The following is a 57,671-nucleotide window of genomic DNA, read 5'->3' on the forward strand; positions in this document are numbered from 1 at the left end:
CTGGCCATTACCAAGTAAACGTCAAGACCGGGGCGTAGCCGAAAGCAGCACGCTACGCCCCTGTATACACACTGATTTAGAAGAATTGCCCCCATGAGTCTGGCAAAAAGAAAACAGGTACGCTCAAAAACTGAAATTTTTGCTGATGCCGGTATCAACGAACAGTTTTATATTGCCGTTGAACTGCTGGCAAAACTGGTGATGAGCATGCCCGATTCCATTTCCATCACCGAGCTGGCGCGTTGCACGGGCAAACGGCCTGCTCTGGTCCGATCCATCATTCGTATTCTTCATGACTATCAACTGGTCGCCTGCGATGCCGGCAAAGATGGCTGGTACTGTTGCCACTGGCAAGACACAATGACCCTGGCAGATGTCTATTACTGCTTTTGCATGGTAGAGGAGGGCGCATGTGCAGACCGTCCAGGTCTGGCTGAAGCAGAGAAGCCGGACACCAGGCAACACGCCGCCAGACGCAAGCTGGATATCACTGGCAACAACCTGGATTTACTCATGATGCAGGTAAAAATTACCATCAATAGCGCAGTCGCACAACAACTTGCGCAATTTGATCTGGGACGTCTGCGCGGCCTGGCATCGTCACCGAGTTTTCGCCGCAACCACGGCTGGCCGCGTGACTATATTCCTGAACCTTGCTGATCTATTCAGTCTTGATATCAGCCGCTTTTTTTATTCTTAAAGGGTAGATTGATATCTACCCTTTAAGGTATCCGGGTTTTAAGACTCCCTTGGCTTTTTCTTTTGCTGCTTGATTCTCTCTCGCTGCGGTAATTCTCGTTGAGAGCGGATGTACAGGTAACCGGCTATGGTGCCGATAACGATCACGGCGAGAGCAATGATGAAGGGCAGATTACCCTGCGACAGGCCGCTCCAGGTCGGATCATAGAATAGCAGCAGGGTGAAGATGATCAACGGCGGCACCAGTACGAAAATCAACATCCACAAGAAATACTGGCGGATGAAATTTTGTATATTGCAATATTTAAAATACAGGAAAGCCAACACGGCAATCGCAATCAGCCAGCAATTCATCAAGATGATCAGGGGCCAGCGGTATTCGCAGACTTCACGGGCGATGAGTGAAGGCAGGTGGTTTTCCGTACCCGGCATTTTGAAATTTTCCAGCAGGCAGATCAAGACTTGTTTTGATTCCACGCAGCTTTGTGGCGTGGTTGGAGCTGGTTTGGCCAGATTGGCGACTGGCAGTGGCCAGAAACCCATACCGCCAAAATTGTAATTCATATAGGCAATGTCGGCCTCTAACTGTTGCCAGTTACGATTGTCGAATTGTACGACTGGTACGATACCCTGCAAAAATTCTACCCGTTCGGCTCCGCTGATACCGCTTTCAACGTCGATATCATGGCGCAACAGTTTTTTGGCATCGGTACTGGGTTCATCCAGCAAAATCAGGAAATAGGTTTTCAGGTCACGATTGTATTCCTGCTTGCTACCGTGGATTTCTCTCTCCAGTTTACGTAATTTGATCAAGTTCGCCATACTGAATGCACTATCCTGATCAGCCAGAGCCTGCCTGGACAAGAGAACATTCACTGCAACCTTTTCGCCGGACATGCTATGCCTGAGATAGCCATAAAATTCATTGAATAGCTGTGCAGAGTCAGCATCTTTTGGATAATCCTGGAAATAGATGGTAACGCCATCTCCCCGTTTTGGTGTTCTGCTGAAGCCAAGAGTCAGGTAAGGCATGGCCTTGGAAAATTTATCCGTTAAAGGGGTATGCAGGAGGTTGATAATATTATTTGCCAACCTGCGGAAGATAGCCTGCTTGCTTTCCCGTGGATATTTATTCCATTCATCCCAGTCGCTTTTTTGTACTACCCAGTCCACCTTGGAATTGTAATTGCGGGCAGTTTGAATAAATTCATTCGGTGCGGCTGAACCATCATCAATGGTAAATTGCCCACCTTTGGCAATGTCATTGCTCTGTTTGAGTTCACCCAGGTTATCCATGCTGAGCGCATGATAGGCAATGCGGCTCAGCATGCTGAAATTCATGATCTGTTCTTTGCCCTGATTGGCCCAGAAAGGATAAAAACCGTAGACCACACCTGTTACATGATCGAGTGCACAACCGCATTTGCCGCCACTCCACTTAATAGGCAAACCTGAGTTCGGATAATTTTTCCTGGCGGTAGCGTCTACGATGCTTGCCAGGTAGCTGTCAAAGATTTTGGCAACATCATCGATGGTACTTTTGTACTCTTCCATTGTGCAAGCATTCTGACGCGCGCGGAGCTTGGTCAGTCTGTCAAATATAGCCGTCAGGTCGAGTTGCGTATTGCCTTTAATGAGGCTGGCTTCAAGATTGGTCAAATCGGATTTCAGCAAGGCCAGTTCATCATCACTGATACGCATGCCGGCAACATATTGATTATCTTGTGGCAGGTTCTTTTTACATGCGCCTATGGAATAAAGGATTTTCGCACGCGCTGCGCTATTGAACAGATAGACATCCGGATACTGAACGTCCTGAATTTCCTTGAGCATTTTTATGATGCCAGTCGGCACGCTGGCATTGTTGATGTCACCTTTTAAGTCATTTTTTAAATTGACCAGAGACTGTGCATTCAATTGCACACCATCAAGCACCTCAGCCTGTTTGCTCAGTTTTGTGAATGTCGCCGCAACTTCTTCTGGTGGGAAGTCTTTCAGGACATCGTTCACATTCAATTCCAATTCTGACTTGTCCAGAAAGTAATTGTCATTCAGTTTGGCCAGTGCCTTGAGAGTAGTATCATCGACATTCTGCATTTTCAAGGCAGCGAGTTTGGACGCATTGACCTGGTAACCTGTGACATCGACTATCTGTTTTTCTATCAATGGCCACAGATGCTGGTACAACTGGGCACGGTTACCCAGCGCCTGATTGACGGCAGCTTTCATTGCTTCTACCGAATCAAACTCTTTATCTTTTAATGACGTCAAGGCAAGAATAACCTGGTCTTTTCCACCTAGTACGGCAAGATCATCTGCTGTCAGGGAGTAGATGTAAACGGTGTTCGGTTCACGAATATCATTGCTACTGCCCGTTGTTTTGGTTTTTGTTTTTTTCCTGGACAGGTAGCGCTTTACCAACGCCAGCAATTCGGCATCACTGCCTTGTCGCCTGACCTGAAAATCCTGCCCACGCTGCGGTTCCGGTTCAAGATTGTCCCAGCTTTCAAAATCCGGACTGATCAGGATGCCTGTTTCTGTCGGATATTTCTTGGCAAATTCTGCGAGTCGTGTCACTGCTGCCGGCAAACGAGCCCCCAGGTTCTCATCCAGCGGAAGTTTGAAGTTGAAGCACATGCGTTGCAGCCAGGATGCGGTAATCGGCCCCAGTATGCCGTCGTTGAGTGGTTGCTTGGGCAAGGCGTAATCATGTTTCCAGTCTGCCAGGGGGTAATAGACCAAACCCATTTGTTGCTGCATTTGCAGTACAACGTCATGACTCAGATTGCGGAAATTGGAGATGCGCCAGATGCGCTCATAATCCCCAAAAACTGGTGAGGTGATGGACGTGAGTACCGGTGCCTTGGCGGACTTTGATGCTGATGTGGCTAACGGCACTTGCGGCGGTGCGCTCATTGCGGCCGGTGCAGGTACGATGACAGATACAGTATTTGCAGCGACTGGTACAGATGCAGGGGCGGGCGCTGTCGGTGCTGCTGGCACGATGACCGCTGGCATGTAGTTTGCCTTTACAGACTTTTTGGCTGATACCAGTTTCGTCTTGTCTGTATAGATCGGCAAGCTGCCGGAAGCAGTTGGGGCGGGCACAGGTGCGGAAGAAGGAGCAGGAGCAGCAGGCGTAACAACAGGCGTAATAACAGGAACCGCTGTCGGTGGGACTGGTACAGGTGCCGTATTGCCCGCACTGGCGCTGGCGGTAGTTGCTGTACTGCTTGCACTTGTTGGTGCCGTCGGTGTTGTCGGGTCGGCGGCCCATGCCAGGCTATCGAAAACGATGCTGCACGCTAGCAGCAGGCAGCCTAATTGCCATAAACCGGGGCGATATGAATGTCGCTTCATGATGGTAATCATAGTGTTTTTCCATCCTTCATTAATTCTTTTCCAATACCAGCTATCAGGTCGTCTTGCACGATGGCTTGGCGCTGCATTCTGACCGCACGTATGGCGGCATAACGAGCGACGTTAAGCAGGGCACCGCCAGACAATTCATATTTTTCGGCCAGTCGTTTGAAATCAACATCCGGGCCCAGGCTGTCAGCCTGTGAAAACAATCCCCGCCAGAGGCGCTCGCGTTGCGTGGGGTCTGGCATGGCGAAATAGACTTCACTTTGAAAACGACGTGCAAAAGCCTGATCTATATTCGCCTTCAAATTGGTCGCCAGCAGTACCACGCCCGGAAAATCTTCTACCCTTTGCAAGAGATAGGAAATCTCCTGGTTGGCGTGCCGGTCATTGGAGCTGCTGGTTTGCGTGCGTTTGCCAAAAAGAGCATCTGCCTCATCAAAAAACAAGATCCATTTCTTGTTTTGCGCCTGGTCAAATACACTGGCCAGGTTTTTTTCGGTTTCACCGATATACTTCGAAACGATCATCGACAGGTCGATGCGATACACGTCTGCACCTACAGCAGCACCTATCAGGCAGGCTGTCAGGGTTTTACCGGTACCCGGTGGTCCATAAAACAGACTGCGGTAGCCTGGCTTGACAGTTTTCTCCAGCCCCCAGCGTTGCAGGATCAACTGCGGATGTCTTAACCAGGTCACGATGTTTTCTACTTCTTCCATGACTTCGGGATTCAACACCAGGTCACTCCATGACAGCTTGGTGTGCATCAGCTTGGCCGGGAAATTGGCGCTGAAATCAGGCTTGTGAATCTCACCGCTGCTCAGTCTTTGCAGATACTCATTCCCCAGCATGAAGGAAGAACCAAAAAACGGCTCGCCATTGGCACCATGTTCCAAACGCAAGATGCCCTGTTGCAGGAAAAAATGGTCTTCCTGGAACAGCCGTGCGACGTTAAAGCGTTCTTCCAGGTCATTGCCGGCCAGAATGAAGGCAGCGGTTTCGCAGGTCGGTAAAAAGCCGCCATGAATTTTGCCGCGCCAGCCACCAATTTCACTGTAGGCGCGTCCTGTTTGCGCATTTTGCAGCATGAAAATATCCAGCGCCTGCGGACGGCAATGAGGCAAGAATGCCAAAAGAAAAATGACCCTTTCTTCAAATCCCATTTGATATTGCAATACCAGTTCTGCATACGGGCCATCATCCGTACGCAAATCCGGGACAGGACATGATTCCTGCAAGGGGCGTGTGTCATCACCGTCGCTAAAATAGCTACGGAAGCGCATATCGCAAACCTGGGTAAACCAGGCTATTTCTCGCTCCAGGCATGCTGCGTTGTTGTTCATATCTCTATCTGTCATTTCCACAAATTGGTCTATCCGCGCCAGGTTGTATGTATCGGTTCTTCCATCCAGGGGAGCCTGGTCAGGGCAAAACTCCAGGGCAGGCGATCCAGTAACATGTCAAACGTACCTGGAAGCACTTTCATGTGCCAGGCCTCGTCTTGCCGGTACAAATGCGCCTGCCTTTGCAAAAAAGTTTCCCGCAGGGCGGCGATGGAGGAGCCACCCAGTGCTCCCCAGTTGGCGATCACGCCTTCCAGCATTTGCTCTATCACTTCCTTTTCGCGGTCAAGGATGCTGATGCCGCTGCATATCGGTATGCCGCCCTTAATTCCACACAATAATTTATTCAGCACCAGTTGGTATTCAGGTGTCTCCAGTTCACCGGTAACAATGAACTGGAGCAGATGCACGGATCTTTGCGCACTTTGATCATCAACAAAATTACCGTCTCTGGTCAGTTCCAGAATATCGAACAGTCTTTGTATATACGGCGCCAGCAGGATCAGTCCACCATTGTGTATATGGATATTGTCTACATTGATATCCGCACGATCGGGTATGTCACCGGATTGCGGTCTGTCCTTGCGCGGCTGAATGGCTTCGGCTGGCTTGGCAGCGCCGGATTTATTTTCTGAGACAGGAGTATTCTGTTCAACCGCATGTGCTGATCTTACCGGCGCGTCTGTCACGTCTCTGTGCGTTTGCAATGCCACGTCGTCGGTTTTGCTTAACAAGTCAGCAATATCTGTTGCCTGATAGTGGGAAGCCAGGCCACGCACCATGGCCTGGGTAAATGCCGGGCCGGGCTGCGTGATGTGACTGACAAAGACATTTTCGTACACGATGCGCCAGACAAAGCCGGCCAGTGGCGGAATCGCTATCCCCAGGGCTGTTTCCAGTTGCACGAACAGCGATGATAATCTCTGTGAGAAAGCTGGCAATAATTTTTCCAGAAAATTTTTAAGGTCAAGAGGTGGCAAAATATCTAGCAGGCGGCGCAGGCCTTGTGGCCTGCTCAGTGCGCTGATCATCACTTCACCGGCCATTGCCTTGAGTGTTTCTGTGTTGTTTACCAGTATTTTTTGCGTCAACAAAACAAAGATCGTTTTTTGTTCTGCATCCGGTTCTGTATGGCGTTGCAGGATAAATGCCAGTCTTTCCACGTCCGATCGTACCTGATCTTTCTGAGTCTGCTGTACATCCTGTATTTGCTGTATTTCCGCCGCTTTACTTGATTTAGCAGATGTAGCAGGCGTAGCGGTTTTTTTCACCGCATAGCTGTGTGTTTTATCTGTTACGCCGGTAGAGGGTAGGGCATCCTGGCTGACCGCTGCCGCATTGGCTCTAGCATACTCTGCAACTTGTTTTGATTTGGATAATAAATCTTGCAGGCTGGTTTTGTACGCTTCTTCTGGTATGGCTGACCAAAGCAGGGCCTGACCCGCAGGCAGGAATGACAGATCTGGTATTCCCATGTCTGAGGCGGCTCGCTGTATTCCAGAAGGAAAAAATTTCTCTTCCCATTGTTTCCAGAAACTGGCTTGTAGCTTGAGAGGAAATTGATTCAGATTTGCATATAAAAGGTGCTGCCACTCTTCTGGTGTAAATTTTGCATTATGCAGATTTGTCTGTTCAAGTTCTTGCAGAAATTCCTGCATCAGTTGCGGGAATTCATTGCTGAGCGTGGAGATAATCAATTCACGACTGGTGCTGGTCTCGTTGTCGTCCATCGTCGCTGGCGTTGCTTTTGCTTTTGTCGTAACCGGATGGTCTTCTGCCTCAGATGCTGGCAGGGCGGCCTGTGGCAAATCTGCCGGTGGCAATATGCGTTGCCGCAATACGCGCAAATAGCTGCGGCCGTACACCATGGTGTTGAGTGCAGTGAATAGTGGCTCTGGTCTGCTGGTACTGAAGTGTGCAAGCCAGGATTGAGCAAGCGATAGCATGGCTGCATCGGTACTTGAATCCTGCATGAAGACAAAAAGTAGTTTTCTCAGGAAGTTTTCTGCATGAAACGTATCTGCCGTGGATGTCAGCAAGAAAGAGAAACTGCCTGCCAGTAATTTTTCTTTCAATGCAGATGCGCTGGCGGATGGATTGGCACTTGCCTGGCAAGCATTCCAGTTTGCCCAGACGATATCGAGCATACTACCAGCCTGGTGTTGCAGTACATGGATCAAATCCCTGAGCTTGTCGTGGCTTGTTTGTGCCAGCAGGCGTCTTTGTTCTTCCGGACGTACCATATAGCGACGCAGCCCCTGTTCGAGCAGGTTTCTTTCTGCTGTCATCAAGTGCGTCCATACAGGTGCCAGGCTATCCATATTTGCTTGCAGCATGGCCTGCGCAATGCGATGCGGCAGATTGGGCATGAGCTGCTGCACGGACCTGTCTGGCGGCACCTCTGCGGGTGATGAAGACCGTCTTGGTGTCACACCGGGTATAACTGCTTCATACAGGACGTGAGCGTCACCACTCTGTTCGTCGCTGGCTCTGGGTAATTCGTTTGCCTGGCTTTCAGCCACTTTTTGTGGCTCTGCATCCGTCTCGTCGGCTGATGTATTTTCTGATTGCTCTGAGCTTGTGGCTGCGATTGTATTTGCGATCGTGTCATCACCCTGAACAGCCATGTCACGAGCTTGTGCATCGGCCTGTGTCAGGCAAAAATCAATTTTCTGTTGCAATTCCAGCGCTTGCGCATCATTGTTCAGCCATACGGCAATAGCCTGAAGCTGTTCTTCACCATAAGGGAAGTACTCTAATATCGCCTGCCTGAAAGCGAGTTGCTGTTGTTCACCAGTTTGCCTGTGCATTAATATTTGCAATAACAAATACGGTATCAGGGCTGCATTTTTTGCACCGGCAAGCTGGTTGATTTGTGTTTCCAATGCCGCCAGCCATACCTGCGTAGCCCGCAGTTGAGGTGTGGATGCCATTAGCTGTGACAACCAGAAATGCAGGGCAGGTGTGTTCCATGCCTGCGCCTTGGTAATGATGTCCTGCATGTCTGGAACAGTTGGCGTACCTGGAATGTCTTTGCTACCCTGACTATGATTAACTTGCGGCAGGCCGGATAAAGTTTCCTGCATACGGGTCGTCTGTATCGTCAGTATCGTCGCTATTGGCTGACCGGATTGATTGATGGCAGGAACTTCATCTTTAACTTCGTCAGTAACTTCGTGCGAACAATACGCACTGATGAGTTGTGCTTTCAATTGAATATCAGCATCCCGGCTTACCGCCAGTATCTGCTCCAGGTCGATGATTTTTTGCGCCAGCAGGTCTTGCAAGACCATTCTTAAGTAAGTATGTAAATCTGCCGATTGCAATGCATAGCGTTCTATGGATTGCAGGAAGTGCTGTCTGGTTTGATCGCCGTATTCCAGACCCAGGTAATCCAGCAGCAACTGATGCAGTTGTGCGCTGTTACATGCATTTAATATGCTGCTATCTTGTTTTAGTTGAACAAGCAGGCTGGCAAATTCCGGTTGTTGATCTGATATATCCTTTGCGGCATCGGAGCCATGATGCTCTCTGGTGAGCCACAGCAAGAGCTGCTTGCCCAGATCTGAAGAGAGCAAAGGGTTGATGGTTGGGGATAAATGGGCAGATGTGTATTCAGGCGTTAATTCGGTATTTACACTGGAATCTGATTCAGAATCTAATTTCGAATTAAGTTCGGAACGAATCTCGGCATTAAGTTCTGAATTAAGTTCGGAACTAAGCTCCGGGTTAAATTTGGCTTCAAAGCCAGTTTCACGTTCCATATCGGGTGCTGCTGTATTTTGTGTCTGCGCATGGACCTGATTATGAACGTGATTATGAGTCTGAATATCAGGCTGCAACCGGCTTTCCGCCTGATCTGTATGCACCATACCCTGCGGCACGATCTCCTCTTGCGAGGCGAGGCTCAAGGATTCTTGCAGTAAATGATCAAGGTCAATTTCTTTGTCTTGCTGTAACTGTGTCAATACCAGTTTCATGAACAGGGCAGGGTATTCTGCCTGTTCAAAATAAGAAATGACAGACTCCCGGAAAAGCAGATGATGATGATCCTGTCCCTGACCTTGTTGCGGATTGCTGGCAAACCACCATCTCAGCCATTGCTGCAATTGATCGTTGCTGAGTTCCAGTGTCCATAAAGATAATTGACCCTGAACCCAAAGGCGGAAATTGGAGAAATACTGATTTTTTCCTGATTCCCTGATGTCGGTGGGTGCTGGTATATCGCCGTGTTCCTGCATAAAGGATGGTGCATCGGCGTCAGCATCGGCATCGACATCAGCTTGCTGTGTTGCAGCGTTTTTCGTCGTAGCGATCTGGTCCGGTATAGGCCAGTTTTGCAAAGCCTGGTGTAACTGCTTTGCCTGTTGCTCCATATCCGGTAGTTTTTTCCAGATGTGCACGATGTCAGCAGCATGTTCCTGATCGCTCAGCATTGCCTGGATGACGTTTACTGGAGCTGCCTGCTCAGTATTGGCTTGCAACAGGTGCTGCATTGCTTTGCGCTGGAGCTGCTCGGCATATTGCTCTACCATTTCGGCGGTGGACAGAGCTGCGTTGGGAGTGTTCCTGGTTACTGGAATACTTTCTGCGCCAATCGATGCACTACTTCTTACATTAACCTCTGTATTAATCCCTGCATTAATTGTTGCAGTGTCCTTTGCCTCAGTTGCTGTATTACTTGCTATGCCAATTGTTGAAGCCGTTGACACTTCTATTGGTAACAGATTGTTTTTGTGTGCGCGCAGCACCTGTACAACTTGTGCAAGGCGTCGGACTTGTTGTCCTAATTCCGTCGCCAGTTGGATTGCTTGTGGTTGCAGTATCTGCACCCATTCCATCAATACGACGATATCAAGCGATTGCAGAATTTCTTGCCGCTGTTGATGACGAATCAGCAGCCATACCTGTCGCAGGCTGTCTATCTTTTGTGTACTTGCAGATGTCCAGGTTTGCATGATCGCAGCCATGTCAACTGCCGACAAGGCCTCAAAAAATTGTTTGCTCAATGCAGATAATTCAATCGTTGCTGGATTTTGCTTGCTGTCTGTAGCTATGTCTGTGCTTGTGTTTGTGTCTGTGTCTGTGTCTGTATCAGCGGCACCGAGCTTAACTATGTCTATCGCGGCATTTATGTCCACATTTGTGTCGGTACTAAGATGGGTATATGCATTGGCATTTGCATTGACAGGTGCGTCGACATTTACTTGAATATTTGTATTGCTGTCTGGATCATTGTCATTGTATGCATGAGCGCCGGTAGCAGTAACTGTGTCAGCATTCATATCGATATGGGCCGCTTCTGTAGCTCTTGACACTTGATCTGTCACCGTAGTTTCTGGAGACGTGACTATGCTGTCTTGTTCAAGAGCACGCAACTGCGGAAGTTGCCTGAGCAAATCTGCCATGCGTACTGAGTCAGGTGCGGCTTGCAATAGCAGCGGGACGGCAGATGCCAATAAAGCCTGTCGGGTAGTGGATGGCAGTTTGCCGGGCAGTTTGTCGATTAATTCTTCCAGGTCGCAAGTCGCGCTTGCTTGTAAAACAAGACAAAGATCATGCAGTTTCTGTGGCGGCAGTGTTGACAGCCAGGCAGGCCATGCACTTGCCTGCGCTTGCCGTATGATGTCGCCATGCTGATGCAACAGCCTTTCCCAATGAGGATTCAGTTGACGCAGATCGGCATTTTCCAACGCTTTATACAACTGGGTCAGGCTAATGGCTGCGTTATCTGTTGTTGCATCACCGGTAGAAGCGGGCAGATTTGATGCCTGCACTTCTGGTTTTTCTGAGGCTGTTCCAGTGTCGCTGGATATCTCTATTGATGTTGCTGGCGTTATTTTGTTTTTTGTGGCCGTTTTGCGTGCTGATTTTTTATTGCCGGCGAGTACGATGTCCTTGTCCACCGATGGCGCATCGATGTCAGCGTCCTCCTGTTCAAGCAAGCCTGTCTGGCCAGTCGTTGCAGGTGTTTGTTTTGTATTGCTGATTTGTGGCAGGTATGTGTGCAATTCTTCCATGCCGGCAGCGACATCGCGCAACGGCGGTAACTGTATTAATAGCGCATCTGGCTGCAGACTGGACGGTTTGGCGGATAGCAAAATGGGCAGGCTTTGTTCAAACCACAGTTTTGCCTGGCCAGGGTTGATAAACCGGGATTGATTGAGTATTCTTTCCAGCACCCAGCTCGCCCGTGGCTGCAAAATCTGGCTGGCGACACGTAACTGCTCCGCCGGGATATTTTGCAACCAATGCGTCCATCCCTGTGCTTGTGCGCGGCGCAATAAATCTGCATGCTTGCCTGTCAAATGCCACCAATGAGGTTTTATGGCGGACCAGTCACCTGCGCATAAAGCCTGATACAGCTGATCAACGTTGATGGTGTCCTGTGGTGTATCAGTCAGGTCGCTCGGTTTCTCCCGATTACTTTTTTGAGAGTTATTATCGCCAGACTGATTTGTCATCGCATCGCTGGCCAGATGTTTTTGCCCTTTGCCGACCGCCGCCACTGCGGGCGTTGTCTCATTTTGTCTGTTGGCGACTTCATCGGTGATGGAATCCAGGGCTTTTCCTGATATTTCTTTTTCTAGACTTTGAATACCTGCTTGCTTGCCTTCCATACCTTTCCTGTCAGGTATTTTTTTGACAAGCATTTTTGTGATGAATTCGTCGCCAAATAATACGGACAGTGATATCTGTTCCTGCCCTGGCGAGGGACTGTTTTTCTCAAGATATTGCTGATACTGTGTCAGCAATTCATGGCTGGCCTTGTTGCTGCTGACAGACCATGCATGCAGCGCTGTATCCATTGCTTGTACTTGCCCGGCAGATAGCTGGTACAGCCAGTGCCAATAATTTTGCGCAGCGGTAGTCGATGTGCTGTGGGAAGTCAGTTCCAGTTGGGCCCACTGTTGCACTTTATGCGACAACTGTGCTGGCCATTCGGCGAGTAATTTTTCAAGTACATTGAATAACTGTTTTTCACCAAATTGCAGCAATAGGCGCAGACGCATCTGTTCGTTGGCGACTATCTTCTTCATGGTGTTTGCGGCATCGCTGTTCTTGAGTACACGCTCCAATAACTGTATGTGCGCTTCACGAGGATGAGTAGATGCTATCCATGCCAATTGCCCCGTGCGCAAGAAGTCTTCGAGATACTGTCTGTCGTCAGCCGCAACTTCTTCAACAATGCTAGGTTCAGTGGCTTGTTCACGTGGCATGCTCAAGGCGGAACTCAACTGGGCATACAGGCGTCGTGGCAATTCTGTTGGTAATTCTTCTTCGGTCATTTCACCGAGATCAATTTCCAATTTTTCTATACGATAAATACCTGCACCTGTGTCGGATTGTTCCATCACTTCATCAATCAGGGCAGGTATGCTGGTGCTGATCCAGTCGGACAGGGCTGATTCTTCCATCTGCCCCTGGGCAAATGAAAAATCAAATATCAGATCATCAATAGCATGGAATGATTTCATGATCATAACCAATGCTGTGGTGAATAATTCTGTCTGACGATACGCAGCAGGGTCATGATGTCATCTGCCGCCTGATCCAGCCCTTCCGCGGGCTGACCTGAACGGCGGGTCTGATTCAGCAATTCCAGCCAGTTTTTATAGCGTTGTTCAAACTGGTGCATGTAGACATAATCAAGCCAGTGTATTTCTGGCAGGATATGGGCAGGCAGATTTTGTGCAATCAATTCTTCTACCCACGCCCGGCAGGCTGGATCGGCAAAACGTGCCGTGTAGCTGGGCAATACTATGCTGACGCGATGTTCATAAAAACCGTCTTCAACATCTCGGTTGACTTGCTGGCTGGCAGGGCGCAACAATAGATGCTCAAGCACATGCAGGCCTTCGCTTTGCTGACTGAGTTCTACCAGTCGCTGGCGCAAACCATGCGCATAATTGACAGCCTGATCTCTGGGCAGTGGAATGAGATGCCAGATGGGCTTGTCGGGCTCGACTTCCAGGCATAGCCAGACTTTTTTGTCAGCGCGTTCCACCAGATGGTAGCGCTGCAAGTCTATACCTGCACGCAACAACTCCACACAGATCATATCGTGAGGCAAGCGTTTAATCTGAGTTATTTCCCCGGTTTTTTGCAGGGGCAGGGGCAAAACATGGCTATCGTTGGCCTTGTATTTGGGGTGTTCTCCCAGTTTTTTTTCATAGGTTTTGGCACTCACAAAGGCCGGGGATGCGGATGAGAAATGCTCCGTCAAAGAACGACCCAGGCTGGCCTCAGTACATCCCAGCAGTAATAATAATTTATGCTGCAAACAAGCCCTGTTGGCGCCTGTCCAATACGGCGCGTGCACATTCATGGCCGCACCACGCTGCGCGCTCAATTCGCGTATGTGTGCCAGAAAACTGATTTTGCTGTCTATGACGGTTTGATCGTCGTGTTCATGGTGGTACACATTAAAACGACGCAGGGCGTCTGCCGGGAACGATTCGCCATAGATTGCCAGCATGCTATCCAGCACGCGGTTGCGGCGGTCAATAAATTGGTCGAATTTGGACAGAATCTCAGCTGGCAGGCTGGGGCTCAAGGTATTGCGATATAAAGTCTCTACCAGCGGTATTTGCTGATTGCCAAGCAGTTGTGAAAAATAACTTTGCTTTAAATCCGTATCGAGGGAATACAAATCAGGAATCCCCTGCAATGACTGCAGGTAATTCGCCATCATTTGTTCAAAGGCAAAAAGAAACCCCTTCAATTGCCTGGCACGGGCGTGCACTTCTGGCGGTTCCGAACTGGGCACACCGTAGTGATTGATGCCATAAATGGCAGGAGAGTGTTCTGCTATCGAAGAATATTCACGCAGTGGGCGGTGTTCACCTTGTGGCAGCTCAATTAACTCATCCAGGTTCACATCATGCCGGCGAAAAGCATGTTGATTGAATTCATGCTTCTTCAGTATAAGACGCACTTGCTCAAGCAGGCTGACTTCCTGCGGCAGCATGAATTTTTGCCGGATCGGATGATGTGTGGAAAACTGCTGACTGCCGGTCTGGGTATACACCAGATGCATCAAATTCATCTGGTCCACATTGCGTGGAAATCCCAATACCGAGCAGCGCTTGGATTTCAGGTTGAAGTTAAGGTGATCATATTTTTTACCTTGTGAATCGACCAGTTGCAGATGGTGAACCTGTTTTACCCCAGGCATGCGGCGTATAAGCGCGATCAGGCTGACGACATCGATATTATGCGACGTACGCGCAAAATACCTGTCATCAATGTAACCACGCCGGGTCAGAGGGCCGTCCAGTAATTCTTCCCAGCTTTTGCCTTCTGCTACGGCTTCTTCAAAACGGGTAATGCGCGCACCGGAAGAAATCAGGGTCGCGCACTGGAAATAGATGTCGGCATAAATTTCAGCTGCTGGCCGGCTATCATCAATTTCAATTTCGCCAGACAGGAAATAGATGTCGGTCTGGACGATGTATACCTGGTCCAGATCCTGGCAAAGATTGCGATTGTTGGCGTACAGGGCAATGATGTCTTGCCTGACATCTTCAGGACTGCGCTGTTCTATCTCGGACAAAGGCTGGTGCAGTTTGACATAGATGGAAAACAGGCCTTCCAGTTTTTCACCATGATTATCGGTTTGTATCCAGATGTCATCAATTTCCGGCACATGGTCGTAAATTAACTTGCAATAGTCGATGGCGGTAACCGGGCGAATCGGCAAGATATCCTGTGGTCGGTACAGCGCCTGGCGCTCAAAGTTGATACCCCCTGATTCCAGCGTCAGGAAATCGGCTACTGAAAATCCTGATCGATACACCAGATCAGTCAGGCCATAGCACAACATTTCCAGCAAGGTGACACCGGGATCATGGATATTGTAGTCTGTCCATGTCTGACCAGATAAAGCTTGCAGCAGTTCTACACCCTGACGGCGAAAGCCATCAAAATCGATTCCATCAGGATCTGCCTGCAGGCGCTTTATGTGGTCATCAGCCAGCATGTCGTCGCACCTCGCTCAATTTCAGTTGCGAATGCAATTGCTGGACTAACTGATGTACGCGGTTATAGGGCATTTCACCCAATACTTCTATGATGAGACGCAATTCAGCGGCAGAAAATGTAAATTCCGCATTTGCCTTGGCCGGGCTACCAGGGGGCAGCAGCAGGTTGGCCTGCTGATTAAGGCTTCCAATGAGCGCAAATACCTGCTTGAACGGTCTTTCTGCCAGACCTTCCAGTATCAGGTTGCCTTGCGCCAGCGAGATGGTGATATGAATAGGGTTCATGCTATGTTCACTTCTTTGCCTTTGCTGGCTGTGTCAGGGGGCGGGGTGCCAGTTTGGGTTTCTGGTCACTTTCCAGCATCTGGGTATCCAGCCACAACTGTGTCATGTGGTATTTGATCCAGACCTCATTGCCAAAGGTACAGCCTACCCGCATCTGCAATTTGAATTCAAAGGGCGAGTTGCTGTCAGTGCCTATCCAGCGCAATTCTATGCGACTGCATTTATTCCCAAAATGGGTTTGATGGTAGGTGATATGCGGATTGGCATTGAAGGCATTCATGGCAAAGGCGTGCATCAATGCATATCGACCTTCGGCATCTTTGCCGCCCACACCGGCAACAACTTCCCAGGCCTGGCAACCAGTCATGGCCACGCTGATGTCGTACCAGTTGCCATCGGCAGGAACTGCCATTTTTCCTTCACGTCCGACCCGTCCGCGCGAGGCGATGAAGCCGCCCACATCAAGCTCGTGTCGCGGTGTACTTTGTCGTATGCCCACGCGGCTATGGGTGACACCGTCATCATCAACATGACTGGCCAGTGTCAGCAAGGGGCGATTTTTTTCCGCCTGAAAACTCAGGTTATTCGTACCCACGTCCAGACCCATGGACCACAAGGATGTTCCTTCTACCGTATTCTGATAGAAACTGAGCAATTTTCCATCGCCCAACTGCGCAACCTTGAAACCTTCAGTGGCGGACTTTTCAAAGCCTTCGTCGAGCATGTTGAGCATGGATTCGATCAAATCTCCAAAGTCATCCTCGGTAGGCATTTTACCGTGCTCAAACTGCTGTCTCAGCATGGCTCGAGTTCGTTTTTTCATAACTATTTCCTTGACGGAATAATAAAGGTGGAGCCAATTCTCAATTCATTGATACCCACGGGTTTCGGATCGGCTGATTCAAATTCATCCTGCAACACAATCCAGTGCTGATTCATGGGTACGGCAATACTCCACGGATAAATGGGATATAAACTTTTTGCGCCATGTTCATTTCTTGCATTGTCATCCATCCTGAAACGCAGGTCAGTGCCTTGTCCGGTTGGAGTGATATGCAGCATGGAAAAACCGGTCACTGCTTCGACATAGTCAAGATCCAGCAAAAAGGAAATAAGGTCATGCTCACGTATGCACCAGCCAAAATGCTGTTGATACCCGACCGGATGCCAGGGTGACAGAAAATCACACAGATACTGATTGATCTGATTGCTGTACCAGCCACCACGCAGCCCTGACTTGAGTTTGATCTGGCAACGAATCTGGATTTCTTCATACACCGGATTTTCCACGCTGACCCTGGTGAAAGGGGGGGCACAGGTTTCAATGAACTGTTGTACTTCATGTATCAGGTGGCCGCTCAGCAAAGGGCGCTGATTAAAGTGTCCACCCTTGTTCAGATAGGGCAGGGGGACGATCAATATCTGACCGCCACGCAGGCGTTTGGCTGGGTCCATATCGCTGGACAGGTTGGCAAAGCATTTCACCTTATGAATTTCGGGAAACTGTTCCAGTATCAATAATTCATAATCACTGGCGGTTAGTGCACGGTTCTTGTGTCGCAATCTTTCGCTGACGCGGGTACGGAAACGTTTGACTGTTTCTGCACTTTTTCCACCTACTGAATGACGTATTTGTATGACGCGGTCAATGCCGGGGATATTTTGCTTGCTGCGGGTGATACTCATGGCAGGCAATACCGCGCTGGCTTTGTTTGCCTGGTTGGCGCACCAGGTGACCTCGAGTGCCTGTGCATAAACAGAATACACACTGCAAAAGCGTTCCATGCCTTCATTGGCCGAAACACGCAGCCAATGTACACCGGCAGGCATGATGGTGTTGTTGGTGTTTATATCATCTGGCAAATTCAGGCTGACGATACCGCTGGTCATGAAACCATCGGTAGAGTCATCAATGATGTTTGCCCTGTCCAGTTTTTGCCAGCTATTGCCTGACAGGTACCACCATGAGAGCCCGCTGTCTTTGATGCGGGTCATCGGTAGAGAATCTTCACGCAGATAAAAATACAGGGTCAGCGCGCCACTCAGATCAGTACCTTGCAATCCGATGAAAAGATTGGCCGGATAATCGTATTGCGGTATTTGATAGATGGCGCGGGAATTGATGGCGACCATGGTTTCTGTACCCAGCGGGTGCAGATGCACCATCTTGTCTTGCGTTGCCCTTTGTTCCACCAAACGGCTTTGTTCAAAACGGATGGTGGAATGTGCCTTGTAGTTCAGTACTATGCTACTGATTTGTGGGGTATAGGGCGGATTGGGCAAGGCCTGCGCCAGACTTGCTCTCTTTTGTCTGGCGTTGTCGGTCAGTATCTGGGCCAACAGCATGGGATATTCCTGGTGCCCAAATGCACCTTCAGGTGCTTCCAGGGTCAGCTTGAACAGACCAGCCATCGTCGCTGGTGTGTAAGAGAAATTTTGTAGTGCCGCATCACTGGTGTTATAGGGAAGCGGTTTATAAAATTGCAGCGCAGATTGGTACGACAACACGCTGTCAGGTGCCAGTTGACTACTCTGGCTGCCGTCGTCGCGTGCCATTTCATCAAACAGGGTGATGTCTTCAAGGCCCTTTATCCATTTGCCACCGGACAGGACGGAAACACTGGCCAGCACTTCACCACTCTTCATGGGATGCGCATAACCACGGTAATAAGCAGCGATGCCCCCCAGGTTGGTGGGCAGACCATTCCATTCCACCTTGATTTCTGCATCATCCAGTTGTTTGCTGAGTATTTCTTCACAACCGACTATCAGATAGGAACCGACATTCGGCAAAGGACCAAACGGCATGAAAGGTGACATGGCACTTAACTGGCCAATCTGGTTGTGCAGCAATAACTGTCTGCAACCCTGCACATCAACTTCCAGGCGGATGTGGCGCAAGACCCAGCTTTTCAGCAAGTCATAGGGGTAGCGATATTCGTTTTCTGTCATTTCAAACCGTGCCACCGGCAAATCTGTCTCATAATTATCGCCGTGCAGGCTGGCCTTGTAATTGCAAATGGCGGCAACTTCAGGTGGCAAGGAAAATTCTATGGACAGACAATCGCGGCCAATTGCGGGATTGAGGCCAGTATATTCAGGACGATATTCAGTCACGCGATACCAGCCAGTGGCCGTGGTCAGCGAAATACGGAACATGCCACGCAGCAGCTTGACGAAAATATCGTTCATGCGCACGGCTTCGCTCTGTGAAGCCTCGTACTCGTGCGCATTTTCCTGTGCAAAACGGCGCAGGCAATCTTCTATGGTCTGATCAGTCGTGTTTTGGTATTGCAATAGAATGCGGACGCGGCGCTGGCCCTCGCGCAATAACAGCGTCTTGCTGGCAATGGCAAAGCCGAATCTGGCTGCCGTGGCACCATAATTTCGCTCGCCAGGTTTAGGCGCCCCCATTAATGGAAGCGGTGGTAGCTTCTCATGGTCTTTTTCATCGCTGCCATCTGCCAGTGCATTGATAGGCTGGGTATGACAGGAGACTGATTCAAGACGACGATTTATCGTGCGCTGGTCAAAGAACAGAGTATGCAGTGCCGTGATTTTTGCATCATTCAGGGTGACCGCTTCTTCGTTGGCATAGGTGATTTCATGCTGGTTCTTGTCGATGCCGGCGATGAATTCAGTGGCTTTTTCAACAAAAATCTGGCGTACACCTGGCTTCGGCTGGATAACTATAAATGTATAGTCGGAGCGGTGCGGGCGCTGCTCCATTTTCAGCATCTGATGATAATAAAAATCCAGATGCGCTTGCCCGAATTGATTCAGGCGTATTTGCAGCTTTTGGAACAATTGTATGAAGGTAATCAGCAGGCTGCTGCCAGGATCATGTTCCTGACTGGCCATAGATTGTGGCAGCAGGTGTCGCACGCCGTTTTGAACTATCTGTATGGCTTGTGAAAACGCGTGAAAATAACTGCGTGTCTCGGTGACTGTATGTGCGCTGCCAGCTTTTTTATCCTGCAGGTTGGCAGGCTTGACTGCCAGCGTATTCAACAGTGGCAAGGCAGAAGGGCCGCGCGCTGAGGTGGCATCCTGGGCGCTGATTTCAGCTTCCAGTTCCAGCATGGCCAGCATTTCCTTATTCAAACCACGCAGTATGCTTTCCAGTAATTTGGTGATTTCATAACCGGTGCGGCCATCTGTCCGCTTGGCGCAAGACAGCCAGTATTCCAGCAACCGTGCCAGCAGCAATGGCGAATCCAGTGGGATAGAGCAGATTTGTGGAAACTCTATCGTCAGGTCATGCTGATACCAGGCCTTGCCCAGGCTATAGCTTTGTAGCCTTTGTTCAAAGCGCATCGCCAGTTGCTTCAGGTCCAGCGACAGGATATTCGCCAGCAAGACGACTTCATCTGCATGGAAATATTGCTGCCAGTGGCCATCTTCGCTGAGATCAAGCTGATAGAACTTGACCATGCTGGCGTAATCGACTGCCATGGTCAGCAATTCTTCAAAACGCATTTCATTGAGTTTGAAGTAGTCACCGCTCAAGGCCGGCGAACGACGTTGCGCCTGGCTGCGGCCATCACTGATCAAGAGTCTGGGCTGTGTCACGTCAGCACCTCGTGCTTATTCCTGGACATCGGTACCTTCCCGGAAATAGAAGGGGTACACCAGGTTATGGCGAGTGTTGGTTGTGACGATGCGGTAAATCAGTTCGATATTCAGCCGTCCTTCATAGATGTAACTGTGATCTGTTTCTATCGCTTCCAGTACAACCCTGGGTTCATAGAAAATGACGGCGCGTCGTATCAGGTCTTTCAGTACGGTAATGGTGCTTTCATTCAGGTTTTCGTAGATCTGTGCTTTCAGCCCGCAGCCGAAATTGGGCTGCATGACTCTCTCCCCCGGTGTGGTGGATATCAGTATCAACAGGCTTTGATGGATGTCTTCTTCGGCGCTGATCATCCTGACGTTGCCACGCCGGCTGAATTCAGGAGGGAAGCTCCAGCCTGTACCTAAAAATGAAGCATTGTTTTCCATGGTCATGATCCCGATTTACGCTTAGCCACCGATGATGACGGTTGGAAAACCAAAGACGATATTGCCGCCATGCGCTGTATTGTCCCCTATCCTGGCGGAAGGCATTTTCCCTATGAATACTGTCATCGATCCCTTGACGATGGTATCAGGAGGCCCGACGCAGACGCACATGTCGCCCACCACAGCAGCTGGTAAACCGCCAATCAGTACGGTAGGAACACAGGGGCCACTGATAGGGCCGCCGACATGCGGGATTGGTGGCAAGCCAGGCGTGACCATCGGGCATACATGCATATCTGTAATACGTGCGGCTGGGGGCATCGATTTTCTCCGTTTCAGTTAATCATCACGATGGCGCCGCGCACGGTGGTCTGGCCGCTGGCAGATAATTCTGCGGTAGCTGTTCCTTTGGCCGTGAAGCCTATATTTGCAGTACTGGTGATATTCAGACCTTTTGTCGTGACATCCATCTGTGCCGTTGTATCCACATTCTGCACGGCGGTGATCGTGATTTTTCCTGCTGCATTGATGGTGATGTCTTTCGGGCTGTCCAGCAAGATGCCACTTGGGCTCAATTCCACCTTGTTCATGTTCTCGTCTTGCAAGAGAATGGACTTGGTATCGTCGCTGATGACTATCTTGTTGTTGGCCGGGGTAATCAACGTGATGACTTTTTTCTCTTCATCGAATTCCATCTTCAGTTTGGTACGCGTTACCAGGGCCTTGTAATTATTCACATCTTGCAGAGTATAGGCGGGCGTATGTTTGCTGCTGTACAGACTGCCCAGTATCACCGGGCAGGAAGGGTCATTATTAAAAAATCCCAATATCACTTCATCGCCGATTTCAGGAATGATGAAAGCACCAAACCCTGCCGAGCCATAGAAGCTGGCAAACCGTGCCCATACGCCGACCGTTTCAGCGTTCATCAAAGGGACGGAAACCTGGATTTTGTATTGATTTTCCGGGTCGCCTTCCAGTTTTAGGACGACTCCAATATGCAAACCGCACACGCCGGATGTCCAGCCCGCTGCCTCAGGTGCATGGGTCTGGTAATCTTCCGTGAACCAATACGGGGGCATGCCAAATTCAACTTCTGTCACCCAGTTGCCGTCGATCAGATGATGAAAGACGTTGGTAGCCAGCACGTTGCCATTAAAATGTTTGCCTACGCTTTTCAGTTCCAGCACTACACCAGGTTTGGTAACGGCACTACCCTGATAACGCATTCTGCCGCGTATCCTCGACAAGCCGGATTTCAATTGCTGTGCCTTGGCCCAGTTGGTCAGTGTTGCAGATTCAAGGTTGGCGGCTGATTGCAAGCCAAAATCGGCGACGCCCAGCACTTTGGCCAGCTCAGCGGCAGCGATATCACCCTGGCCAGTCAGGGTAGTAGGTGTTGCTGTTCCCTTGACGATGGCCTGGGTTGCCATATCCCAGCTAGTGCTGGTGACGTTGCTGAGCTGCCAGCGTGCGTCGAGTTCGGCATGAAACTCCATCAGATCAATGCCATAGGTCAGCGTCAGGACAGCTGCCGCCGAGGTCAGCGGGGCCTTGATACTGACCGTGCCGGCATCAACGATCACCAGTAAGCCGTTGACCTCGGCCCGTGCCATCATATAGTCCCAGTCAGTTACATAGTATTGAACCAGTTCTTTATAGGTGACTGTGGTTGCTGCCACGTCGGCCGTCAGGCCGGGATAGTTACCGATCAGCGCGGCCATGATGTCGCTGTCGGTCTGCTCGATGAAATTGGCATTTTTGCGGCCTACTGTCATTGCCAGCGCCTGATCGCGGCATTCTATGACCAGCCGGGCATAATTGTCGCCAGTAATTTTGACGGAATGTTTAATCACTACGCCGGTGAAAATGACTTGCGTCGTGAGGTCATAGCCAGCACTGATTACAATCTTGGTGCCTGGTTTGAAATTTCCGCCATCAGCAAGGGGAAAGAGGCCATTCGGCATGTCGCCGTCCAGCACGGTGATGATGGCTGTGGGTATGCGGTTAGTACTGTGATTCGTCTCAACTGATACGACTTGCGCCGCGTCAGGAATTGGCTCGCCATCACAGGTAATGGACAAGGTCAGAACACCAGTGCTATTTGTAAATGGGGAATTTGCCATCTGCTTTCTTTTCTTGAAAAATCATTTCAGCGCATCTGCTTAGACAGGCTTACGCTATGAAAGCGGAGGAAAACGTAATTTCATTCCAGGCTGCAAGGTTCTGAAACAGGTCAGGCGATTGATACGGGCTACTTCCTGGTAATACGAACAATCGCGATAAATTTTGTAGCATAAAAGGGGCAGGGTATCACCTGCCTTGACTTCTACCAGATGCGTCAGGTCGGGAGAGTTGAGCTTGGTCTCCTTGACGATTTCAGCGGCACTGGTGTATTCGATAAACGTCAGCGTGACTTTGGCGCGCAATGGTTCGCCGCTGGGTTTGAACAGGGTGTAGTCAAATTTCAAACCTTCAACACGGCCGTAGAAAATCAGCATTCCCCATACCACCTGCACTATGGGGGCCTCATGTTTGGAGCCGACATAGGTATACACAGTGTTGCGCAAGGCATCAATCTGCTGAATAACGGTCTGGGTCGTGCCAGGTACGGCACCTGTCCCGTCCAGTACCATTTCTTTCAGGGTCAGTTTTTCAGGCTGGCTGGCAGAAAATTTTGTTTCATTGCCAGGTTGACCCAAGGCCTGATTTTTTGAATACCGGATCGTAAAATCATGACCATAACCGGATGGATTCATCAGGGCCGTAAACGCAGTACGGCTGCTGTCTACGCTGATGGTTCCTTCCGTGGATACCGTGCAGGGGGATATGGTCAACAGGGTTTTTTGTCCTGACGCGGAAGCGGCTGGTGCTGGCAGTGGCATAATCAGCGCTCCCCGCGTTCACGTAACAGGGATGCAATCAATTGTTTGCATTCAAGCAGAATTTCGTCTTTCAGTACCTGTTTTTCCTGGAGATTGATTTCTGTATCCCGGGTTTCACGCTGCACGATAGTGGATTTGATCAGCAGTTGTTTGATTTCGATTGACATATCATGCTCCTGATCTATTTGGTGCGTTGTGAATAGGTATAACTGAATGTGATTTTCTCGATTGCGACATCATTTTTGGTAGAACTAAAACTTTCCACATCCCACTTGATTGGATAGGCACCAAAGAACTCCCAGGTTCTGAGCACTTCAGTTGCTGTTGTACTGCCGGGTGCCATAGTGTTACTTTTTAGATTGACAATGATCGTTTGAGGAACGATCAATTGCATGAATTCACCCTCCAGTACCGCCTTGCACCAGACCACCAGCGGTGACTGAAGGGTGGCAATCCCGCGTTTGAGCTCCAGATTGCCGTGTTTCATCTTTAACGGCAACTGATGCACAAAGCGGTTTTCACCACCTTCCACCACTGATTCAGTTTCAATTTCTGTGCCAATTCCCGACACTTCGCTGAACGAAGTATCGGGAACCTGGATACCATTACCAATCGTTACTGAAAAGTAGAACGCTGGCGGTGGGTACCCATTATCAAAAAAGTCATTGGTCATTAATTATTGACCATTAAGCATTCTTGATGGTCAGGCCTTCGTGCACGATTTCTATGGTTTCTATCGCCACTTCATTGCCCTCTGACTTCAGGTCTGTGCTGGTGATCTTGGTTGGCCAGGCATTGCTCAGTTCCCAGATCATTGTGTCTTTACCTTTTTCATCCAGCAGGCTGATCGTCACACTGATACGCTCAATGGTGTTGAGCTTGATCTTGTCCAACCAATCCCAGAACTTGTTGTCACCCTTGAAGACGCCTTTTTTCATGGTGATATTGCTGTATTTTTTCATGCCGGGCATTTTAACTACTGAAAATATCGGGCTGTTTCCGGAACGATATTTGATCTCTTCGGATTGCACATCCAGACCAGATACCTCCTGAAACGCCATTTCATTCTTGCCCCACATTACCTTGAAATAGAATTTCGGCATGGGCCATACTGTTGCCGATTGCGTTTTTCCGTCATCTGCCATAATTTGCCTCTATCTTGTATAAATAAATAAAATTAAATGTAACCAGGGCAAGCTATTGCCTACCGTGGCGCCATATCAAAAACACCGGATCAGGATTTTTGCATTTGTTGCTGGAACGTGATTTCAATAAATTCGGCAGGACGGCTGAGTGCAACCAGCACGGTAATGCGCATAATGCCTTCCAGAATATCTTCCGGTGTCATGGTTTCACCCAGGCCGACATGGACGCTGAATGCATCTTCCGGACTCGCACCAGCCAGACCGCCACGTTTCCATATGCCATTCAGGAAATTGCTGATCATGCTTTTCATGGTGACCCAGGTGCCAGACACATTGGGTTCAAATACAAAGGCTTTGCTGGCGAGGCGTACTGATTCTTCCAGCATGATCATGGTGCGGCGTACGTTGATATAGCGCCAGTCGAGACTATTGCCATCCAGTGTACGTGCGCCCCACACCAGTGTGCCTTCGCCTATGAACGGGCGGATAGCATTGATGGATTTGCCGGAAGTTGTGACGTTCAGGTCTTCCTGTTCGTCATGGGTCACATTGACGGCAGGTGCCACGACTTCATTCAGACTGACGTTGGCGGGTGCTTTCCAGACGCCGCGAGAATTGTCCACCAGCGTGTAGATACCGGCCATGGCGCCAGAAGGTGGCAGCAAGTTCAGTTTTTTCTTGATCGTCAACAGGATATTGCCATAGCCAGGGCTGACCACGAACAGTGTTTTATGCAGTTCTTCATGGGACAGATAGTCAGGTTTGCTAGGGTCGCCTTCGACGCCGACCTTGGCGATGACAGCCAGGATGCTATCTTTCTTGTCCTGGGCCAATGGGCTTTGATTGACTTCGGCAGTCAGAATTTCCTTGAACTTGGCGACGTCAGTCAGGTTGTTGTAATCGAGATCCGATGTCTGGACGATCGATGTATCAATCCATGGATAGTATGCTGCGCCAAAATTGAGGAAGTTGGTGCCGAGGGCATTACGGAATTTGGCGATGCAGTCACCGGCTGTAGGGTCTTTGCGGTCGCGGTAGCCGTTGTATACGTCAAGGATAGAAAAACGATTTTTCATCTGGCTGCCGCAATGCATGAGGCTGGCCTGTTGCAAGGCGATGCAGTCTGCTTCAGCCAGGGACACGGCGTCCGGGATGACGACCATGGTTGGCTCTTGCTCTTTGAGCAGCTTATCAATACCGCTAGCCAGTTTCGGTTTTTCTATGCTTTGGCCATATGTGCCGACAGAGACGATATAGCAGGCACCGCCGCCGTTTTTGAAAAACAGCATCATGCTGTAGTACAGGAAGTAACGCGGATCTTTTTCGGCCAGCACATATTCGCTCTTGCCAATTTTGAAGTCGCTTACAGGTGTAGGCTTGCCTTCTTCCTTGGCTGGCAAGTCCGTAATGTCGAACAGATCTTTGGGTCTGTATCCATAATATTCATGGAATTCAGACATCGAGGTAATGCGCCACGGTTTGTCTGCCAACGAAGTGCCTTTGTTGTCTGCTTTCTCGGTATAGCCGATGAAGGCAGGAACTGCGGTAGCAACTTCAACTACCGAGTTGGGAAAGGCGTTTTTCTCGACGATATAGACACCGGGGGTTTTATACGCGCCAGCCATATGTGTTCCTTTGAAAATTATTGATGAATATAAATTTCCGCAACGAGCAGATGTTGCCCATCCGGACCTCTTTCTTTGCCAATTTTGTTAACACTTGCGTTTGGCAGTCGCTTGATCAAAACCTTTCCCGCCATACCAGCTTCCCGCAATTGAAACTGTTGCACCGGCCTGTACTGCATGGGGATTGCCGTTTGTGAGATCAAGGCAAAACCTGAGTCTGTGGCAGTTTGCGTTGAGGCTTCAAAAACGATGCCGGTCTGTCCTTCATTTGCATCCAGATCCACTATTTGCATTTTTTTCCTGGCTAATGAACCAGTAAAAAAATACTTCCAGCGTATCGTTTTGGATTTCAGGTGAATTGCATAGCACCTGGAAATCCGGTCTTTCTGTACTGCCTGGTTTAAAACTTCTGCTTCTGATAAAAAGATATTGATAGAAAATTGTGCTGCCTTGAATTGAAAGCCCTCATGTCGTCGTACCGTTTCCGGTCGGGAAGAGGTGGGTATGGCGCTTGCCTGCAACTGCACGAGGGCAGCATTCTGTGCCAGCCCTTCATTACTAAAGCACAGCGGCGGGATAATGGGCCAATCGGTATAGAAAGAGAGTTGAGGGTCATCGCAACTGACTTCATAACTGAAGCACAAGGCCTTGTCTTCTGCATTGCGTGCCAGTACGGCATCCCGGGTGTCAGCGACATGAAGGTCTTGCACGGTATCTGGCGAAGGACTGGCCGCGTCTGACTCACGCCATATTTCCAGGCCTTTATCAACCGGGCGCAACAACAGACAATACTGTTTCTCCAGTTCTGCGCATTGAGGCGTAGGCGTAAAACGCCAGTTGGCACCAGGGGTGCCAGCAAAGAAATCATGCTCAATAACAATAGAGAACAGGGGAACGAAGCGCGCCATACGTCACCTAGCCCGCAACTTGATTCTTGGTGTCAATAATGACAGGTACCTGCCCTATGACTGCGGTGGCATCCATACTGATCATGCGTACTTTGTAGAATACCGAGGGTAAATAGCGGCCACCGAGCAGACTCCAGAGATTATTCAGATCAGGGATTTTCAGATTTTCGATATCCAGTATCAGTTTTTCTATCCTGGTATCCAGGCCGGGGCTGTTATGCTGGTCGAAGACGGCATGCTGCTGGAAAAAACTGACTGCGTTGGAAATGGTCTTTAGTGCTTCAGCATAATTGCCACCACCAAAATTCGCTGCCATCATCAAGTACAAATTCAGATACAGAGGGGTGCTGTGAACCAGCAGTCGTTCATCATTGCTACGCTGAGGCAAGCCAGTGCGGTAGGGAAGGGTATCTTTTTCAATGTTAACCAGCATCAACACCAGCTTGTTGCTGGCATGCGGGGCGACACTGCCGTCAAGTTCAACCAGATTGGATACCACTACCAGGTCTTCTACCGAGTGATAATTGTTTCTGAAGTGTTGATTTAACTGCCCTGCCAAATGACTGATTGCTGCATTGATCATTGCTTAATCCTGCGTCACAAACTTTTTTGTTCAGCCGCTCGACCAGAGACGGGTGCCACGAAAACGCCACATTTTTATTGTAAAAATCTATTACAAATAATACATACAAGAGTAACATGTTACTTAATTTACGCACAACAGTTAATTAGGCGTTTTTTGTATTTGTGATGTGGCAATTTTGCCTCATGACATCTTGTCGCTTTGTTGACAAAACTGGATAGAAGTGGTCGGACCAAAATCTGGAAATGATTCATTTTCCAGTGCATTTTGGTGGAACAGAGCAAATTGGCGATGCAATATTGCCCAAGAGAAATGAATTGACTGCAATTGCCTGAATGCATGGTGATTCAGGAAGGGGTTAAGCGCTGATGTATGTGGCGGTTCTGGCTTATTTCTGTATTAATTTATTTGCGCATTAATATGGTGAAATCATCCGGCAGGTAACCACTGATGAGTTCTGCTTGTGGATCGAGCTTGCGGCAATAGGTCAGTACCTCATCCTTGATATAGCCGCATAGCATTTCATCTTGTCCAAACACTTCCGCATCCAGCAAATTAAATGCAACACCCTTGCCAGCGACTTTCCACATCTGTGAAATGATCTGCCAGGGGTGCAGCACATTTTCAGAACGATAATTCAGGCTGCCAGAGGCGATGACAATATCGACTTCGGGCAGGCCGGTGGTCAGGAAATCAGACTGGAAGAATTGTGTATTGGGAAGATGTCCCAGACGTTCCTGTGCTGCTTCGACGAATTCCTTGAGGAAATCCACGCCCAGATAAATGAGTTTGTTGTAGCGCTGATCCAGGAATGGTTTCAGGTCACCATAGCCACAACCAAGATCGAGAATGGAGCAGCCCGAAAAATCACCCCAGGTGCATAAGGTCTCGAAACGTTTGGTCTGACTTTCTGGTCCGCGAAACCCAAGGGCCTGCAAGCTGCTGCCCCCCAGGCGATGTCTGTGAAAGGCTTGTACGCTTGCTTTTTCCAAAAGTTTCATTTCTCAGTACCAGCAGTTGAAAAGTGATACTGATTTTAATCCATAAGCCGCAGCCACAACACGCGAAAAAGTGTTATTTAGTAAATAAAAAAGCGAAGATTCCGATATTTTCGGGACCTTCGCCGATAAGTCGGGCACACATCATTTGGACGACATTCAGGGCTGGGCTGCCAAGAGTGAGGCATCTATGCTGCAATTTTATGTTCAGCCCAGTGATAGGCCATTGCTGCACTCGGTATGCCGACTGAATTGGTGTTTTCCGAAGACATGGTGATATGGCGTAAATATTCACCGGCAGCTTGTCTTTGGCGTAACTCATCTGCAAATTTCAAGGCGGCAACCATGTCGCCTGATTGAAATTCCTTGCATTGAGACATTTTTATTTGGCTGTGGATTTCTATCCAGAATACAGCAAACATGTTTACCTCCCTTCATTAAGATAAAAAGCAATAGAAGCAGGAATGGAATACCCCTGAACTCCTGAATAAACTGGCGTGCCATGCTGCATTTGCCTGGCTGTCAGCCCCGGCATCAAATCCCGGGAATAAGTAAAGCATTGATGAAGATGTTTCCGTGATCACTTGCATGCCAATCACGACCGCTTGCGCGGGTTTCCATGCTGTGTCTGCGCAACGATGTCAGGCAGACGGTAAAACAAAAAAGCCCGAAGCTTTTAAGGGCATCCGGGCTTTTCAGCTTGGGGTAAGAGGGAGCTTGGTTTTAGCTTGCTCCCGCTACCTGAAGGTCTTCCCTTCGGATGCGGCTATATGGTGTTGAATACGTTTTAAAACTGGCTGACTGGGATAGCGTATTGTTAATGTGTTTGCTATGACGGTTAATGCGCGTATTCAGTTTATTAATAATGTTTGCAATGCTACGGTCTGTCATGGCGACAGCAGCGACGCTTCCTGCCACTGCTGCATTGACTGTTAGTGTTGACGGCAGGGCGCACGCTGACACCAAGCCTTGCGCTGTTGGGCGCACGCTTTGTTTCAGTTGTGAGAGCCAGGTTGTCTTCACTATTAATCCTTAAAAATTAGCGGCTGATTGCCGAAAATGCCTTGTGTATTTAAACCGTTTATGCTTACCACATATGATGAATTGATCTTGCCATAGCTAAAGAAAAAAATCTAGCTTGTCATGGTGAAATAGTGGTATTCAATGTTGTATTTATGCGGCATCCGCAAAATGCATGCAAGTCCTGTATCATCGCAGCCGTCGAAGTGAGGTTCGATTATGCCCAATTTATATACTGACACCCCCGATTCATCCGCGCCGCATCAGCGTATCAAGGCCGAAATGCGCATTCGCGAACTGATGGCGGAAAACAAGATCCGCTCGGTTTCTGCCCTGCATCGTCTGCTGATAGCCAAACGGGTGACCGTTTCTCATTCGCAGTTGCTGCGTATCGTCGATAACAAGGCAGAACACTGGAAAGTGGAATTCATAGAAGCCTTTGCTGAACTGTTCAATTGTTCGGTACAGCAACTGTTCAAGTTTGAACTGGTAAAACCCGACGACAACGATCGTACGCCGTCTGGCGATGGAGTAAGCCAGGTATCAGTCGACTGATATCAATATCTGAAACCTCTGATCCGACAAGTACAATCGATATTCTCGTCTGAATTGCCGATATTTTTGAAGCGGATGTTCAATTCATGCAGCCGTCATAAAAAAAAGATATAGTACTCCTAGCTGCTGTACATGCAACCGATATGCATGATGGCAGTGAGGTGGGCCTTGTTCGCATTCAAACGGACAAGCCACCGTCCAGACAAATAAAACGTGGAAACATAAAATGTTTCCACGTTTTTTATTTGTACAAGGCATGCTGTTCGCGAAAACTGCCAGGGCTGGTGCCCGTCCATTCCTTGAAAGCATGATTGAACGTGCTTTGTTCCTGATATCCAAGCAGGAAGGCGATATCAGTCAGGCTATATTCCGATGTGCGCAGATAATCTTCTGCCAGTTCCTGGCGACTGCGATCAAGTAATTGCTGAAAGCTGACACCGGCATCGCTAAGTTTACGTTGCAGGGTGCGTTGACTGAGTGCCAGTTCTTGCGCAATCAGCGGCAATCTTGCCTGATCTTGCGCCAGTTTGCTGGCAATGGCGGCACGCACCAGCGCAATGATGCCATTCTCATTCTGTAATCGCTGTTTTTCTCTGAGCAATTGTTCGGCATGTTGCTGCAATACCGGATACATGTTGATATCTGCATTGGGCACCTGCCAGTTCAGCAAAGTAGTAGGGAAGCGTGCGCAATTCAAGTCAGCATCAAAATGCACGTCTGGCCCGAACAGTCTATGGTGTTCATCCAGTTTTTCTGGAGCGGCATGCATAAAAAGAACCGGGACAAAAGGCAGGGGGGTACCGGCAAACCAGTTGCCAAAAACCCGGATGCCGGCAAAAACGCTTTCGACCAGATGTCTGCTGGCCGCAGGGAAATGGTTATGCCATTGGTATTCTGTCAGATCACCATCCGTGACCAGGCTCGAACGTCCCAGATCATGTGCCAGGCTTTCGTAGCGCATGGTGTGCTGAAAGGCCAGTCCAAAGTCCTTGCAGCTCATGAGTATCATGCCGTATACATTATAAGTACCTAGCTTGACGCGTTCACCTGTGTGCAGGCCAAAATTCAGGTCACCACTCATTAGTGCGGCAGCATCCAGTAATTTTACATAGTCTGTGGCAGCAATGGTTTCGCGCAACTGCGTCAGCGCATTTTCACCCATACCAGCCTGTATCGCCAGGTTGTGCGGGCACAAACCATATTCCCCAGCCAAATCCAGCAAAGGTTGCAGATAGGCTGCGGCCACCCGTCCCGATGTCGTATTGCCCCTATGTATGGTGCTGGCGTGATTTGGCATATTAAAACAAAACCCCTGTCATGAACGCACAAGACATCCCCCGGATGTCTGCTTAAGCTGGAACCCGTGCAGGCAACAGTGCAACAAGTATACCAACAGGACTTACGAAAAACCGCAACAGCTGCGTTGCAGATCCTGGTCGTACATTCCGTACGTTAGTACTGTCTTCGTTGCCACGCTTTGCCGGGTCAATTTTGCGTAAATCCTAAATAATTCAAACTTAAACGAAAGAATAAAAATGCGACGTTGGAATGGCTGGGGGGATGACAGTATCACATTTGCCCTGAATACAGATGCGCTGGAGTTCTTGCGTGAACGTATAGGCGTGGGCGCGGCACCGTTGGATGCAGAGCTGAGTCAGATCTGCCAGCAACTGCCAGCGAGCAGACTGGGCGCACATGCCCTGATCGATACCAGTCCAGAGACCCGCCTGCGGCATAGCAGCGGACAAAGCGTGCCGGACTGGCTAAAAATGCGTTACGGCAAGATACAGACCTTCCCCGATGGCGTCGCTTATCCAGAAAGCAGTGAAGAATTACGTACGCTGCTCGATTATGCCGGTCAGCGCCATATCGCGTTGATCCCCTATGGCGGTGGCACCAGTGTGGTGGGGCATCTGCAAGTGATTGCGAGTGATCAGCCGGTGCTGAGTGTGGATATGTCGCGCTTGTGTGGCATGCTTGATCTGGATAAAGAAGCGCAACTGGCGCGCTTTGGTGCGGGCACCTTCGGTCCTGACATTGAGGCGCAACTGCGCGCTCAGGGGTACACCCTGGGTCATTTCCCGCAGTCATTTGAATATTCCACTCTGGGCGGGTGGGTCGTTACCCGTTCTTCGGGGCAGCAATCGCTGGGATATGGCCGGATAGAAAACCTGTTTGCCGGTGGCAGAGTGGAAACGCCGCAAGGGCGGCTGGATATCCGACCATTTCCTGCATCGGCAGCCGGGCCGGATCTGCGCGAAATCCTGCTGGGTTCTGAAGGACGCATGGGGATATTGACTGAAGCCACGGTGCGCATACGTCCCTTACCTGAATGTGAAGAATTTCATGCCGTATTCTTTCCTGACTGGGATGCCGCACAGGCTGCCATCAGGGCCATTGTCCAGGCTGAACCTGGTTTGTCCATGCTGCGCTTGTCGAATGCAACCGAGACACTCACCAGCCTGACACTGGCAGGCCATAAAAAAATGATAGGCGTGCTGGAAAGTTATTTACGCTTGCGAGGCTGCGCTTCAGAAAAATGCCTGTTATTGCTGGGTGCCAGTGGTGATGGCAGACATGTGCGACATGCTGTCAGAGCGGCGCTGAAAATCGCGCGAGGCTGGCAAGGTATTCATGTCGGTCGCTACATGGGTGAAAAATGGAAGCAAGGGCGTTTCAAGAATGTTTACCTGCGTAATAGCCTGTGGGAGCAGGGCTATGTCGTAGACACCGTGGAAACTGCCTGCGACTGGTCTAAAGTCAAAGGCATGATGCTGGGTATGGAACAGACCGGCAAGGACATCATGACCAGCGAAGATGAAAAGCTGCATGTGTATACCCATTTATCCCATTTGTATGCGCAAGGAGCGAGTGTCTATACCACTTTCGTCTATCGCTTGAGCGGTGATTTTGATCGTGATATGGCACGCTGGTACAAACTTAAATCTGCCATTTCCCGATTCATTGTGAGTCATGGCGGCACCATCAGCCACCAGCACGGCGTCGGTTACGATCATGCACCTTATCTTGCGGTAGAAAAAGGAGAGCTGGGCATGAGCAGTCTGCATCATCTGTACCGGCATTTTGATCCGCAGGGCATCATGAATCCCGGCAAGTTATTGCCAGCAGAAGACAGCTTGCGATGAAGGCCGAAAACAGCAAACAAGGCTTTCAGTCCAACCAGGTCGCAGACTTGTTCTGCCAGGACTGGGATGTGCTGGTGATAGGCGGAGGTATTACCGGTGCCGGTATCTTGCTTGAAGCGGCACGACGTGGCTGGAAAGTCTTGCTGGTAGAGCAAAGGGATTTTGCCTGGGGCACGTCCAGTCGCTCATCCAAGCTGGTGCACGGTGGGCTACGGTATATGCAACAGGGAAAATTCGGCCTGACGCTGGACTCTGTCCATGAAAGGCAGCGCTTGCTGGAATCAGTCGCAGGTCTGGTGGATCCGCAGAGCTTTGCTTTTGGCGACTATAAGGGACGCAAACCGGGGCGCTGGCTATTTTCTTTTGGTTTGGCTATTTATGACTGGATGGCCGGCAGGCAAGGGAAAAAGCAGACTCGCCGCTATCACCGGGCACAAGACTTCCTGATGCTGGCCCCGCATATTGATCGCCGCAATTTGCTGGGCGGTTTGTGCTACCAGGACGCCAAAACCGACGATGCACGTCTGGTATTGCGCGTCTTGCAGGAAGCTGGAGCAAACGCTGGTCAGGCACTGAACTATGTGGGCGTTGATCGCATCCTGTACCGTGATGGACTGGCATATGGCGCATCATTGATCGATGCACGCAACAAACAGCGCTACGAGGTACAGGCAAAAGTCATTATTAATGCGACGGGAGCCTGGGCCGAAAAATTGTGCTCGCAGTCCACATCATTGCAGATGTATGAGCAGGAACAGCAACAAGTTGCGCCACACAAGTTACGCCCTCTGCGCGGCAGTCATTTGTTGCTGCCTGCCTGGCGTTTGCCAGTGGCGCAAGCTGTCAGTTTCATGCATCCGCGTGATGGCCGGCCGGTATTTGCCTATCCCTGGGAAGGTGTCAGCCTCGTTGGCACCACCGATGTGGATCATCATGCCGATTTGCAGACCGAGGCCAGTATTACCGCAGAAGAAGTTAACTATCTGATGGAAGCGCTGGATTTTCAGTTCCCGCAATTGCAGATCAGGCGAAGCGATATTATTTCTTGTTACGCCGGTGTACGCCCTGTCATTGATAGTGGCAAGGCAGATCCGTCGAAAGAAGGGCGTGATCATGCCATATGGCTGGAAAAGGGATTATTGACAGTCACCGGCGGCAAGCTGACGACCTTTCGTCTGATTGCACTGGATGTCATGAAACAAATAGCGTCTTTGCTTCCGGCACCGGCATCCGCCATCAATGACGACAGCATGTTTAAACCGGCTGATGACTTGTCTGGCGATGTGCGACTGGATCATGCGAGGAGAACGCGCTTGCAAGGACATTACGGCACTCTGGCTGCCGCCGTGCTGGAAGCAGCAAGGGAAGGGGAGCTGGATTACCTGCCCGGCACACTGACCATGTGGGTAGAGTTACGTTGGGCTGCCCGGCATGAAGCTGTGCATCACCTGGAAGACTTGCTGTTGCGCAGAACCCGTATTGGCCTGCTGCTACGGCATGGTGGGCTGGCCTTGTTGCCGCGTATCAGACTGATCTGTCAGACTGAACTGGGATGGGATGATGCATATTGGGAACTCGAACAGGCAGCTTACTTACAGTTGTGGAACAGGTATCACGCCTTGCCCGGCGACCTTATTCATTAGGACTTACGCAAAATCGCCCCAACTGCGTTGTAGCTCCTTTCCTAGGAGCCGCGTACCGTTCGTACTGTCTTCGTCGCTACGGTGCAGTCGGGGTTTCAGGCAACATGTTGCCTGCCGACGTAACGAACATCCTCTGCAAGGGAGGTTTCCTAAAAGCGATAGCCTTGCTGGGACAATTTTGCGTAAGTCCTATTCATGATTCACAGGCGGCATGGGCATAATACAATACATGACAATATTTAAAATATTGCTGACATCAACACAGGATATCAATGTCCGGACAAACAATTTTAGCCATAGATAATGGCACACAAAGCGTCAGGGCCATCCTGTTTGATTTGCGCGGTAATATTGTTGCCAAGTCACAGGTTCCGCTGGAGGCCTATTTTTCGGTACAGCCTGGCTGGGCGGAGCATCATCCTGAAGATTATTGGCAGGCAGTATGTACTGCCTGCCAGCGTCTGTGGCAAATGCCTGGTGTCACACCAGCCGGTGTGCTTGGCGTGGCAGTCACTACGCAGCGCGGCACGGTCATCAACCTGGACAAACAGGGGCAGCCCTTGCGTCCGGCGATTACCTGGCTGGATCAACGACGTACCGATGTGGTGCCTGCCGTTAATCCCTTGTGGCTGACCGCCTTTAAAATTGCCGGCGTTGCCAGCACCATCAATTTCTTCCGGGGCGAAGCCGAGGCTAATTGGATCAAGGCGCATCAACCAGACATCTGGGACAAGACCGATAAATACCTGATGCTGTCAGGCTATCTGAATCATCGTCTGTGTGGCAATTTTATCGATTCAGCAGGCTCACAAGTCGGCTATATCCCTTTCGACTATAAACACCTTAAATGGGCAGGCAAGCTGGACTGGAAATGGCAGGCACTGGCCGTCAGGCGAGAAACCTTGCCTGAGCTGGTTGCGCCTGGCACCGTCATGGGCCATATCACCGAAGCAGCTGCCGCCGCAACCGGCATACTGGCTGGCACGCCTTTGCTGGCTGCTGCTGCCGACAAGGCTTGCGAAGTCATTGGTGCCGGTTGCCAGCAACCGAATATAGGCTGCCTTAGTTACGGTACGACTGCTACCATCAACACCACCAGCAAAAAATATCTGGAGGTCACGCCTTTCATTCCACCTTATCCGGCTGCGATTCCCCATTTCTATAGCACCGAAGTACAGATTTTTCGGGGCTACTGGATGGTCAACTGGTTTAAGGAACAATTCGGTCATCACGAACAATTACAGGCAACAGAACAAGGTGTAGCGCCCGAAGCCTTGTTTGATGCGCTGGTGAATGCCGTACCGCCAGGTTCCATGGGCCTGATGCTGCAACCTTATTGGTCGCCCGGCATCAAGATACCGGGAGCAGAAGCCAAGGGGGCCATCATTGGTTTTGGCGACGTGCACACGCGTGCCCATATGTATCGCGCCATACTGGAAGGGCTGGCTTACGCCTTGCGGGAGGGGAAAGAACGCATAGAGAAACGCAGTGGCGTCGCCATTACAGAACTGCGCATTTCTGGTGGCGGATCACAAAGTGATGCGGCAATGCAACTCACCGCCGACATTTTTGGTTTGCCAACCTCGCGCCCGCATGTGTATGAAACCTCTGGACTGGGTGCAGCAATTGATGCCGCAGTCGGTCTGGGCCTGCATCCCAGTTTTGATGTCGCCATCAAGGAAATGACACGCATAGGAAAAACCTTCGAACCGATTGCGCATCACCACCAGATTTACAATGAACTCTATCATCGCGTTTACCAAAAAATGTATGCCCGCCTGCAACCGCTTTATAAAGAGATACAGCAAATCACAGGTTATCCCAAAATGCATTGATTGTTATAAGGCGCGGACATGACAACGGTCATACTTTTGCCAGGCATGGATGGTACCGGAACACTGTATGAACCCTTGCGCAAGGCATTGAATGGCAGGTGCAAGCTGCTTGTCGTTACTTACCCTGTCGACCAGGTGCTGGATTATGCTGCGCTGGAAAAAGTGGCACGTGCTTGTCTGCCGGCGGATGAAGAATATATCTTGCTTGGTGAATCGTTTTCTGGCCCGGTTGCGATCTCTATCGCCGCCAGTCAGCCGCCAGGCTTGCGTACATTAATACTGTGTGCAAGTTTTGCGCGTAATCCCCGTTCTTCACTTTCTGGTTTCAGACATTTGCTTTCTTTTGTCAATGTGAAGATGGCGCCCGTGGTTTTGATAAGTCATTTCTTGTTAGGGAAATTCGCAACGGCAGAATGGTGTAACCTGATAAGGTTAGCTCTCGCAACTGTATCATCCGATGTATTGAGAGCCAGAATGCGCAACGTCTTGTTGGCCGATGTGAGTTCAAAACTGAGCTACATCAAAGTGCCAGTACTGTATTTTCGTGCTACACAGGATCGTCTGGTACCCTTATCAGCCTATCAGGAGATAGAAAAAACATTGCCATCTACAGAGTTGTACGAGTTTGATGCACCACATTTTCTTTTGCAGGTGAAAGCAAAAGAAGTGGCTGATGTTATCGCAACATATTGTGTCCAATGATATATCAGGATGCACAATTGATACCTGGCTTGTATTACTTAATCCAGTAATACAGATCCATCCGGCCCCCATTTGACCTTGGTAATGCCTGGGTCCGTTTCTTCCAGCCGCTTCATTTCTTCTTCCTGCGGCGTGATCAAGCCACGCTGCACACGCAATTCATCTGCAAGGCGATGTTCTTCCACTATCTGCTGGCGGCGTTCTGCCGCCAGTTTGATGGTATCGATCAGCTCATCCTGATCCCAGGGTTTGGCAATATAACGGAAAACTTCGGCCTCGTTGATGGCGCCCAGTATGGTTTTGAATTCTGCGGATGCGCTCAGCATCATGCGTATGGCATCTGGTTGTATTTCTTTGGCCGACGAAAGAAATTGTATGCCATTCATTGCAGGCATATGGTAGTCGGAGATAATAAAGTCATAGGCCGTATGCCGCATATGTTCCATGGCTTCAGAGGGGGAATTGAACAGGTCTATTGCCATGTCCATCTCTTTGGCGACACCTTTCAGGCTTCTTTGTAATGCCAGTAACACATTCTGTTCATCATCCAGCAATAAGATTCTAGGCATTATTTTCTCCTGTTACTGTAAATCCGTATCGTCAATTTAGCACTTCCGGGATGGTCGAACAATCCCAACTTATCGATGACATGCTGATCAAGCACGTATTCGGCAGGTAATAACAGCATGCCGTCCTTGGAAATCACATCTGCGGAAAGGATCATGCCAACCTGCAGGTGGGGAACACTGACTTCTTTATCATCAATATCGTCACTCTGATTCGTGACAATTTGTTTAAATGCTTTAACAACTTTTTCATCATAGCGATTACCAGCGCCGCGAATGATCAGGGCCTGGGCATCTTCCATGTGCACGCGTCGCGGTACCAGGCTGCCATTCTGAAGATTGTCATAATCACTGGCCAGCGCCAGAATGCGTGCACCTAGAGGGATGTTTTCACCTTGCAGTCCATCCGGAAAACCCCGGCCATCAAAACGTTCGTGTTGGGAACGTATGATTTTTGCAGAACCTTGTAAATCTTGTAATGGCATCAATAGCTGTTCTGCCCGCAGAGTATGCTTATGATACTGTCCTAACTGTTCACCGTTCATCTGATTGAGTGGTGTTTCCAATAATTCATCGGAAAAACCTATCTTCCCGATATCGGCCAATAATGCCGCGACAAAAATCTCCTGAATTTCGCGCGTGTCCATATTGAATTTTTTTGCAATTTTTCTGGACAAGTCGGCAACTCTTCTGGAATGTCCTACCAGTTTCCCGCCACGCATTTCGACGACGCTGGAAAATACCTTGATGGATGTCAGAAAATTACTTTTTAATTTGTCGTTTGCCTGCAATAAAGATTCATGCGCCTTTTTTAAATCGGTAGTGCGTTCATCAACCTTTATTTCTAGCGTGGCATTGAGAGACTTCAATTCTTCGTTCTGTCTTGCGGTTAATTCTTCCAGACGTTTTTTCTCTAGCTCGAGTGCCTTGCGTTCCAGCGCCTGCCGCACGACCAGTACGATGTCATTGTCGTTCCATGGCTTGGTAATATAGCGATAAATTTCACCCCGGTTGATAGCATCGATAGTCGATTGCATGTCTGCGTAACCGGTCAATAGTAAGCGTATGGTATCAGGCCAACGGGCTCGGACATGTGTTAAAAATACAGCGCCATCCATGACTGGCATACGCATATCAGAAATGACCAGGTCAACAGCTTCCTTTTCCAGTATCTCCAGGCCTTCCTGACCACCGTTGGCAATCAGTATTTTGTAAGAGTATGGTCTGAACAATCTGCGCAAGGCAGAAAGAATATTCGGCTCATCATCTACGAACAGTAGTACAGCAGAGTTCACGGATGCAGTCTCGCCGTTCATGTCTGGACACCTTCATCGTCAGGAGAATTGTCTACATGCCGGATGGGCAAGCTGATAAGAAAGCTGCTGCCTTTGCCGATTTCGCTGCTGACGCTAATGTTGCCAGCATGCTTCTGTATGATGCCATAAGAGAGTGACAGTCCCAATCCTGTTCCTTTGCCTATAGGTTTGGTTGTAAAGAAGGGGTCGAAAATGCGATTGAGATTTTCTTTGGGAATGCCGCTGCCGTTATCCGTCACTTCTATCATGACGCGCGTATCGTCACGGCTGGTACGAATGGTGATTTTTCCTCTTTCGTCTCCTATGGCGTGGGATGCATTTACCACCAGATTCATGATGACCTGATTAATTTGTGAAGCCAGACATTCGACATCGGGAATATCACCATATTCCTTGATAATATCTGCCTTGTATTTGATCTCGTTATTGACAATGTTTAAAGTGGAGTCTATACCCTGATGAAGATTGGCCCATTGCCATTCCTGCTGCGAATCCACTCTTGAAAAGTCCTTTAAATCCTGAACAATTTTACGTACACGTTCTATGCCTTCCCGTGATTGCTGTACCAGATCGGGGATGTCTTCCTTCAGGAAGGATAATTCCTTTTCTTCTTTTATATCAGCGATTTTATTGCGTATGCCGGCATCGGCAATATGCAATTCTACAGTTTCATATGCATGAATGATGCTGAACAAGTCTTTGATATAGTTTTCCAGCGTGGCGAAATTTGAAAAAATATATCCAATAGGATTATTGATTTCATGAGCAACACCGGCAGCAAGTTGACCGATGGAAGCCAATTTTTCAGATTGCAGTAATTGTTCCTGTGCCATGGACAGCCTGGCATTAAGTTCTGTCAACTCCGTATTGCGACGTACCAGTTCATTTTCTACGGCTTCTCTTTGTTTGATGTCTGCTTCCAGTTTGTTGTTGGTATCTGCAAGTTGCAAGGTACGTTTTTTTACCAGGTTTTCCAGGTTGCTGTGGGCCTGGCGCAAAGCGTTCTCGGCGTCGCAACGTTCAGTAATATCTTCCAGTGTTTCTATGGCACCTACAATTTTTCCTTCCTGGTTGTAAAGTGGGGCAGCCGTAAAATGTAGCCACAGACCGTGTTCATGCAAGTCAGGAAAAAAATCGATGGCTTCATAAGCACCAGGTATAAGCTGCGACGAAGAGAATTTATTTTTGTAAAATTTCTGTATGAAAATGTCATCGCCAGACAAAACCAGATCTGCCAGAACCGGCCGATTTTCGCGATAAAAAGCTTTCCATTGATGGCGGGTGGAAATCATGCTGGCAGCCGAATAGCCAAGGACATATTCGCAGGCTTTATTCCAGTGGGTGATGACATGATGCGAATCAATGACAAAAGTCGGAACCGGACTGCTATCAAGAAATTGCGCCAGCTCTATGCCCATGGTATTGAGCGCAAATGTATCTATCTTTTGCTTCTCTGCCAAAGCATTTGTTAAGTGTTCAGTACCAGTTTTTTCTTGTGCTGATGCAGAAAGGGAACTGGTTTTTTCTGAAACGGGAAATTCTTTGCTCATTCTTTTTCACCTGGTTTTTGTCTCGTCCGGCAGGATATGTTTTGATGGCGGAATATCTGATTTCCTTTTCATGTTCTGATCAATGGTGCATTCTGTCGTCTATCAGCATGACAATTTTTCCGCTGGACTTATTCTGTTCGCCCATATTCTTCCACTGTGCGTTAAACGGCTTTTGGTAAACATGTACCGGGAACCAGATACCTTCTGAATGTTCCCTTATTCCATTGCCTACATCGGGAATCAGGTGTTCAATCTGGCATCCCAATTCTATTCTGGATTGTGGAATAACCTGTTCCGCAGAGCTATTGATGAATACCACCATGTCTTCATCATCGACAGCGATGATGGGTAGTGGCACATATTGCAGCACTTCGCGCACTATGCTTAAACTCAGTTGTCCAAGTGTGATTTGTTTTTGTTTTTGTTTGACTAATTCTGCCAGTTGACGGTTTGCAGTGACTAATTCCTGATTTTTTGTTTGTATTTGCAGATTCAGGCTACGATTTTCATCTTCCATTTCTTTATAATGAAAGGCTTCACGGATATTCGCGCGTATTAATTCATCATCCCAGGGCTTGGTCAGAAACTTGTAGATCGCACCTTCATTAATGGCATCTGTGATGTATTGCAGTTCGGTGTAGCCGGATAAAACAATACGTATGGTGTCAGGGTATAGTTTTTTTGCATTCCGTAAAAATTCCACGCCAGTCATGGATGGCATGCGTTGATCTGAAATGATCACATCGACTCTATTTTTCTCCAGAATGCCCAAACCTTCATGTCCGCTGCCAGCGGTAAGTATTTGGTATCCGTCCCGGCGTAAAAGACGTTTCAGTGCATTTAATATGTTGGGCTCGTCATCAACTAGCAGCAATGTGCGATCCGGTTTCCCCATACGCAGTAAATGTTTATCCAATACCAGGCTGTCCTGCAAAAAAGCAGTCATCTGTTTGATCGACAGAGGGATGGAAAAGAAATATCCCTGTATCTGATCACACATGTTGTCGCTCAGGAATTTGCACTGAGCTTCTGTTTCCACACCTTCAGCGATTACTTTCATTCCCATGCTATGTGCCATGGAAATGATGGCTCTGGAAATCGAGACGTCGTCGGAATTGTGTGGCAGTTCATGAACAAAAGATTGATCAATTTTGACGTAATCGAATGGGAAATGTTTCAGATAACTGAGCGCCGAATACCCTGTGCCAAAGTCGTCCAGAGACAGCTTGTAACCTTGCTGCTTGAAGTCCCTGAAGAGCTGATCTATGCCGGTATCGCGGTGCATGAGTATATTTTCAGTAATTTCCAAAGATATTTGATCTGCCGTCACATGCATGTTTTTCAGAATTTCGGACAGACGCATAATGAACCCGGCATCCTGTAGCTGTTTCGGGGAAACATTGATAGCCACACATGGTGCATCAAGTTTCGCGCTTATCCAGGCTCTGATATCCGTGCAGGCCTGCCTGATCACCCATTCACCTAATTGGATAATAAGATCTGATTGCTCCGCTACCCGGATGAACGCTGAAGGGGAGATTGCACCGCAAGTGGCATGATTCCAACGCAATAAGGCTTCCACACCGACAAGTAAGCCGGTTTGCAAATCTGCCTTGGGCTGGTAATACAATTCCAATCCATTGGCATTGATTGCAAGTTGAAGCTCTTTAGCCATATCAATTTGCTTGTGCGTTACCATATCCATTTGATTTGATCTCACATTATGATGACCATGCTAGGCAGCTTTAGCATCTTTATGACAACCGCGTACGCTGATTACTGTGTCGTAGCATCTTCCTGACGCAAGGGGAGCCAGACAGTGAAGCAGGTGCCTTTACCCAGTACACTGTTAACGTCGATCCTGCCACCGTGCTTTTTGATGATGCCGTAAGAAAGGGAAAGACCCAGACCTGTTCCACTACCTACGGGTTTGGTGGTAAAAAAGGGTTCAAAGATGCGATTCAGATTTTCAGGAGGAATACCAGCACCGGTATCCAGTACTTTTATCCAGACCATATCTCTGTCACACCCCGTACTGACTTTGATGATGCCGTTTTCCTTGATTGCATGTGATGCATTCACCAGTAAATTCATGATGACTTGATTGACTTGCGAAATGATGCATTTTACCGGTGGTAACTGACCATATTCCTTGACCACATTGGCCTTGTACTTGATTTCATTTTTGACGATATTCAAGGTACTGTCTATGCCTTGATGAATGTCTGCCTCTTGCCAGTCCGTTTCACCCACGTGCGAAAAATCTTTAAGCGATTGAACGATGTCCTTGACGCGCTTGAGCCCGTCCATAGATTCCCTCACCAGATCCTGTATGTCTTCCTTTAAAAACGCTAAATCAGCTTTTTCCCTGATCTCATTCATCTTGCCGCTTGCCTGACTTGCCGTCAGTGCTTGCGGTATCAGATTTTCATAATTACTGATGACTTCAAATAACTTTTCTACGTAATTGTGCAGGCTACCAATATTGGAGTTGATAAAACCTATGGGATTATTGATTTCATGCGCAATACCGGCTGCCAACTGACCTACCGATGCCATTTTTTCAGATTGCAATAACTGCTCGTGAGCTTCTTGTAATTTTTTGATCAAAAGCTGTTGTTCTTCCCCCTTTTTGAACAGGGCATCTTCCATTTCCTTGCGTTTGGTAATGTCTGTCAGCGATCCGATCACTTCTACCGGATTACCATCTTCATCACGAATCAGCCTCAGCATGTCGTGCATCCATACATAGTGGCCGGCACGACTCATGAAACGGTATTCGTAAGTACGTTCTCCTTCGGTGAACAACTTGGCAATGCTTGAAAAAATTTGGGGAATATCTTCGGGGTGAATATGGTCAAACCAAAAATTCGGGTCGGCCACCATTTCTTCTGGCTGATAGCCCAGTACATGGAGCGCGTTATTGCTGACGAAGGTCATTTTGAAGTCGCCAGTAGGTACGCTGCTGTAAATAATGGCGGGAGTATTGTCTATCAGGTATTGCAGTCTGGTATCAGTGGACAGACCTTTGCTTGCATCAGTTGCTGTGGCAGTAGCCGTGGCCGGTGGGAGTATGCTGAACTCATCAAATTGATTGATCATGATTATCCGCACAGGAAAATTGACAAAAGGATTATTTTTTCAATTTCTTTACAATTTCATATTAGACCAATAACTAAGTACATAGCCAAATATTTTGTTTCTTTTTTGGTATTGGCGTTTGTTTGTGTAAATAGTTAATGGACTTGTCCATATTAAAAATAATTCATTAAAATCAAATGCTTGATAGAATTTCCTCCATTTTTTGACCAGCGTTCATCCGTGGCGATTAGCACCAGTGCTATTTTTATAGAAATAAATTTTGATATGAATGATTAGGTCAACACGCCCTAAAAACAGGGCAATTTCAGATGTGGGTTGTTTTTCGCACAATTTAAGAGCGCAAGCGCACTGAAAAGCGGAGTTTTTTGAGTCAGAGTTTGCCGGAAAGTAACTTTCACCAATTTGGGTAGTTTTTTGTAACATCTGCGTAGCTTGGGCGAGGGGCCGGTCGGCAACAGTGACTGGGCTGCATTGCCTGATTTTAAGATGTGTCCATACAGCAGTTCTGGTTGTGTGATGACTGCTTGAGTGCACCGCCGATCGCTACGTCCATAACAATAAAACGCTGGCTGAAGGATCGTTTGTATCGAACTTCAATCATGCTGCTGAGTGGTCTCGTTGCATTATATAAGTTGGCACGTTATCTGCTATCCGTAGTGGGAAGCTTGCAGTTTTTTGTTCCATGACCTCACTACTACCAGGAGAAAACATGTCACGTCGTACTGTTTTGAAAGCAACTGCACTTGCCGCAATGACTTTGGCCGCATCTGGCTGGATCTCGCAGGCACAGGCCGCCGATACCATCAAGGTCGGCATTCTGCATTCCCTGTCTGGCACTATGGCAATCTCGGAGACATCCTTGAAGGATGTGGCCCTGATGACGATCGATGAAATCAATGCCAAAGGTGGTGTCATGGGCAAAAAGCTGGAAGCGGTGATCGTTGATCCGGCATCCAACTGGCCACTGTTTGCCGAAAAGGCCCGTCAACTGGTATCGCAGGACAAAGTGTCTGTTGTATTCGGTTGCTGGACATCGGTATCACGTAAATCCGTACTGCCGGTCTTCAAGGAACTCAACAGTCTGTTGTTTTACCCAGTTCAGTACGAGGGTGAAGAGCTGGAGAAAAACGTTTTCTACACAGGCGCAGCGCCAAATCAGCAAGCCATTCCTGCCACTGAATACCTGATGTCGAAAGAAGGCGGTGGCGCCAAGCGTTTCGTCTTGCTGGGCACAGACTATGTGTATCCACGCACGACCAACAAAATCCTTCGTGCTTTCCTGCATAGCAAGGGCGTCAAGGATACCGATATCGATGAAGTCTATACACCATTCGGCCATTCTGACTATCAGACCATTGTAGCCAACATCAAGAAATTTGCGGCTGGTGGCAAAACTGCTGTCATTTCCACCATCAATGGTGATTCCAACGTACCGTTCTATAAAGAACTCGGCAATGCCGGTCTGAAGGCAACGGATGTGCCTGTCGTTGCATTCTCTGTCGGTGAAGAAGAACTGCGCGGTGTGGATGCCAAACCGCTGGTAGGCCATCTGGCCGCATGGAACTACTTCCAGTCTGTGAAAAATCCAGTGAATACTGAATTCATCAAGAAATGGAAAGACTATGCTGCTGCCAAAAAATTGCCTAATGCAGCCACAGTCGTCACCAATGATCCTATGGAAGCGACTTATGTCGGTATCTACATGTGGAAACAGGCCGTTGAAAAAGCCAAGTCCACAGATACCGACAAGGTCATCGCTGCCATGGGTGGACAGACTTTCAAGGCGCCATCCGGTTTTGAACTGACGATGGATAAAACCAATCATCACCTGCACAAGCCAGTCATGATAGGCGAGATCAAGGCTGACGGTCAGTTCAGCGTGGTCTACAAAACCAAGGCACCGATTCGTGCCCAACCATGGAGCCCATACATCCCGGGCAATGAAGGCAAGCAAAAACTGTAATTGAAGGAATGATGCAGGCACTCAGGGGGCGACGTAGTTGTCTGTCTGGCTGGCTGAATAGCTGGTCAGCATGGCTGCTGCCTTGAGTGCCGTTCCGGAATTTTTCCATTTTTGACCTGGTTGCCTATGACATTTCGTAAAATCTGCGCGAGCATTGTCCTGCTCGTGTTCAGCCTGGGTGCGCACGCAGCTATTGATGGCAAGCTCTTGCTGGCACTGTCTGGCGATGATCCCGATGCCCGCATTGTTGCTGTCAATTCCATCGCTGCCATGGGTAATGAAGAGGCTGTGGAAGTATTGACGGCGCTCAAAAATGAACAACTATTCGTCAAGGATGTCGCTGTTTATCTGGTTGATGGTGAGCAGGCTAAAGATCTTGCCAGCGGCAAAATGCAGAAACTGCCGGATGATGCCGAGGCAATCACCATCAATAATCGCCTGCGGGCCGCACTCGATAGTGCGCTGTCAGGACTGAAGCTCTTTTCACCGGATAAAAATACCCGCCTGATTGCTGCCACAGCGCTTGAGAAAGAGGCAACGCCAGAGCAATTGCCATTGCTGAACAAAGCCTATCTGAAAGAAAACGATAGCGAAATCAAATCCCGCCTGCAAATGCTGATTGCAACCGCGAATCTACAAGCCAGTGACCCGGTAGTACGCAAGGCGGCAGTCAAGGCCTTGCTGGATAGCCCGAATCCCAATTTGAAGCCTGTGCTGCAAAAAATGCTGGCACAAAATCCCGATGGCAGCTACAACGAAGCCGATGCCAGTATACGACTTGAAGCAGCCAATACCCTGAATGCCATTGATGGCCGTCTGGCGCGTATGGAATTTGTTGGCAACCTGTTTTATGGTGTGTCGCTGGGCAGCGTGCTGTTGCTGGCTGCCCTGGGCCTGGCGATTACCTTTGGGCTGATGGGCATTATCAATATGGCGCATGGCGAATTGCTGATGATAGGTGCGTACACGACCTATGCCTGCCAGATGTTGTTCCGCAAGTTCATGCCCGGCGCGCTGGATGCTTATTTATTGCTGGCCTTGCCAGCAGCTTTTCTGGTGTCTGCTGCCGTTGGTATTTTGCTGGAAAGAACTGTCATACGCTGGTTATATGGCCGTCCATTGGAAACTTTATTGTGCACCTGGGGTATCAGCCTGATATTGATGCAGGCAGTGCGTTCCATTTTTGGTGCACAAAATGTCGAAGTCGCTAATCCGGCCTGGATGTCGGGCGGTATCACGGTGCTGGGTTCGCTGGTTCTGTCGTATAACCGTATTATCATTATTTTCTTTGCCCTGTTCGTGGTATTTGCAGTCTGGTTATTGCTGAACAAGACCCGGCTCGGTCTGTTCGTGCGTGCCGTGACGCAAAATCGCCGTATGGCAGACTGTGTGGGCGTGGCTACCGGCAAGATAGACATGCTGACTTTCGGCCTGGGTTCAGGCATAGCAGGTCTCGGTGGTGTGGCTCTGTCGCAATTGGGTAATGTTGGCCCTGATCTCGGGCAAAACTATATCGTCGATTCTTTTATGGTGGTGGTGCTGGGCGGGGTAGGGCAACTGGCGGGTACCGTGATCGCCGCTTTCGGTCTGGGTGAGGTGAATAAATTTCTGGAGCCTGTTGCCGGGGCGGTTATGGCTAAGATCGTCATCCTGGTTTTCATCATCGTTTTCATACAACGCAGACCGCAAGGCTTGTTTGCGCTCAAAGGCAGGAGCGTAGAATGAACTCAACCATGACGACAATGAAGGGCCTGTTTTCCAGGCCAGCCTGGACCGGCATTGCGATTTGCGCAGTGATTGCCGTGTTGCTGCCTATTCTTAACCTTAGTTTCCCCGCTGGACACGCTCTGCATATTTCCAGCTATACGATAGCCCTGGTCGGCAAGTTCATGTGTTATGCCCTGGCGGCATTGGCGCTGGACCTGGTATGGGGTTATACCGGCATTCTGTCTTTGGGGCATGGCGTATTTTTCGCGCTGGGTGCGTATGCACATGGCATGTATCTGATGCGTGCGATTGGCCGTGAGGGCGTCTACCAAAGTAATCTGCCTGACTTCATGGTCTTCCTGGACTGGAAAACCTACCCCTGGTACTGGTCCATGACCGACAGCTTCTGGTATTGCATGGCGCTGGTGGTACTGGTACCTGGCGTGCTGGCCTTTATCTTTGGTTTCTTTGCTTTCCGTTCCCGCATCAAGGGGGTGTATTTCTCCATCATCACCCAGGCGATGACATTTGCCTTCATGCTGCTGTTCTTTCGTAATAACACCGGCTTTGGTGGCAATAACGGTTTTACGGACTTCAAGCGCATTCTGGGTTTTACCATTACTGCGCCCGGCACCAAGGCTGCGCTGTATCTGATCACCTTGCTGATTTTGCTGTCGGCCCTGTTTTTGTGTCGCTGGATAGTCATGTCCAAGCTGGGGCGCGTGTTACAGGCTGTGCGTGATTCTGAATCACGCCTGATGTTCATCGGTTATAACCCCTTGTGGTTCAAGCTGTTTGTCTGGACGCTGTCTGCCATACTCTGCGGCATTGCCGGCGCCTTGTATGTGCCCCAGGTTGGCATCATCAACCCGTCTGAAATGTCACCAGCCAATTCGATAGAAATGGTGATCTGGGCGGCCGTCGGCGGCCGCGGTACTTTGCTGGGGCCTATCATTGGTGCATTCACTGTCAACGGGCTGAAGAGCTGGTTCACAGCGGCCTTTCCCGACCTGTGGTTGTATGCATTGGGCTTGCTATTCATACTGGTGACCTTGTTCATGCAACAAGGTGTCCTGGGCCTGGTGAGCAAGTTCAAAAAACAGCGGGAGCCAGCATGACTTTTTATATGATGAGTGGCGTCTTGCGACCAGGGCAGCAATACGATAGTGCAACCGGTGACCAGGGTGTGTCATATGGCCGCATCAAGCCGGAAGGCGTGGATACCACCCACGGTGCTATCCTTTATCTGGAAGATATCGTCGTTTCATTTGACGGTTTCAAGGCCATCAATAATCTGAACCTGGATATCTCGGTGGGAGAACTGCGTTGCATTATTGGCCCCAATGGAGCCGGTAAAACGACGATGATGGATGTGATCACCGGCAAAACCCGGCCCACATCCGGCACCGCGTTCTTTGGCCAGACTATGGACCTGACACGCATGAGCGAAGTCGATATTGCCCATGCCGGCATAGGTCGCAAGTTCCAGCGGCCGACAGTGTTCGAGCAGCACAGCGTTTTCGAAAATCTTGAACTGGCCATGAAAATGGACAAACGTGTCAAGACCACGCTGTTTGCCCGTTTAAACAGCGAACAGAAAGACAAGATAGCTGCCATCCTGCAATTGATACGCCTGAATGGGCAAGAAAGCAGACCGGCTGGCCTGCTGTCACATGGTCAAAAACAGTGGCTGGAAATCGGCATGTTGCTGATGCAGGAACCACAACTGATTTTGCTGGATGAGCCGGTGGCCGGCATGTCGGATGCAGAAACAGCACGTACCGCCGAATTGCTCAATGAATTGCGTGGCAAGCATTCCATCATGGTGGTCGAACATGATATGGGTTTCGTTACTGAAATTGCACAGCAGGGTAAGGTCACGGTATTGCATGAGGGGTCTGTACTTGCCGAAGGTACGATGGCGCAAGTGCAGGCTGATGAACGTGTCATCGAAGTCTATCTGGGACGCTAAGGACGCTAATGAAAGCCAAGCATGCTTGAAGTCAAACAATTGCATCAGCATTACGGTTCCAGCCATACCTTGCGTGGCATTTCACTTTCGCTTAAAAAAGGTGAATGCATGGCCCTGCTGGGGCGCAATGGCGTCGGCAAAACCAGTTTGCTGAAATGCTTGATGGGTGTATTGCCTGTTACCGAAGGCACCGTCACCTTTGAAGGCCGTGAGATCAATAAACTGTCGCCGCATGACAGAGCCCGGGCAGGGATTGCCTATGTGCCGCAAGGCCGTGAGATTTTTGCACGCCTGACCGTAGAAGAAAATCTGCTCATGGGCATGGCCAATCTGCCGGCACGCAAGGCTGGCAAGATCAAGGATGAGGTATATCAACTTTTCCCCGTACTGAAAGAAATGCTGCACAGGCGTGGCGGTGATTTGTCCGGGGGACAGCAGCAACAGCTTGCCATTGCCCGTGCCTTGCTGGCTGAGCCCAAACTCATCATCCTTGATGAACCTACTGAAGGCATACAGCCTTCCATCATCAAGGACATCGGTCGCGTCATCCGTTTGTTGCGTGAGCGTGGTGACATCGGCATCTTGTTGTGTGAACAGTATTTTGATTTCGCCCGAGAATTGGCTGATCATTTTGTTGTACTGTCGCGCGGTGAAGTGGTGGCCAGTGGTGGGCAGGAATTGATGGATGGTGATGACGTCAAGCGGCATCTGGCGGTATAGTGCAGTTTTTACCTATCGCTAGCTGAATATGGATGTCTGCAGTCCTGCACTACCTTCAAGCACTACCAAATCACACTGGCAAGCCAGCCTGCAACTGGGTTTTAGCAGGGATGCAGATGTTACGCGCCTGACGGAGCGCAAGCACAGCGGCCCCTTACGTGTGCAAAAACCACTGTATCCCGAAGGGGACGCAGTTTGCCATGCCATCATTATCCATCCGCCGGGTGGTGTGGTGGGGGGCGATCAGTTAAAGATAGCTGTCAATCTGGCTGTTGACACCCATGCGCTCGTGACGACGCCGGGTGCGGCCAAATGGTATCGTAGTAACGGCTATACATCAGAACAACATATCAGTCTGAAACTTGATGCTGGTGCCAGGCTCGAATGGCTACCGCAAGAAACCATCTTTTTTGACGACGCCTGTGTCGATTTGCACCAGACAATACATCTGGCAGCAGATGCGAAGCTGATTACGGCAGATATTTATTGCTTTGGGCGTACTGCCTCTGGCGAAACCTATAACAGCGGCAAGATCGGGCAACATTGCAGCATCTATCGCGACGGCAAGATGATCTGGCATGAGCAGGGTAGCCTGCAAGGTGGCAGCTCTGCCATGCATAGCCCTTTGGGTCTGAACGGCAAATCGGTATCGGCGATGGTACTTGCTTCTGGTGCCATGCTGTCTGGCGACCAATTGCAGCTCTTGCGTGAACAAACAGCAGCCTTGTTGTCTTTACGTGAAGCAGATGCACTCTGTGGCGTTACGCAAATGAAGTCCGTGATTGTTGCACGCTACCTGGGCAACTCCAGCGAAGTTGCCCGGCATTGGCTGCAACTGGTGTGGCAGCATTTACGCCCTGTTGTGATTGGGCGTGACGCTATAATTCCGCGCATCTGGAATACCTGATTCGTAGGCTGCATCATGGCTCATGCAACCCAGGCCAGCCAGACTGGAACGCACTGCCACATCGAGAGGTGTGCGTGGTTCTTCACCTAAAAAATCTAGCAATGCCTGGTTCGACAGCTTGACTGGCGTACGCCACAGGTAACGCATCTCCAGCATTTCTTTAAAGGTTTGCTGAAACGGCGCCAGCAAGTAAAACAAGGGCCAGGGGAACCAGCTTGCCTTCAATGCCGGTTGGGCAGTAACACGACCTATCGCAGCTACCATCTGCTGACCGTCATGATCCCAATGTCCTTCCATGTGGAAGCGGGCAAAATTATCCAGCTCGTTTTCACGTTCCAGCAGGCGTACCATGGTTTCTGCCACGTCCGGCAGGTAAGCCCATTGATGCCCCATGCCGGCACTACCGGGGTAACGGACGACATTTACTGCTTTACCCGGTGTCACCAGCCCTTGTGAAAACCAGTTATTGGCTGCTTTGGGTCCAAAGAAATCACCAGCTCTGACGATGAGGGATTTGACACCCTGGCTGGCGGCCAGGCGCAGACGATGTTCCATTTCAACCCGAATTTTTCCTTTTTTTGTAGTCGGAAATTGTGAGGCGTTTTCTGCAATCAGCGGGAAGGCATCAGTGCCAAAGTTATATACTGTGCCAGGTAACACTATGCGAGCACCGCAGGCTTTTGCTGCAGCGATGGTGTTGTCCATCATCGGCAGTACCAGTTTTTCCCAGTCGCGGTATCCGGGTGGGTTGACTGCATGAACGATGACAGATTTCCCATCTGCTGCGCGGATGACATCTTCTTGCACCATCACATCACCGGTCAGCCAGATATGGGCCGCAGTTTTATCCTTTACTTGCTCAGGGTGGCGATGCAGGGTTGTCACCTGCCAGCCGCGTTGCATCAGCAAGCGCGCCACTTCACCGCCTATGCCGCCAGTTACGCCTAAAACCAATGCTTGCTTGTTATTCTGGATATTGCCTGATGTTTGCTGGTTCATTTTGATACTCCTTGTCGGTAAGTTGATGTAGTCATTGTGTATCTTCGTCAGGCTATATACAATTCTCTAAAACTGCATAGGTGATATACATTTTTGTATGGATGATAAAAATATTCACTGGGACTACTACCGTACTGCCCTGGCGGTGCTGGAAGAAGGGTCACTATCAGGTGCTGCCCGTGCCCTGGGTTTGACGCAGCCAACGGTAGGGCGGCAGATCGAGGCGCTGGAACAGGCTTTAGGAACCAGCCTGTTTGTACGCAACCAGTCTGGCTTGTCGCCCACTATTGCCGCACTGGCGCTCAAGCCCTATGCAGAAAACTTGCGGTCGACTGAAAGCGCCTTGCTGCGTAGCGTCTCAGCAGAAGCGAATGAGGTACGTGGTACCGTGCGCATCACGGCATCAGAAGTCATGGGAGTGGAAATACTGCCCGCCATCCTGGCAGACTTGCGGCAAACTTGCCCTGATCTGAGCATGGAACTACAGATATCCAACCTGACCCAGGATTTGCTCAAGCGCGATGCCGATATTGCCGTGCGTATGACGGAGCCCTTGCAGGATGCATTGATCGCACGTCGTGCTGGAACTATCGATCTGGGTTTCTTTGCCCATGCAGATTATCTTGCGCGCCACGGTGCGCCGACAGACATGCAGGCCCTGAAAGGGCATAGTTTGATCGGCTTTGACCGGGAATTGCCGTATATAAGGGCTTTTCAAAAACGTTTCCCGATTATGCAGCGTGCTGATTTCTCTTTGAGGGCAGATAGCGACCTGGTGCAATTGGCCGCTATACGTAAAGGCTATGGTATAGGTATTTGCCAGGTTGGGCTGGCGAGTCAGCATCCTCAACTGCAACGGGTGCTGGCAAAGGAATTTCAGATCGATCTGCCTGTCTGGGTTGTCATGCATGAAGACCTGCGTTCAAGCCAGCGTTACAAGACGACGTTTGATCATCTGGTCACTGCCTTGCAGACCTTGTTAGGCAAGGTCTGAATTTTTCTTGCCTTGATCAGACCTTGATCAACCCTTAACTAGGATTTGGTTAAGATTTAGTCAGGATTTGATCAGCAGCGCCGGATGTTGAATGGCCAATTCGCGCCAGGCATCAAAACCACCGGCAAATGGCCTGACATCCTGAAAGCCGAGTTGCCTCAAGGTGTGTGCGGCATGGACTGCTGCGGCATCACCAGGGCAAGCGCAAATGGTGATGACCATTTCATGCTGTGGCCATCCATTGGCTGCCAGACCGACCTGTTTCATTTCGCTGACAGTGGCGTGAGGTATGACACCGGTTTCAGCAATCAGGGCAGGGCTGCGCAAGTCAATAATGCGCGGCATGCTGTTTCTTTTGATGGTGTCAGCCAACTCTGCCGGACTGAAATGCGGGATGGATGCCAGTTTTTCAAAGCGCTTTTTCTGCCAGAATTTCCAGGCTAACCAGCACAGCAGCAAGCCGATAAACACTGCGATAATACGGATACCATGCATGGATAAAAATGCCAGGGCGATACCGATTTGCGCTTGCAAGGCAAAGCCAGCCAGCAAGGCCATGCCTGCCCACAAAGCTGCGCCAACGGCAGATGCCAGCATGAAAGACGCGCGCGGCATGCCCAATGCCCCGGCTACTGGCGGTGCCACGGTAGAAAAGCCAGGAATAAACTTGCCAACCACCAGCGACCACACCCCCCAGCGCATAAACCTGGCTTCAGTCTGGTTCACGCATGAACCAGGGTTAATCGACATCTTGCACAAAAATTTCAAGACCTTGTAACCGAAGCTTTTGCCCGCCTGATACCAGACCAGATCCGCAATCAGTGATGCAGTGACGGCGGCCAGCAGCAACACGGCCAGTTGCTCTATTTCAGTTACCTGGCTGGCATTCAGCATCATGGTGGGCACAGCAGGCACAGGCAGGCCCAATTGTTGCAGCAAGACGTTAACAAACACCATCAGATTGCTGTGTTGATGCAAAAATTCTGTCAGCCAGCCTTGGTCCATACCGGTTCCGTTCTTGATGATGCAGTTGGCAGGTGCCTGGAAACAAGCTCAATACAGCCCGAATATTCCCATACCTGAAAGAAACTCTATTGTAGGGCATTGTGTGCTTTCATATATGAGGCTTGTTGTAAAGTGTTGTCGTCTCACTGGATCACTTATCCACTCAGGCAGCCAGTGCCTGCACTGATGCGTCTGCCCTGGCCAGCAATTCTGCATACCTCGCCGGGTCTACGTTGGAGCCGCAAACGATAATCGCTACCCGCTTGCCCGCCAGTCTTTGTCGCAATGGACCAAACAATCCGGCCGTGGCGACTGCCGCAGCGGGTTCTGCAACCAGTTTGACATCATGGTAGAGATCCGACATCGCAGCGCAGATTTCATCATCGCTGACCCTGACTATTTCGTCCACAAAGCGCTGGCATACCCTGAAACTGTAATCCATGGCATAGGGCGCGCACAGGCTGTCGGCGATACTGTCAACCACAGACAGTTTTTCAGGCTGTCCTGACTGAAAACTGCGGTACATGGCATCTGCCCCGTAAGGCTCCACCCCATAAACGGCGCAATTCGGTGCCAGCTGTTTGACGGCAGAGGCAATACCTGCACACAAACCGCCACCACCAACAGGAACAATGACCGCATCCAGTTGCACCACCTGCTGCATCAATTCCAGCCCCACCGTTGCCGTGCCCTGGGCAGTCAGGGGGCCGTCATAGGGATGGATCATGGTGCGCTGTTCTTCTTCAACGATGCGCTGTCCTAAAGCAAATGCCCGGTGCATGTCTGCTTCTAGTATTACTTCTGCGCCGTCGTGGCGACAGGCATTGATGCGGGTAGGGCTGGCATGTTTTGGCAAAACGACCTTGCAAGACACACCCGCAAGTTTGGCTGCATACGCAACCGCCATGGCATGATTGCCGGCACTGACTGCTACCACGCCACGCTGACGTGCGGCAGCATCCAGTGCAGAAATACAATTCAGTGCACCACGCAGTTTGAAGGTGCCGGTTTTTTGAAACAACTCCAGCTTGAGCCAGACTTCGGTGTCGGGTTCCAGTTTGTTCAGGGCCGTACCGGTCTGCCATTTCCAGACGGGCGTATGCAAAACCTGCTGCGATAATTTGGCAGCCGTCTGGCGTATATCTGACAGGGAAGGATAGGGGTAGTCATTTCTTTGGGTATTTAAAACCGTGGATGACAAGGATGCAGAGGCGTGCAAAGGCCTGTCTGTAGCGACATGAGACATAAAAACTCCAGTATGGAAATCAGCAGAAAAATCGTGAACAAATTGCGAACGTGCGCAGGTTCAAGACATCAGAACAATGATGTGCTGAAGGGCCGCCAGGCACCGGCAAACGCCGTAGCTTAACGACCCGGAATAATTCGAATAATGGAAATGTCGCAGATGGAAACAGCAGGCAGCACAACCGCGTACACGACAGCAAATGCGGCATCAATAGCGCATGAGGTCGTGTTCAACAAGGGATGAGGAGTTGTGTGCATGGAAAAACTGTAACCGATCTTGACTGAGAAGGCAAGGGGCAATGATCCAGGGCGAATGTCATTTATCCTCGCTGACGTTCAAAGTCCATCACCCAGTTAGTTTCCCAGGTACTGCCACCATCACGTGAAAATGCCTGTTCCCAGCGTGGCATGTCGGGTGCTGGCAGGGTCCATAAAAAGCGTATGCGTATGGGCTGGTCAGCAAATGTGTCGTCGGCATAGAATTCACCGACGCCGTTTTGAAAGCGGCCGCGCATCGGTGTGTCGAGATGACCAGGGTAGCGGGCATCCAGCCACCAGATGGACCAGGTGCCGCTGCTTGCATCAAAACTGCGCAGGGTAGCAGCACAGTAGGGAGCGTCTGGCATGTTCAACTAGTTGTCATCAAAATTGCCAGCACCACCCATGATCTTGATGGTGGATGTCGTGCCGGTAAATTCCAGCCAATCCTGGCACTGGGCCAGTCTTTCTTTCAGGCGGCGATGTTTTACTTTCCAGTTGCCTATGAAGAAATCAAAATCAGCTGCGCCTGTCGTGTTGGTCGATGTGGACATGATGTTCCTTGAGTGTGTGGGATTACGGTGCCGAATGAGCACCTTTGAGCACCTTTTAGCACCTTTGAGCATCTTATTGTTAATATAGGACGAAATTAATCCTAATTGATATCTATACTTGCGGCATGTCTTCCATTTACCATCCGACCACACGTGTTCTGGCAGTGCTTGAGCTATTGCAGGCACATGGCCGCCTTGGTGGCGCCGAATTGGCGGATATGCTGAATATCGACAGACGTAGCCTGCGGCGTTATATCGTCACACTGGAAGAAATGGGTATCCCTGTGATGACTGAACGCGGTCGTTACGGTGGTTATGCCTTGATGCCCGGTTTTAAATTACCACCCATGATGTTCAGTGATGACGAGGCCCTGGCACTGACCACAGGTTTATTGGCTGCCCGCAGATTGAGTCTGGTGGATGCAGCGCCGGCAATTGCCAGCAGTCTGGCAAAACTGCAGCGGCTATTGCCAGATAAATTGAAGCGAAAGCTGCAGGCACTGGAAGAGGTGGTGCAACTGGATCTGGTGCCATCAACCAAACCCGCAGACCAGCAAGTCCTGGGCAGTTTGAGTGAAGCTGTCATGCAACAACTGAGGGTGCATCTGGAATATCGCGCCGCCGACGGTAATGCCAGCAACCGGGATTTTGATATGTATGGCGTGGCGTTTCATGCTGCTTGCTGGTATGCAGTCGGGTTTTGTCATCTGCGTAAGGATATCCGCAGCTTCCGGCTGGATCGTATATTGAGTATGCGAGTTCTGGATAAGCATTTTGAACGTCCTGCAAGGTTTAACGTGATTCAGCATTTACGCAAGGCGGTGGCGACGTTGCCGCGCGCATTCAGTGCCGAGGTATTACTGAAAACGGACATGTACACAGCAGGCGCTCATTTGTCTGATGCGATAGGTGTGCTGGAACAGTGTAGCGTTGGCGTATTACTGCATAATCAGTCGGATGACCTCGACTGGCTGGCACGGCAATTGGCAGCCCTGCCATTTGAATTTGTGATTCATAAACCGCAGCAGTTGCGCTTAGAGATGAAGGCGCTGGCCAGGCGTTTAACAAAAGCTTGAGAGTGAAGGAATGCA

General features: G+C 49.6%; 45 protein-coding genes (1 of these 45 cut by a window edge). 15 read left to right on the forward strand and 30 right to left on the reverse strand.

What is annotated here, in order from left to right:
* Positions 1–18 carry the end of a branched-chain amino acid ABC transporter substrate-binding protein gene (locus tag ACO0LK_RS09265; protein ID WP_422974321.1) on the forward strand. The gene continues 1,134 nt to the left of window position 1, outside the view, so the window shows 18 of its 1,152 coding nt (coding positions 1,135–1,152); its start codon lies beyond the left edge, outside the window; its stop codon occupies positions 16–18.
* A gap of 75 nt (positions 19–93) precedes the next feature.
* Positions 94–660 (forward strand): hypothetical protein, encoded by a 567-nt coding sequence (locus ACO0LK_RS09270; protein WP_422974323.1) that lies wholly within the window; start codon positions 94–96, stop codon positions 658–660.
* Positions 661–738: 78 nt separating this feature from the next.
* Here the strand turns inward: ACO0LK_RS09270 and ACO0LK_RS09275 are convergent, their stop codons facing one another.
* From ACO0LK_RS09275 to ACO0LK_RS09365, 19 genes are all read right to left on the reverse strand, one after another.
* Positions 739–4,059, reverse strand: coding sequence for a hypothetical protein (locus ACO0LK_RS09275; protein ID WP_422974325.1), 3,321 nt, complete (start codon positions 4,057–4,059; stop codon positions 739–741).
* Positions 4,060–4,067: 8 nt separating this feature from the next.
* The gene (locus tag ACO0LK_RS09280; RefSeq protein ID WP_422974327.1) at positions 4,068–5,408 is read right to left on the reverse strand and encodes an ATP-binding protein; all 1,341 of its coding nucleotides are present in this window, start codon (positions 5,406–5,408) and stop codon (positions 4,068–4,070) included.
* A 29-nt stretch (positions 5,409–5,437) separates the two neighbouring features.
* Positions 5,438–12,886 carry a contractile injection system tape measure protein gene (locus ACO0LK_RS09285; RefSeq protein ID WP_422974329.1) on the reverse strand — a complete coding sequence of 2,483 codons (7,449 nt, stop codon included), beginning with the start codon at positions 12,884–12,886 and terminating at the stop codon, positions 5,438–5,440.
* Positions 12,887–12,888: 2 nt separating this feature from the next.
* Positions 12,889–15,390: a hypothetical protein gene (locus ACO0LK_RS09290; protein WP_422974331.1), complete on the reverse strand. Its 2,502-nt coding sequence runs from the start codon at positions 15,388–15,390 to the stop codon at positions 12,889–12,891.
* Positions 15,380–15,676 carry a hypothetical protein gene (locus ACO0LK_RS09295; RefSeq protein ID WP_422974333.1) on the reverse strand — a complete coding sequence of 99 codons (297 nt, stop codon included), beginning with the start codon at positions 15,674–15,676 and terminating at the stop codon, positions 15,380–15,382. Before ACO0LK_RS09295 ends, ACO0LK_RS09290 begins: the two co-directional genes overlap by 11 nt.
* A 7-nt stretch (positions 15,677–15,683) precedes the next feature.
* A complete protein-coding gene (locus tag ACO0LK_RS09300; protein ID WP_422974335.1) occupies positions 15,684–16,499 on the reverse strand; it encodes a hypothetical protein in 816 nt (271 codons plus the stop codon).
* Between the two features lie 2 nt (positions 16,500–16,501).
* Positions 16,502–20,248 (reverse strand): baseplate J/gp47 family protein, encoded by a 3,747-nt coding sequence (locus ACO0LK_RS09305; protein WP_422974337.1) that lies wholly within the window; start codon positions 20,246–20,248, stop codon positions 16,502–16,504.
* A gap of 15 nt (positions 20,249–20,263) precedes the next feature.
* Positions 20,264–20,677 (reverse strand): GPW/gp25 family protein, encoded by a 414-nt coding sequence (locus tag ACO0LK_RS09310; protein WP_222619266.1) that lies wholly within the window; start codon positions 20,675–20,677, stop codon positions 20,264–20,266.
* Positions 20,678–20,698: 21 nt separating this feature from the next.
* Positions 20,699–20,998 carry a PAAR domain-containing protein gene (locus ACO0LK_RS09315; protein ID WP_186946497.1) on the reverse strand — a complete coding sequence of 100 codons (300 nt, stop codon included), beginning with the start codon at positions 20,996–20,998 and terminating at the stop codon, positions 20,699–20,701.
* Positions 20,999–21,012: 14 nt separating this feature from the next.
* Entirely contained in the window at positions 21,013–22,803 is a 1,791-nt protein-coding gene (gene vgrG / locus ACO0LK_RS09320) for a type VI secretion system tip protein VgrG (protein ID WP_422974340.1), read from the reverse strand.
* Between the two features lie 54 nt (positions 22,804–22,857).
* Positions 22,858–23,562, reverse strand: coding sequence for a peptidoglycan-binding protein (locus tag ACO0LK_RS09325; RefSeq protein ID WP_186946495.1), 705 nt, complete (start codon positions 23,560–23,562; stop codon positions 22,858–22,860).
* Positions 23,563–23,564: 2 nt separating this feature from the next.
* A complete protein-coding gene (locus ACO0LK_RS09330) occupies positions 23,565–23,729 on the reverse strand; it encodes a DUF5908 family protein (RefSeq protein WP_186946494.1) in 165 nt (54 codons plus the stop codon).
* 14 nt (positions 23,730–23,743) lie between these two features.
* The gene (locus tag ACO0LK_RS09335) at positions 23,744–24,235 is read right to left on the reverse strand and encodes a phage tail protein (protein ID WP_186946493.1); all 492 of its coding nucleotides are present in this window, start codon (positions 24,233–24,235) and stop codon (positions 23,744–23,746) included.
* 13 nt (positions 24,236–24,248) lie between these two features.
* On the reverse strand, positions 24,249–24,707 hold the full coding sequence (locus tag ACO0LK_RS09340) for a phage tail protein (RefSeq protein WP_186946492.1): 459 nt from the start codon (positions 24,705–24,707) through the stop codon (positions 24,249–24,251).
* 89 nt (positions 24,708–24,796) lie between these two features.
* Positions 24,797–26,332, reverse strand: a complete 1,536-nt coding sequence (locus ACO0LK_RS09345) for a phage tail sheath family protein (RefSeq protein ID WP_422974343.1) — start codon at positions 26,330–26,332, stop codon at positions 24,797–24,799.
* Between the two features lie 17 nt (positions 26,333–26,349).
* Positions 26,350–27,240: a hypothetical protein gene (locus ACO0LK_RS09350; protein WP_422974345.1), complete on the reverse strand. Its 891-nt coding sequence runs from the start codon at positions 27,238–27,240 to the stop codon at positions 26,350–26,352.
* Between the two features lie 7 nt (positions 27,241–27,247).
* The gene (locus ACO0LK_RS09355; RefSeq protein ID WP_186946489.1) at positions 27,248–27,823 is read right to left on the reverse strand and encodes a DUF4255 domain-containing protein; all 576 of its coding nucleotides are present in this window, start codon (positions 27,821–27,823) and stop codon (positions 27,248–27,250) included.
* A 404-nt stretch (positions 27,824–28,227) separates the two neighbouring features.
* Positions 28,228–28,824, reverse strand: coding sequence for a class I SAM-dependent methyltransferase (locus tag ACO0LK_RS09360; protein WP_422974347.1), 597 nt, complete (start codon positions 28,822–28,824; stop codon positions 28,228–28,230).
* A 185-nt stretch (positions 28,825–29,009) separates the two neighbouring features.
* On the reverse strand, positions 29,010–29,243 hold the full coding sequence (locus ACO0LK_RS09365; protein ID WP_422974349.1) for a hypothetical protein: 234 nt from the start codon (positions 29,241–29,243) through the stop codon (positions 29,010–29,012).
* An 817-nt stretch (positions 29,244–30,060) separates the two neighbouring features.
* Here ACO0LK_RS09365 and ACO0LK_RS09370 point away from each other — a divergent pair.
* A complete protein-coding gene (locus ACO0LK_RS09370; protein WP_422974351.1) occupies positions 30,061–30,396 on the forward strand; it encodes a helix-turn-helix domain-containing protein in 336 nt (111 codons plus the stop codon).
* 241 nt (positions 30,397–30,637) lie between these two features.
* Here ACO0LK_RS09370 and ACO0LK_RS09375 read toward each other — a convergent pair whose 3' ends face one another.
* A complete protein-coding gene (locus tag ACO0LK_RS09375) occupies positions 30,638–31,693 on the reverse strand; it encodes an AraC family transcriptional regulator (RefSeq protein WP_422974352.1) in 1,056 nt (351 codons plus the stop codon).
* 238 nt (positions 31,694–31,931) lie between these two features.
* Here ACO0LK_RS09375 and ACO0LK_RS09380 point away from each other — a divergent pair, with 238 nt between their 5' ends.
* The 4 genes from ACO0LK_RS09380 (at position 31,932) to ACO0LK_RS09395 (ending at position 37,722) form a co-directional block, all read left to right on the forward strand.
* The gene (locus ACO0LK_RS09380) at positions 31,932–33,542 is read left to right on the forward strand and encodes an FAD-binding oxidoreductase (protein ID WP_422974354.1); all 1,611 of its coding nucleotides are present in this window, start codon (positions 31,932–31,934) and stop codon (positions 33,540–33,542) included.
* The gene (locus ACO0LK_RS09385; RefSeq protein ID WP_422974356.1) at positions 33,539–35,185 is read left to right on the forward strand and encodes a glycerol-3-phosphate dehydrogenase/oxidase; all 1,647 of its coding nucleotides are present in this window, start codon (positions 33,539–33,541) and stop codon (positions 35,183–35,185) included. The genes ACO0LK_RS09380 and ACO0LK_RS09385 overlap by 4 nt, the downstream gene beginning before the upstream one ends.
* Before the next feature lie 272 nt (positions 35,186–35,457).
* Positions 35,458–37,020: an FGGY-family carbohydrate kinase gene (locus ACO0LK_RS09390; protein WP_422974358.1), complete on the forward strand. Its 1,563-nt coding sequence runs from the start codon at positions 35,458–35,460 to the stop codon at positions 37,018–37,020.
* An 18-nt stretch (positions 37,021–37,038) separates the two neighbouring features.
* Positions 37,039–37,722, forward strand: coding sequence for an alpha/beta fold hydrolase (locus ACO0LK_RS09395; RefSeq protein ID WP_422974360.1), 684 nt, complete (start codon positions 37,039–37,041; stop codon positions 37,720–37,722).
* 38 nt (positions 37,723–37,760) lie between these two features.
* Here ACO0LK_RS09395 and ACO0LK_RS09400 read toward each other — a convergent pair whose 3' ends face one another.
* From ACO0LK_RS09400 to ACO0LK_RS09420, 5 genes are all read right to left on the reverse strand, one after another.
* Positions 37,761–38,291 (reverse strand): response regulator, encoded by a 531-nt coding sequence (locus tag ACO0LK_RS09400; protein ID WP_422974362.1) that lies wholly within the window; start codon positions 38,289–38,291, stop codon positions 37,761–37,763.
* The gene (locus ACO0LK_RS09405; protein ID WP_422974364.1) at positions 38,291–39,604 is read right to left on the reverse strand and encodes an HD domain-containing phosphohydrolase; all 1,314 of its coding nucleotides are present in this window, start codon (positions 39,602–39,604) and stop codon (positions 38,291–38,293) included. The genes ACO0LK_RS09400 and ACO0LK_RS09405 overlap by 1 nt, the downstream gene beginning before the upstream one ends.
* Positions 39,601–41,154 (reverse strand): ATP-binding protein, encoded by a 1,554-nt coding sequence (locus ACO0LK_RS09410; protein WP_422974366.1) that lies wholly within the window; start codon positions 41,152–41,154, stop codon positions 39,601–39,603. The genes ACO0LK_RS09405 and ACO0LK_RS09410 overlap by 4 nt, the downstream gene beginning before the upstream one ends.
* A 79-nt stretch (positions 41,155–41,233) precedes the next feature.
* On the reverse strand, positions 41,234–42,859 hold the full coding sequence (locus ACO0LK_RS09415; protein WP_422974368.1) for an EAL domain-containing protein: 1,626 nt from the start codon (positions 42,857–42,859) through the stop codon (positions 41,234–41,236).
* Between the two features lie 71 nt (positions 42,860–42,930).
* Positions 42,931–44,256 carry an ATP-binding protein gene (locus ACO0LK_RS09420; RefSeq protein ID WP_422974370.1) on the reverse strand — a complete coding sequence of 442 codons (1,326 nt, stop codon included), beginning with the start codon at positions 44,254–44,256 and terminating at the stop codon, positions 42,931–42,933.
* Positions 44,257–44,965: 709 nt separating this feature from the next.
* On the opposite strand from ACO0LK_RS09420, the gene urtA reads away from it, so the two are divergent.
* The 6 genes from urtA to ACO0LK_RS09450 all read left to right on the forward strand — a co-directional run bounded on the left by urtA (position 44,966) and on the right by ACO0LK_RS09450 (position 51,525).
* Entirely contained in the window at positions 44,966–46,219 is a 1,254-nt protein-coding gene (urtA, locus tag ACO0LK_RS09425; RefSeq protein ID WP_422974372.1) for an urea ABC transporter substrate-binding protein, read from the forward strand.
* A gap of 126 nt (positions 46,220–46,345) precedes the next feature.
* Positions 46,346–47,944 (forward strand): urea ABC transporter permease subunit UrtB, encoded by a 1,599-nt coding sequence (gene urtB, locus ACO0LK_RS09430; RefSeq protein ID WP_422974373.1) that lies wholly within the window; start codon positions 46,346–46,348, stop codon positions 47,942–47,944.
* Positions 47,941–49,044, forward strand: a complete 1,104-nt coding sequence (gene urtC / locus ACO0LK_RS09435; RefSeq protein WP_422974375.1) for an urea ABC transporter permease subunit UrtC — start codon at positions 47,941–47,943, stop codon at positions 49,042–49,044. Before urtB ends, urtC begins: the two co-directional genes overlap by 4 nt.
* An 11-nt stretch (positions 49,045–49,055) precedes the next feature.
* Complete coding sequence (gene urtD, locus ACO0LK_RS09440; protein ID WP_422974587.1) at positions 49,056–49,898, forward strand: urea ABC transporter ATP-binding protein UrtD; 843 nt, start codon at positions 49,056–49,058, stop codon at positions 49,896–49,898.
* Positions 49,899–49,919: 21 nt separating this feature from the next.
* Positions 49,920–50,618, forward strand: coding sequence for an urea ABC transporter ATP-binding subunit UrtE (gene urtE / locus ACO0LK_RS09445; RefSeq protein ID WP_422974377.1), 699 nt, complete (start codon positions 49,920–49,922; stop codon positions 50,616–50,618).
* A 28-nt stretch (positions 50,619–50,646) separates the two neighbouring features.
* A complete protein-coding gene (locus tag ACO0LK_RS09450; protein ID WP_422974379.1) occupies positions 50,647–51,525 on the forward strand; it encodes an urease accessory protein UreD in 879 nt (292 codons plus the stop codon).
* Here the strand turns inward: ACO0LK_RS09450 and ACO0LK_RS09455 are convergent.
* The gene (locus ACO0LK_RS09455) at positions 51,469–52,524 is read right to left on the reverse strand and encodes an NAD-dependent epimerase/dehydratase family protein (protein WP_422974381.1); all 1,056 of its coding nucleotides are present in this window, start codon (positions 52,522–52,524) and stop codon (positions 51,469–51,471) included. The two genes, ACO0LK_RS09450 and ACO0LK_RS09455, sit on opposite strands and share 57 nt — an antisense overlap.
* Positions 52,525–52,621: 97 nt before the next feature.
* Here ACO0LK_RS09455 and ACO0LK_RS09460 point away from each other — a divergent pair, with 97 nt between their 5' ends.
* The gene (locus tag ACO0LK_RS09460) at positions 52,622–53,518 is read left to right on the forward strand and encodes a LysR family transcriptional regulator (protein ID WP_422974383.1); all 897 of its coding nucleotides are present in this window, start codon (positions 52,622–52,624) and stop codon (positions 53,516–53,518) included.
* A 60-nt stretch (positions 53,519–53,578) separates the two neighbouring features.
* Here the strand turns inward: ACO0LK_RS09460 and ACO0LK_RS09465 are convergent, their stop codons facing one another.
* The 4 genes from ACO0LK_RS09465 to ACO0LK_RS09480 form a co-directional block, all read right to left on the reverse strand.
* Positions 53,579–54,523 (reverse strand): VTT domain-containing protein, encoded by a 945-nt coding sequence (locus tag ACO0LK_RS09465; RefSeq protein WP_422974385.1) that lies wholly within the window; start codon positions 54,521–54,523, stop codon positions 53,579–53,581.
* A 163-nt stretch (positions 54,524–54,686) separates the two neighbouring features.
* Positions 54,687–55,769: a threonine ammonia-lyase gene (locus tag ACO0LK_RS09470; protein WP_422974387.1), complete on the reverse strand. Its 1,083-nt coding sequence runs from the start codon at positions 55,767–55,769 to the stop codon at positions 54,687–54,689.
* A gap of 319 nt (positions 55,770–56,088) precedes the next feature.
* Complete coding sequence (locus ACO0LK_RS09475; RefSeq protein ID WP_422974389.1) at positions 56,089–56,394, reverse strand: hypothetical protein; 306 nt, start codon at positions 56,392–56,394, stop codon at positions 56,089–56,091.
* Between the two features lie 6 nt (positions 56,395–56,400).
* The gene (locus ACO0LK_RS09480; RefSeq protein WP_422974391.1) at positions 56,401–56,580 is read right to left on the reverse strand and encodes a hypothetical protein; all 180 of its coding nucleotides are present in this window, start codon (positions 56,578–56,580) and stop codon (positions 56,401–56,403) included.
* A 125-nt stretch (positions 56,581–56,705) separates the two neighbouring features.
* Between ACO0LK_RS09480 and ACO0LK_RS09485 the strand changes: the two genes are divergently transcribed.
* Positions 56,706–57,656, forward strand: coding sequence for a helix-turn-helix transcriptional regulator (locus ACO0LK_RS09485; RefSeq protein WP_422974393.1), 951 nt, complete (start codon positions 56,706–56,708; stop codon positions 57,654–57,656).
* The last annotated feature ends 15 nt before the right edge of the window (positions 57,657–57,671 follow it).

It is taken from the genome of Undibacterium sp. Ji49W, assembly GCF_049340205.1.
In the GTDB taxonomy this organism is placed as follows: Bacteria; Pseudomonadota; Gammaproteobacteria; order Burkholderiales; family Burkholderiaceae_D; genus Undibacterium.

Coding starts and splice junctions, on each gene's coding strand:
- ACO0LK_RS09270 (WP_422974323.1), top strand. CDS start 94: ATGAGTCTGGCAAAAAGAAAACAGGTACGCTCAAAAACTGAAATTTTT.
- ACO0LK_RS09275 (WP_422974325.1), bottom strand. CDS start 4,059: ATGAAGCGACATTCATATCGCCCCGGTTTATGGCAATTAGGCTGCCTG.
- ACO0LK_RS09280 (WP_422974327.1), bottom strand. CDS start 5,408: ATGAACAACAACGCAGCATGCCTGGAGCGAGAAATAGCCTGGTTTACC.
- ACO0LK_RS09285 (WP_422974329.1), bottom strand. CDS start 12,886: ATGAAATCATTCCATGCTATTGATGATCTGATATTTGATTTTTCATTT.
- ACO0LK_RS09290 (WP_422974331.1), bottom strand. CDS start 15,390: ATGCTGGCTGATGACCACATAAAGCGCCTGCAGGCAGATCCTGATGGA.
- ACO0LK_RS09295 (WP_422974333.1), bottom strand. CDS start 15,676: ATGAACCCTATTCATATCACCATCTCGCTGGCGCAAGGCAACCTGATA.
- ACO0LK_RS09300 (WP_422974335.1), bottom strand. CDS start 16,499: ATGAAAAAACGAACTCGAGCCATGCTGAGACAGCAGTTTGAGCACGGT.
- ACO0LK_RS09310 (WP_222619266.1), bottom strand. CDS start 20,677: ATGGAAAACAATGCTTCATTTTTAGGTACAGGCTGGAGCTTCCCTCCT.
- ACO0LK_RS09315 (WP_186946497.1), bottom strand. CDS start 20,998: ATGCCCCCAGCCGCACGTATTACAGATATGCATGTATGCCCGATGGTC.
- vgrG (WP_422974340.1), bottom strand. CDS start 22,803: ATGGCAAATTCCCCATTTACAAATAGCACTGGTGTTCTGACCTTGTCC.
- ACO0LK_RS09325 (WP_186946495.1), bottom strand. CDS start 23,562: ATGCCACTGCCAGCACCAGCCGCTTCCGCGTCAGGACAAAAAACCCTG.
- ACO0LK_RS09330 (WP_186946494.1), bottom strand. CDS start 23,729: ATGTCAATCGAAATCAAACAACTGCTGATCAAATCCACTATCGTGCAG.
- ACO0LK_RS09335 (WP_186946493.1), bottom strand. CDS start 24,235: ATGACCAATGACTTTTTTGATAATGGGTACCCACCGCCAGCGTTCTAC.
- ACO0LK_RS09340 (WP_186946492.1), bottom strand. CDS start 24,707: ATGGCAGATGACGGAAAAACGCAATCGGCAACAGTATGGCCCATGCCG.
- ACO0LK_RS09345 (WP_422974343.1), bottom strand. CDS start 26,332: ATGGCTGGCGCGTATAAAACCCCCGGTGTCTATATCGTCGAGAAAAAC.
- ACO0LK_RS09350 (WP_422974345.1), bottom strand. CDS start 27,240: ATGGCGCGCTTCGTTCCCCTGTTCTCTATTGTTATTGAGCATGATTTC.
- ACO0LK_RS09355 (WP_186946489.1), bottom strand. CDS start 27,823: ATGATCAATGCAGCAATCAGTCATTTGGCAGGGCAGTTAAATCAACAC.
- ACO0LK_RS09360 (WP_422974347.1), bottom strand. CDS start 28,824: ATGAAACTTTTGGAAAAAGCAAGCGTACAAGCCTTTCACAGACATCGC.
- ACO0LK_RS09365 (WP_422974349.1), bottom strand. CDS start 29,243: ATGTTTGCTGTATTCTGGATAGAAATCCACAGCCAAATAAAAATGTCT.
- ACO0LK_RS09370 (WP_422974351.1), top strand. CDS start 30,061: ATGCCCAATTTATATACTGACACCCCCGATTCATCCGCGCCGCATCAG.
- ACO0LK_RS09375 (WP_422974352.1), bottom strand. CDS start 31,693: ATGCCAAATCACGCCAGCACCATACATAGGGGCAATACGACATCGGGA.
- ACO0LK_RS09380 (WP_422974354.1), top strand. CDS start 31,932: ATGCGACGTTGGAATGGCTGGGGGGATGACAGTATCACATTTGCCCTG.
- ACO0LK_RS09385 (WP_422974356.1), top strand. CDS start 33,539: ATGAAGGCCGAAAACAGCAAACAAGGCTTTCAGTCCAACCAGGTCGCA.
- ACO0LK_RS09390 (WP_422974358.1), top strand. CDS start 35,458: ATGTCCGGACAAACAATTTTAGCCATAGATAATGGCACACAAAGCGTC.
- ACO0LK_RS09395 (WP_422974360.1), top strand. CDS start 37,039: ATGACAACGGTCATACTTTTGCCAGGCATGGATGGTACCGGAACACTG.
- ACO0LK_RS09400 (WP_422974362.1), bottom strand. CDS start 38,291: ATGCCTAGAATCTTATTGCTGGATGATGAACAGAATGTGTTACTGGCA.
- ACO0LK_RS09405 (WP_422974364.1), bottom strand. CDS start 39,604: ATGAACGGCGAGACTGCATCCGTGAACTCTGCTGTACTACTGTTCGTA.
- ACO0LK_RS09410 (WP_422974366.1), bottom strand. CDS start 41,154: ATGAGCAAAGAATTTCCCGTTTCAGAAAAAACCAGTTCCCTTTCTGCA.
- ACO0LK_RS09415 (WP_422974368.1), bottom strand. CDS start 42,859: ATGGATATGGTAACGCACAAGCAAATTGATATGGCTAAAGAGCTTCAA.
- ACO0LK_RS09420 (WP_422974370.1), bottom strand. CDS start 44,256: ATGATCAATCAATTTGATGAGTTCAGCATACTCCCACCGGCCACGGCT.
- urtA (WP_422974372.1), top strand. CDS start 44,966: ATGTCACGTCGTACTGTTTTGAAAGCAACTGCACTTGCCGCAATGACT.
- urtB (WP_422974373.1), top strand. CDS start 46,346: ATGACATTTCGTAAAATCTGCGCGAGCATTGTCCTGCTCGTGTTCAGC.
- urtC (WP_422974375.1), top strand. CDS start 47,941: ATGAACTCAACCATGACGACAATGAAGGGCCTGTTTTCCAGGCCAGCC.
- urtD (WP_422974587.1), top strand. CDS start 49,056: ATGAGTGGCGTCTTGCGACCAGGGCAGCAATACGATAGTGCAACCGGT.
- urtE (WP_422974377.1), top strand. CDS start 49,920: ATGCTTGAAGTCAAACAATTGCATCAGCATTACGGTTCCAGCCATACC.
- ACO0LK_RS09450 (WP_422974379.1), top strand. CDS start 50,647: ATGGATGTCTGCAGTCCTGCACTACCTTCAAGCACTACCAAATCACAC.
- ACO0LK_RS09455 (WP_422974381.1), bottom strand. CDS start 52,524: ATGAACCAGCAAACATCAGGCAATATCCAGAATAACAAGCAAGCATTG.
- ACO0LK_RS09460 (WP_422974383.1), top strand. CDS start 52,622: ATGGATGATAAAAATATTCACTGGGACTACTACCGTACTGCCCTGGCG.
- ACO0LK_RS09465 (WP_422974385.1), bottom strand. CDS start 54,523: ATGGACCAAGGCTGGCTGACAGAATTTTTGCATCAACACAGCAATCTG.
- ACO0LK_RS09470 (WP_422974387.1), bottom strand. CDS start 55,769: ATGTCTCATGTCGCTACAGACAGGCCTTTGCACGCCTCTGCATCCTTG.
- ACO0LK_RS09475 (WP_422974389.1), bottom strand. CDS start 56,394: ATGCCAGACGCTCCCTACTGTGCTGCTACCCTGCGCAGTTTTGATGCA.
- ACO0LK_RS09480 (WP_422974391.1), bottom strand. CDS start 56,580: ATGTCCACATCGACCAACACGACAGGCGCAGCTGATTTTGATTTCTTC.
- ACO0LK_RS09485 (WP_422974393.1), top strand. CDS start 56,706: ATGTCTTCCATTTACCATCCGACCACACGTGTTCTGGCAGTGCTTGAG.